Origin of the sequence: Vibrio lentus, assembly GCF_002875945.1 — a bacterium.
Classification (GTDB): domain Bacteria; phylum Pseudomonadota; class Gammaproteobacteria; order Enterobacterales; family Vibrionaceae; genus Vibrio; species Vibrio apostichopi.
The window spans coordinates 115343-173013 of sequence record NZ_MCZK01000097.1 but is presented as its reverse complement, the minus strand read 5'-3'; the positions used below and the strand labels follow the sequence as shown (position 1 = coordinate 173013).

47 protein-coding genes and 1 other RNA gene (2 of these 48 running past the window's edge) are annotated in these 57671 nt (G+C 45.6%); 16 read left to right on the top strand and 32 right to left on the bottom strand.

Going from position 1 to position 57671, the window contains the following annotated elements:
• The 9 genes from gltB to BCT49_RS07095 all read left to right on the top strand — a co-directional run.
• Positions 1–4270, top strand: the 3' portion of a protein-coding gene (gene gltB / locus BCT49_RS07135; protein ID WP_102434679.1) for a glutamate synthase large subunit. 194 nt of this gene lie to the left of the window's left edge; the window shows 4270 of its 4464 coding nt (coding positions 195–4464); its start codon lies beyond the left edge, outside the window; it ends in the stop codon at positions 4268–4270.
• Between the two features lie 16 nt (positions 4271–4286).
• Positions 4287–5699: an FAD-dependent oxidoreductase gene (locus BCT49_RS07130; RefSeq protein WP_102434678.1), complete on the top strand. Its 1413-nt coding sequence runs from the start codon at positions 4287–4289 to the stop codon at positions 5697–5699.
• Between the two features lie 173 nt (positions 5700–5872).
• Complete coding sequence (locus tag BCT49_RS07125; protein WP_102434677.1) at positions 5873–6301, top strand: DUF1499 domain-containing protein; 429 nt, start codon at positions 5873–5875, stop codon at positions 6299–6301.
• A gap of 127 nt (positions 6302–6428) precedes the next feature.
• Positions 6429–7124, top strand: a complete 696-nt coding sequence (mtnN, locus tag BCT49_RS07120) for a 5'-methylthioadenosine/S-adenosylhomocysteine nucleosidase (RefSeq protein ID WP_012603226.1) — start codon at positions 6429–6431, stop codon at positions 7122–7124.
• Positions 7125–7134: 10 nt separating this feature from the next.
• Positions 7135–8088, top strand: coding sequence for a cobalamin biosynthesis family protein (locus tag BCT49_RS07115; RefSeq protein ID WP_102434676.1), 954 nt, complete (start codon positions 7135–7137; stop codon positions 8086–8088).
• 1 nt (position 8089) lies between these two features.
• On the top strand, positions 8090–8962 hold the full coding sequence (gene btuF / locus BCT49_RS07110; protein WP_102434675.1) for a vitamin B12 ABC transporter substrate-binding protein BtuF: 873 nt from the start codon (positions 8090–8092) through the stop codon (positions 8960–8962).
• Between the two features lie 74 nt (positions 8963–9036).
• The gene (locus BCT49_RS07105) at positions 9037–9654 is read left to right on the top strand and encodes a TRIC cation channel family protein (RefSeq protein ID WP_017106808.1); all 618 of its coding nucleotides are present in this window, start codon (positions 9037–9039) and stop codon (positions 9652–9654) included.
• Between the two features lie 264 nt (positions 9655–9918).
• On the top strand, positions 9919–10500 hold the full coding sequence (locus BCT49_RS07100; protein ID WP_102434674.1) for a flavodoxin family protein: 582 nt from the start codon (positions 9919–9921) through the stop codon (positions 10498–10500).
• Positions 10501–10631: 131 nt separating this feature from the next.
• Positions 10632–11477: a LysR family transcriptional regulator gene (locus BCT49_RS07095; RefSeq protein ID WP_102434673.1), complete on the top strand. Its 846-nt coding sequence runs from the start codon at positions 10632–10634 to the stop codon at positions 11475–11477.
• Here BCT49_RS07095 and BCT49_RS07090 read toward each other — a convergent pair.
• From BCT49_RS07090 to rsmI, 22 genes are all read right to left on the bottom strand, one after another.
• The gene (locus tag BCT49_RS07090) at positions 11428–12207 is read right to left on the bottom strand and encodes a TSUP family transporter (protein WP_102434672.1); all 780 of its coding nucleotides are present in this window, start codon (positions 12205–12207) and stop codon (positions 11428–11430) included. The genes BCT49_RS07095 and BCT49_RS07090 overlap by 50 nt on opposite strands.
• 195 nt (positions 12208–12402) lie before the next feature.
• The gene (gene carB, locus BCT49_RS07085) at positions 12403–15633 is read right to left on the bottom strand and encodes a carbamoyl-phosphate synthase large subunit (RefSeq protein WP_017102971.1); all 3231 of its coding nucleotides are present in this window, start codon (positions 15631–15633) and stop codon (positions 12403–12405) included.
• A 16-nt stretch (positions 15634–15649) separates the two neighbouring features.
• On the bottom strand, positions 15650–16789 hold the full coding sequence (carA, locus tag BCT49_RS07080) for a glutamine-hydrolyzing carbamoyl-phosphate synthase small subunit (RefSeq protein WP_102434671.1): 1140 nt from the start codon (positions 16787–16789) through the stop codon (positions 15650–15652).
• Positions 16790–17292: 503 nt separating this feature from the next.
• Positions 17293–18102 carry a 4-hydroxy-tetrahydrodipicolinate reductase gene (dapB, locus tag BCT49_RS07075; protein WP_032497636.1) on the bottom strand — a complete coding sequence of 270 codons (810 nt, stop codon included), beginning with the start codon at positions 18100–18102 and terminating at the stop codon, positions 17293–17295.
• 106 nt (positions 18103–18208) lie between these two features.
• The gene (gene mutT, locus BCT49_RS07070) at positions 18209–18607 is read right to left on the bottom strand and encodes an 8-oxo-dGTP diphosphatase MutT (protein ID WP_102434670.1); all 399 of its coding nucleotides are present in this window, start codon (positions 18605–18607) and stop codon (positions 18209–18211) included.
• A 307-nt stretch (positions 18608–18914) separates the two neighbouring features.
• Entirely contained in the window at positions 18915–21641 is a 2727-nt protein-coding gene (gene secA / locus BCT49_RS07065; RefSeq protein WP_017109275.1) for a preprotein translocase subunit SecA, read from the bottom strand.
• A 388-nt stretch (positions 21642–22029) separates the two neighbouring features.
• On the bottom strand, positions 22030–22947 hold the full coding sequence (gene lpxC / locus BCT49_RS07060; RefSeq protein WP_017090514.1) for a UDP-3-O-acyl-N-acetylglucosamine deacetylase: 918 nt from the start codon (positions 22945–22947) through the stop codon (positions 22030–22032).
• 96 nt (positions 22948–23043) lie between these two features.
• Positions 23044–24273: a cell division protein FtsZ gene (gene ftsZ, locus BCT49_RS07055; protein ID WP_102434669.1), complete on the bottom strand. Its 1230-nt coding sequence runs from the start codon at positions 24271–24273 to the stop codon at positions 23044–23046.
• A 31-nt stretch (positions 24274–24304) separates the two neighbouring features.
• Positions 24305–25573: a cell division protein FtsA gene (gene ftsA, locus BCT49_RS07050; RefSeq protein ID WP_004729844.1), complete on the bottom strand. Its 1269-nt coding sequence runs from the start codon at positions 25571–25573 to the stop codon at positions 24305–24307.
• Positions 25566–26354: a cell division protein FtsQ/DivIB gene (locus BCT49_RS07045; protein ID WP_020477273.1), complete on the bottom strand. Its 789-nt coding sequence runs from the start codon at positions 26352–26354 to the stop codon at positions 25566–25568. The genes ftsA and BCT49_RS07045 overlap by 8 nt, the downstream gene beginning before the upstream one ends.
• 182 nt (positions 26355–26536) lie before the next feature.
• Complete coding sequence (gene murC / locus BCT49_RS07035; RefSeq protein ID WP_017109277.1) at positions 26537–27997, bottom strand: UDP-N-acetylmuramate--L-alanine ligase; 1461 nt, start codon at positions 27995–27997, stop codon at positions 26537–26539.
• 13 nt (positions 27998–28010) lie between these two features.
• The gene (gene murG, locus BCT49_RS07030) at positions 28011–29072 is read right to left on the bottom strand and encodes an undecaprenyldiphospho-muramoylpentapeptide beta-N-acetylglucosaminyltransferase (RefSeq protein ID WP_102434668.1); all 1062 of its coding nucleotides are present in this window, start codon (positions 29070–29072) and stop codon (positions 28011–28013) included.
• Between the two features lie 12 nt (positions 29073–29084).
• On the bottom strand, positions 29085–30281 hold the full coding sequence (ftsW, locus tag BCT49_RS07025; protein ID WP_102434667.1) for a cell division protein FtsW: 1197 nt from the start codon (positions 30279–30281) through the stop codon (positions 29085–29087).
• Positions 30282–30303: 22 nt separating this feature from the next.
• The gene (gene murD / locus BCT49_RS07020; RefSeq protein ID WP_102434666.1) at positions 30304–31620 is read right to left on the bottom strand and encodes a UDP-N-acetylmuramoyl-L-alanine--D-glutamate ligase; all 1317 of its coding nucleotides are present in this window, start codon (positions 31618–31620) and stop codon (positions 30304–30306) included.
• A gap of 58 nt (positions 31621–31678) precedes the next feature.
• Positions 31679–32761, bottom strand: coding sequence for a phospho-N-acetylmuramoyl-pentapeptide-transferase (gene mraY, locus BCT49_RS07015; RefSeq protein ID WP_102434665.1), 1083 nt, complete (start codon positions 32759–32761; stop codon positions 31679–31681).
• Positions 32758–34137: a UDP-N-acetylmuramoyl-tripeptide--D-alanyl-D-alanine ligase gene (locus BCT49_RS07010; protein ID WP_102434664.1), complete on the bottom strand. Its 1380-nt coding sequence runs from the start codon at positions 34135–34137 to the stop codon at positions 32758–32760. The genes mraY and BCT49_RS07010 overlap by 4 nt, the downstream gene beginning before the upstream one ends.
• Complete coding sequence (gene murE, locus BCT49_RS07005) at positions 34137–35621, bottom strand: UDP-N-acetylmuramoyl-L-alanyl-D-glutamate--2,6-diaminopimelate ligase (protein ID WP_102434663.1); 1485 nt, start codon at positions 35619–35621, stop codon at positions 34137–34139. The genes BCT49_RS07010 and murE overlap by 1 nt, the downstream gene beginning before the upstream one ends.
• Positions 35622–35639: 18 nt before the next feature.
• Positions 35640–37397: a penicillin-binding transpeptidase domain-containing protein gene (locus tag BCT49_RS07000; protein WP_102434662.1), complete on the bottom strand. Its 1758-nt coding sequence runs from the start codon at positions 37395–37397 to the stop codon at positions 35640–35642.
• Entirely contained in the window at positions 37394–37711 is a 318-nt protein-coding gene (gene ftsL / locus BCT49_RS06995) for a cell division protein FtsL (protein ID WP_017056040.1), read from the bottom strand. The genes BCT49_RS07000 and ftsL overlap by 4 nt, the downstream gene beginning before the upstream one ends.
• Positions 37712–37714: 3 nt before the next feature.
• Entirely contained in the window at positions 37715–38665 is a 951-nt protein-coding gene (rsmH, locus tag BCT49_RS06990; RefSeq protein ID WP_017084764.1) for a 16S rRNA (cytosine(1402)-N(4))-methyltransferase RsmH, read from the bottom strand.
• Between the two features lie 228 nt (positions 38666–38893).
• An RNA gene (gene rnpB, locus BCT49_RS06985) (RNase P RNA component class A) lies at positions 38894–39333 on the bottom strand.
• 361 nt (positions 39334–39694) lie between these two features.
• A complete protein-coding gene (rsmI, locus tag BCT49_RS06980) occupies positions 39695–40561 on the bottom strand; it encodes a 16S rRNA (cytidine(1402)-2'-O)-methyltransferase (RefSeq protein ID WP_017106823.1) in 867 nt (288 codons plus the stop codon).
• Positions 40562–40622: 61 nt separating this feature from the next.
• Between rsmI and BCT49_RS06975 the strand changes: the two genes are divergently transcribed.
• From BCT49_RS06975 to BCT49_RS06960, 4 genes are read left to right on the top strand one after another with little or no spacing between them, the layout of a single operon-like run.
• On the top strand, positions 40623–42440 hold the full coding sequence (locus BCT49_RS06975) for a penicillin-binding protein activator (RefSeq protein WP_102434661.1): 1818 nt from the start codon (positions 40623–40625) through the stop codon (positions 42438–42440).
• Complete coding sequence (locus BCT49_RS06970; protein ID WP_102434660.1) at positions 42427–42825, top strand: YraN family protein; 399 nt, start codon at positions 42427–42429, stop codon at positions 42823–42825. The genes BCT49_RS06975 and BCT49_RS06970 overlap by 14 nt, the downstream gene beginning before the upstream one ends.
• Before the next feature lie 2 nt (positions 42826–42827).
• On the top strand, positions 42828–43418 hold the full coding sequence (locus BCT49_RS06965) for a phosphoheptose isomerase (RefSeq protein WP_004729817.1): 591 nt from the start codon (positions 42828–42830) through the stop codon (positions 43416–43418).
• Between the two features lie 16 nt (positions 43419–43434).
• Entirely contained in the window at positions 43435–44040 is a 606-nt protein-coding gene (locus BCT49_RS06960; RefSeq protein ID WP_102434659.1) for a BON domain-containing protein, read from the top strand.
• Positions 44041–44207: 167 nt separating this feature from the next.
• Here BCT49_RS06960 and sspB read toward each other — a convergent pair whose 3' ends face one another.
• From sspB to zapE, 8 genes are all read right to left on the bottom strand, one after another.
• Entirely contained in the window at positions 44208–44702 is a 495-nt protein-coding gene (gene sspB / locus BCT49_RS06955; protein WP_277869409.1) for a ClpXP protease specificity-enhancing factor, read from the bottom strand.
• Between the two features lie 6 nt (positions 44703–44708).
• Positions 44709–45344 carry a stringent starvation protein SspA gene (gene sspA, locus BCT49_RS06950; RefSeq protein ID WP_009848943.1) on the bottom strand — a complete coding sequence of 212 codons (636 nt, stop codon included), beginning with the start codon at positions 45342–45344 and terminating at the stop codon, positions 44709–44711.
• A 97-nt stretch (positions 45345–45441) separates the two neighbouring features.
• Complete coding sequence (locus BCT49_RS06945; protein WP_102434657.1) at positions 45442–46179, bottom strand: cytochrome c1; 738 nt, start codon at positions 46177–46179, stop codon at positions 45442–45444.
• Positions 46176–47441, bottom strand: coding sequence for a cytochrome b (locus BCT49_RS06940; RefSeq protein WP_009848941.1), 1266 nt, complete (start codon positions 47439–47441; stop codon positions 46176–46178). The genes BCT49_RS06945 and BCT49_RS06940 overlap by 4 nt, the downstream gene beginning before the upstream one ends.
• The gene (gene petA / locus BCT49_RS06935) at positions 47441–48031 is read right to left on the bottom strand and encodes a ubiquinol-cytochrome c reductase iron-sulfur subunit (RefSeq protein WP_010434692.1); all 591 of its coding nucleotides are present in this window, start codon (positions 48029–48031) and stop codon (positions 47441–47443) included. Before petA ends, BCT49_RS06940 begins: the two co-directional genes overlap by 1 nt.
• A 331-nt stretch (positions 48032–48362) precedes the next feature.
• Entirely contained in the window at positions 48363–48755 is a 393-nt protein-coding gene (rpsI, locus tag BCT49_RS06930; RefSeq protein WP_004740758.1) for a 30S ribosomal protein S9, read from the bottom strand.
• A gap of 15 nt (positions 48756–48770) precedes the next feature.
• Positions 48771–49199: a 50S ribosomal protein L13 gene (gene rplM, locus BCT49_RS06925; RefSeq protein WP_010434689.1), complete on the bottom strand. Its 429-nt coding sequence runs from the start codon at positions 49197–49199 to the stop codon at positions 48771–48773.
• A 247-nt stretch (positions 49200–49446) separates the two neighbouring features.
• Entirely contained in the window at positions 49447–50550 is a 1104-nt protein-coding gene (gene zapE / locus BCT49_RS06920; RefSeq protein WP_102434656.1) for a cell division protein ZapE, read from the bottom strand.
• 219 nt (positions 50551–50769) lie between these two features.
• Here zapE and zapG point away from each other — a divergent pair, with 219 nt between their 5' ends.
• The 3 genes from zapG to degS all read left to right on the top strand — a co-directional run bounded on the left by zapG (position 50770) and on the right by degS (position 53929).
• Positions 50770–51225, top strand: coding sequence for a Z-ring associated protein ZapG (gene zapG, locus BCT49_RS06915; RefSeq protein ID WP_017106830.1), 456 nt, complete (start codon positions 50770–50772; stop codon positions 51223–51225).
• Positions 51226–51350: 125 nt separating this feature from the next.
• Positions 51351–52706, top strand: coding sequence for a Do family serine endopeptidase (locus BCT49_RS06910; protein ID WP_102434655.1), 1356 nt, complete (start codon positions 51351–51353; stop codon positions 52704–52706).
• 158 nt (positions 52707–52864) lie between these two features.
• Positions 52865–53929, top strand: coding sequence for an outer membrane-stress sensor serine endopeptidase DegS (gene degS, locus BCT49_RS06905; RefSeq protein WP_065113165.1), 1065 nt, complete (start codon positions 52865–52867; stop codon positions 53927–53929).
• A 128-nt stretch (positions 53930–54057) separates the two neighbouring features.
• Here the strand turns inward: degS and parC are convergent, their stop codons facing one another.
• Together parC and parE are read right to left on the bottom strand one after the other, a co-directional pair.
• On the bottom strand, positions 54058–56316 hold the full coding sequence (gene parC / locus BCT49_RS06900) for a DNA topoisomerase IV subunit A (RefSeq protein ID WP_102434654.1): 2259 nt from the start codon (positions 56314–56316) through the stop codon (positions 54058–54060).
• 3 nt (positions 56317–56319) lie between these two features.
• Positions 56320–57671: the 3' portion of a DNA topoisomerase IV subunit B gene (parE, locus tag BCT49_RS06895; protein WP_017106834.1), read on the bottom strand. Its footprint extends 529 nt past the window's final position; 1352 of the gene's 1881 nt are visible here — the last part of the coding sequence; the start codon falls outside the window, past its right edge — the gene reads right to left on this strand; it ends in the stop codon at positions 56320–56322.

Below are 57671 nucleotides of genomic sequence, written 5' to 3'. Positions count from 1 at the left end.
TTACCTCAGAATTATTGCTGAAGAGAATAACTTCAAGCTCGGCAAACAGTACGCTGTCGGCATGATTTTCTTCAGCCAAGATCCAATCAAAGCGCAATCGGCGCAAGACATCGTCAATAAAGAGCTCGCTCAAGAGACTTTAACCGTAGCTGGCTGGCGTGTCGTGCCAACCAACACCGACGTATTAGGCCCAATCGCCAAAGATTCTGTTCCCAATATTCAGCAAGTGTTTATCTCCGCTCCCGCTGGTTGGCGTGAACGCGATATCGAACGACGCCTATACATTGCTCGTCGCCGAATTGAAAAACAGATCACCGAAGACAAAGATTTCTATATTTGTAGCCTGTCGACTCAAGTCATGGTCTACAAAGGCTTGTGTATGCCCGCCGATCTTCCGCGATTTTACCTCGATCTTGCAGACTTACGTATGGAATCAGCTATATGTCTGTTCCACCAGCGCTTCTCAACTAACACACAACCGCGTTGGCCATTGGCTCAACCATTCCGCTATTTGGCACACAATGGTGAGATCAATACCATTGAAGGCAACCGTCAATGGGCTAAGGCTCGCGCCTATAAATTCTCTTCACCGCTGCTGCCCGACTTACAAACGGCCGCACCTTTTGTGAATGAGACAGGATCAGATTCATCAAGCCTAGATAACATGCTCGATCTATTCCTTGCCGGTGGTATGGATGTGTTCCGAGCGATGCGTATGCTTGTGCCGCCAGCTTGGCAAAACCACCCAGACATGGACCCAGAGCTTCGTGCCTTTTACGATTTCAACTCAAAACACATGGAACCGTGGGATGGCCCTGCGGGTATCGTACTGTCTGACGGGCGTTATGCTGCATGTAACCTCGACAGAAACGGCTTACGCCCTGCTCGCTATGTAATCACAAAAGACAACCTAATCACCTTGGCATCCGAAGTCGGTATCTGGAATTATGCGCCAGACGAAGTGGCAGAGAAAGGACGTGTTGGCCCTGGTGAATTACTCGTTATTGATACGCGTCGCGGTAGGCTATGGCAATCGAACGAGATCGACAATGATCTTAAAGGCCGTCACCCATATAAAGAGTGGATGGATAAGAACGTTCACAAATTAACACCGTTTTCCGCACTAGCAGATGACCAAGTCGGTAAGCGTAATTTTGATGATGACACCCTAAAGACCTATCAAAAACAGTTTGCAATGAGCAACGAAGAGTCAGACCAAGTACTGCGTGTACTCGGTGACATGGGACAAGAAGCGGTCGGTTCTATGGGCGACGATACGCCAATGGCTGTGCTGTCTTCTAAAGAGCGCCTAATCACCGACTATTTCCGTCAGAAGTTTGCTCAAGTCACCAACCCACCGATTGATCCTTTGCGTGAAAAACACGTTATGTCTCTGGCAACCAGTATCGGCCAAGAGATGAATGTGTTCTGTGAAACCGATGGGCATGCTTACCGTGTGACGTTTGATTCACCCGTTCTACTTTATTCTGATATGCAGCAACTTCTGCAATTAAATCAAAAGCATTATGGCCATACGATTCTTAGCATGCACTATGACCCAGCAGAAAAAGATCTCGAACAAGCCATCAACGACTTGTGTGATCGTGCGGTTCAAGATGTACGTAACGGCGCCGTTTTGGTTGTGCTTTCAGACAAAGGTTTAGAGAAAGGTAAGCTACCCGTTCCAGCAGCCATGGCAGTCGGTGCGGTGCAAACTCGACTCGCAGACACCAACCTACGTTGTGATGCTAACATCGTGGTTGAAACAGCAACTGCACGCGACCCACATCAATTTGCCGTACTGCTTGGCTTCGGTGCCACCGCGGTTTACCCGTATCTCGCTTATGAAGCTCTGGGCAAAATGTTGGACGATGGTTCATTAGATAAAGACTATCGCACTGCATTGCAAAATTACCAAAACGGCATCAACAAAGGTCTTTATAAGATCATGTCGAAGATGGGTATCTCGACAATTGCTTCGTATCGCTGCTCGCAGTTATTTGAGGCAGTCGGTTTACATACCGATGTTGTTGATCTGTGTTTCCGTGGCGTAACTACTCGTATCCAAGGCGCTAGCTTTAGCGACTTCCAGCAAGATATCTATAACCTATCTCGTAAAGCCTGGACAAAACGTAAACCACTGGAACATGGTGGCTTACTCAAATACGTACATGGCGGCGAATACCACGCCTACAACCCAGACGTAGTCAGTACCTTGCAAACCGCCGTAAAGACAGGTGAAACATCCGACTACCAATCTTTTGCGAAGCAAGTTAATGCTCGCCCTGCTGCTATGCTGCGCGACTTAATGAGCCTCAAAAAAGCCGATCAACCTCTGCCTCTAGAGCAAGTAGAGCCAAGTAGCGATCTCTTTAAACGCTTCGACTCGGCAGCCATGTCGATTGGAGCCTTGAGCCCAGAAGCTCATGAAGCGCTGGCCATGGCGATGAACCGATTAGGAGGCTACTCCAACTCTGGTGAAGGTGGTGAAGATCCACGACGCTTCGGTACTGATCGCAACTCGCGCATCAAACAGATAGCTTCTGGTCGTTTTGGTGTGACGCCACATTACTTAACCAATGCGGATGTTCTACAAATCAAAGTCGCACAAGGTGCGAAGCCAGGAGAAGGAGGTCAGCTGCCGGGTCATAAAGTCACGGCAGAAATCGCTAAGCTGAGATACTCAGTTCAAGGCGTGACTCTGATCTCTCCTCCTCCGCATCACGATATTTATTCTATCGAGGATCTGGCGCAGCTGATTTTCGATCTTAAACAAGTTAACCCTAAAGCCTTGGTTTCAGTGAAGTTAGTATCGGAACCGGGTGTGGGCACCATTGCTACTGGTGTGGCGAAAGCCTATGCCGACTTGATTACGATCTCCGGTTACGACGGTGGTACCGCGGCAAGCCCGCTGACCTCGGTAAAATACGCAGGTTGCCCTTGGGAGCTTGGCTTAGCGGAAACTCAACAAGCATTGGTAGCCAATGGCCTACGCCATAAGATCCGCCTACAAGTCGATGGTGGTTTAAAAACTGGCCTCGATGTTATCAAGGGCGCGATTTTAGGTGCAGAGAGCTTTGGTTTTGGTACCGCACCTATGGTGGCGATGGGTTGTAAGTTCTTAAGAATTTGTCACCTAAATAACTGTGCGACAGGTGTTGCGACTCAAGATGAAACCCTACGTCGTGAATACTTCAAAGGCCTACCAGATATGGTGGTGAACTACTTTACCGGCCTAGCCGATGAAGTACGTCAATACCTTGCAGAACTTGGCGTAGAAAAACTTACTGACCTGATTGGTCGTACTGACTTGCTTGAATCAGTTCAAGGTCTCACTGCGAAACAGAGCAAGCTCGATCTCTCTTCAATATTGGAAGCTCCGGTATCTGCGGAAGGTCACCCACTGTTTTGGACAGAGCCAAACGCACCGTTTGATAAAGCTCAACTCAACCAACAGATCCTTGATGATGCCATTGATGCGATTGAAAAACGTCAATCCACCAGCCTTTACTACAACGTGATCAACACCGATCGCTCGATTGGTGCTCGTATCTCTGGTGAAATTGCCAAACGTTACGGTAACCAAGGCATGGCGGGCTCACCAATTAAGTTATATCTCGATGGTACAGCAGGCCAATCCTTTGCGGTTTGGAACGCTGGCGGCGTAGAGCTGTATCTGACGGGTGATGCCAATGACTATGTCGGCAAAGGCATGGCGGGCGGCAAAGTGGTGATCAAACCTCACCAAGGCACAGCGTTTACTTGTAATGAAGCGACTATCATCGGTAATACCTGCTTGTATGGCGCAACCGGAGGCAAGCTGTTCGCTGCGGGTACTGCTGGCGAGCGATTTGGCGTGCGTAACTCAGGTACCGTTGCCGTGATTGAAGGCGCGGGTGACAACGCTTGTGAATACATGACGGGCGGTATTGTTGCCATTCTTGGCGCAACCGGAGTGAACTTCGGTGCCGGTATGACGGGTGGTTTTGCTTATGTGATGGATAAGAATGAAGACTTCCAAGGCCGTGTGAACAACGAATCGGTCGAAGCGCTTTCTCTGTCTGACCTCTTTATCCACCAAGAACATCTGCGCGGCTTGATTGCGGAGCACTTAGAAGAGACTGGCTCAGTACACGCTGAAGCTATTCTGGCGAACTTTGATGAATGGATTCCGAAGTTCTACCTAGTGAAGCCAAAGACGGCAGATCTCAACACCTTGCTCGGTCACCAAAGCCGCAGCTCTGCTGAACTTCGTGTTCAAGCGCAATAATTGGAAGGAGCCAATAATGAGCCAGAATGTATACCAATTTATTGATGTGAATCGCGTAGACCCAGCGAAGAAGCCAATCAAGATACGTAAGATTGAGTTCGTAGAGATCTACGAACCTTTCACTAAGCAACAAGCCAAGGCGCAAGCTGACCGCTGTTTAGACTGTGGTAACCCTTACTGTGAATGGAAATGTCCAGTTCACAACTATATCCCTCAATGGCTCAAGCTTGCCAATGAAGGGCGCATTATCGAAGCAGCTGAACTGTCTCACCAGACCAACAGCTTGCCTGAGGTGTGTGGACGAGTTTGTCCTCAAGACCGTCTGTGCGAAGGGTCTTGTACCCTCAATGATGATTTCGGCGCAGTAACGATAGGCAACATTGAAAAATACATTAACGACAAAGCGTTTGAGATGGGCTGGAAGCCAGACATGTCTCACGTTGAATGGACCGACAAAAAGGTCGCTATCATCGGCGCAGGCCCAGCAGGCCTTGCAGCAGCGGATATCTTAGTTCGAAACGGTGTAAAAGCCGTGGTATTTGACCGCTACCCAGAGATCGGAGGCCTACTGACGTTTGGTATTCCATCGTTCAAACTAGAGAAAGGCATCATGGAAAACCGTCGCCGTATCTTTAGTGGAATGGGCGTTGAATTCAAAATGAATACCGAAGTCGGTAAAGACGTTCAGCTACAACAATTGGTCGATGACTATGATGCCGTTTTCTTAGGCGTCGGTACCTATAAAAACATGCGTGCTGGGTTAGATAATGAAGAAGCACCGGGCGTTTATGATGCCCTACCATTCCTTGTTTCCAATACCTATAAGGTCATGGAGCTGGATAACCCAACGCCATTCATCGATATGAAAGGCAAAAAAGTGGTCGTGCTTGGTGGTGGTGATACCGCAATGGACTGTGTCCGTACTTCAATTCGTCAACACGCTGCTAATGTTGTTTGTGCTTACCGCCGAGATGAAGCCAACATGCCAGGCTCTCGTCGTGAGGTGAAGAATGCAAAAGAGGAAGGCGTGAAGTTTATGTTCAACCTTCAGCCATTAGCTCTGGAAACCGATTCATCCGGTCATGTGACTGGCGTAAAAGTAGTGAAAACAGCCTTGGGTGAACCGGATGACGCAGGACGTCGTCGCCCTGAACCCGTAGAAGGCAGTGAGCATGTTCTTGAAGCAGACGCTGTGATCATGGCGTTTGGTTTCCAACCTCATGCAATGGAGTGGCTAGAACCATTTGGTGTAGATCTCGACCAATGGGGCCGCATCAAGGCTCCCGGCAAACAAGAGTTTCAATACCAAACCACCAACAGCAAGATCTTTGCCGGTGGCGATGCCGTTCGAGGATCTGACTTAGTGGTAACCGCTATCGATGAAGGCCGTAAAGCCGCAGAAGGGATCTTGGACTACCTAGAAGTGTAATTGGTGTAGAATTTCCTTTATTAGTCAGTTCGTTACTATAAAAAGGATCCAATTATGGATCCTTTTTTCAATTTGATACGTTTGATCACAAGCATAACGAAAATACGTAAAACAATCGCAAACAAGACAATACCGAGAACTATAATTAGAACTAAAATGCCATAGGAATCACGATGAAAAAAGCCGCTCTCCTCTCGCTATCTCTTTTAACTCTAACCGCTTGCAGCCAAGGAATCACGGACATGAAAGACAGAACTTCATCGCCTTGTGGTGATAAACCCAACTGTGTATCAACTCAAGATAGCCGTGAACAACATGCTCTAGCAGAGTTTGACCTCTCAGAGTCTGTAACTCTCGATCAAATTGAACAAATTGCCCTCACCTTACCGGGCGCAAAAACCGCCAACAAAACCGAAGATTACCTGCGTGTTGAATGCACCTCGCGCATCATGCGCTTTGTCGATGACTTAGAGCTTAAAATCACTGATGGAAAACTGATTGTTCGCTCTGAATCTCGTACTGGCCATTCTGATTTTGGTGTTAACCGAAAACGTGCTGAACAACTTCGAGCAAGCCTAAAAAGCGAAAGTCTAATCAAATAGATAAAAGAATACGCAGATAAATCGCAGCTATTCGGATGAGAAGTGCTTCTGGGCAGTCGCTCGACACTTCTCTTCCATGCTACAATTTCGCTCTACTGTTTAAATATTTTTTATTAAGAGACTACACATGAAAATCGGCATCATTGGCGCAATGGAGCAAGAAGTTGCGATCCTAAAAGCAGCAATTTCAGACATTACTGAAGTTAATAAAGGCGGTTGTACCTTTTTCTCTGGTCAGCTAAATGGTGTTGACGTTGTTTTGCTTCAATCAGGCATTGGTAAAGTAGCTGCGGCTGTTGGTACTTCAATCCTACTAAGCGAATACCAACCAGATGTGGTGTTAAACACGGGCTCTGCTGGCGGTTTTGACTCAACACTTAACCTTGGCGATGTAGTTATCTCGACTGAAGTTCGTCACCACGATGCAGACGTTACGGCTTTCGGTTACGAAATCGGCCAAATGGCAGGTCAACCTGCAGCGTTCAAAGCTGACGACAAGCTGATGGCTGTTGCAGAACAAGCACTAGCACAAATGGAAGATAAGCATGCCGTTCGTGGCCTTATCTGTACTGGCGACGCGTTTGTTTGCACAGCAGAACGCCAAGAGTTCATCCGTAAGCACTTCCCATCAGTGGTTGCTGTAGAGATGGAAGCATCTGCTATCGCTCAAGCTTGTCACCAATTCCAAGTACCATTCGTGGTTGTTCGTGCGATCTCTGACGTTGCAGACAAAGAATCACCAATGAGCTTCGAAGAGTTCTTGCCACTAGCGGCACAAAGCTCTTCTGAGATGGTTATCAAGATGGTTGCCCTACTAAAGTAAGCGACTAGACATGCAAACACTGTTTGATCAGGTATTTGCAAATGGCGTGCTCCTTGTTATGTGGGGAGCACTGCTTTTTCATTTAATTTTACCTATCCCCCATGCCGCACACCCCACGACCTTATGGCATAAGTTTGCTGAACTTTTAGCAACCAAGGTTAATAACAATCAAAATTATTCCCAAAGCTTAATCTCAGGCACTTTAGCTTGGGGGTTAATGGTCTTGCCGGCTCTGGTTATTCTATTGGCACTGCAGCCACTGGTTTGGCAATCACAACTGTTTGAATTAGCGCTGTTGTTACTCGCTATTGATTGGCGTAACAATGAAAAGCTGGCTAATCAGTTGATCAAAGCTCTTGGCCGAGAAGATAAAGCTGCCGCTCGTCAGTTATTAGATCCGATTGTTAATCGTCAAACTGAATCACTGTCATCACTTGGGCTTGGCAAAGCCGCTGCTGAAACCATCATCATGGGTTACGCTCGTAATGTGGTTTGTGTGTTGTTCTGGTACGCCATTGGTGGTGGAATCGCCGCTTTAATGTATCGCCTGATTGTTGAGTTAGCGCGTGCGTGGTCACCAAGTCGTAAGCGATTTTCTCCATTCGGCTCAACGGCTATCAAGATTGTCGCTATCCTAGAATTTATACCAATGCGCTTATTTGCCTTGATGATCGTATGTGGTGATAAAGCGTCTCATACATTCAAGATGATGCTCGTTCAGAGTCGCTCTTGGCCTCTACCCGGCCCTGCATGGTTAATTACCGCTGTCGGTAACAAGCTTGAGCTATCATTGGGCGGCCCTGCGATTTACGACAATACCAAAGCCATTCGTGCAAAATTAGGCGGCAGAATCGCTCCATCAGCCCTACATTTATCTCAGGTTCAAAAGCTGGTTTTTGGCCGCATCGCTATCTGGATATTCTTACAAAGCCTAGTCTTACTCATTATTCACCAAGGGATTTAAAGTGAAACCCTCTCAACTCGTTACACGATGTACCGCCCTCGCGTTCAGTCTCAGCTTTTGTTTATGGACTCCCGTTTCCTTCGCAACAGTCATCGCAACAGAAATAGCGACTGCCGAGCGTGTCATCAGCCTTGCTCCTCACGCCACTGAGCTCGCCTACAGCGCTGGTTTAGGTGAAAATCTTATCGCGGTGAGTGAGAGAAGTGATTACCCACCACAAGCTGACAAGCTAGAGAAAGTGGCTAATTACCAAGGCATCAAGGTTGAGAAAATCATCGCCCTGCAACCTGATCTTATCCTCGCGTGGCCTGCTGGGAATCCGCCAAGAGAACTCGCGAAACTGGAGCAATTTGGATTTAATATTTACTACTCTAAAACCAAAAGCCTAGACAGCATTGCGACCAATATCGAGCAACTCAGCCAATACTCCAGTGACCCAAGTATTGGAGAGAATAATGCCAAACAATACAAAGAGCAGCTCAACGCGTTGAGACTAAAATATAAAGATGCTGAGCCAGTAAATTATTTTTATCAGCTCAGTGAAAAGCCGATCATCACCGTCGCTCAAGGGCACTGGCCAAGTGAGGTGTTTGAGTTTTGTGGTGGCCACAATATTTTTGAAGACAGCGCCTCCCCTTACCCGCAAGTTGGCATTGAGCAAGTTGTGTTAAGGAAGCCACAAGTGATCTTCACTTCTCAGCATGCAATTGAGAATGGAACCATGTGGCAAACTTGGGAAGATGAGATCCCGGCAGTCGCTCAAAATCAGATTTGGTCACTCAACTCTGATTGGATTAATCGCCCGACGACGAGAACTTTGAAAGCGATCCAACAAGTATGCGATTTCTTCGATAGAGCTAGGCAAAATCACTAACTATTTGCTGCGTTTTTTCGTACAATTCGCCACCGACCTGTCCCTACAATTTCAACCATAAGAGCACCAGTATCATGGACTCCATGCTGCTTTATATTATCGATTTATTTGGCACTGCCATTTTTGCTGTCTCAGGCGTATTTGTCGCTGGCCGTCTTAAGATGGACCCCTTTGGTGTCGCCGTTTTAGGTAGCGTAACCGCGATTGGCGGCGGTACGATTCGTGACATGGCATTGGGTGCAACTCCCGTGTTTTGGATCACCGATACCACCTATCTTTGGGTCATCATCACCACCTGCTTGCTGACCATGATTATAGTAAGACGCCCCAAGCGTCTGGCCTGGTGGATCCTGCCAGTATGCGATGCGATCGGCTTAGCGGTATTTGTTGGCATTGGTGTTGAGAAAGCACTGATTTATCAAGACTCTGCATTGGTTGCTATTATCATGGGTGTGATCACAGGCTGCGGTGGCGGCATTATCCGTGACGTACTTGCTCGTGAAGTCCCAATGATCCTAAGAAGTGAAGTCTACGCGACCGCTTGTATCATTGGCGGCGCTTTCCATACCATGGCAATTAGCATGGGGCACGACTCAGAAACGGCCTTTTTAGCCGGTGTGTTTACAACACTATTGATTAGGCTTGGCGCTATTCGCTGGCACTTGTCATTGCCTACCTTCGCAATCAAATAGGCTAGCGTTACAAAATAGAAATAGGCTCCGCAAAGGAGCCTTTTTAATTCCGTTTTAAATCACTGTACCCTCAATTTCACCCTTCAAAGATCCCCTTTCTTTCCTTACTCTCAATTTAGTTAGCTTGTTAGTTCATAGCTCTTAGCTCTTAGCTTAAAGGTTAGTAAGGTTTTTTATTTACTTACCTGGCTAACAAGCTATATTAGTAAATAAATCACTTTATAAATAATTTTATTTACTAACACTGACAATAGGGAACTCAAGATGAGTATCAATAAAGTAGGTATTGTTTTCTTCTCTAAGAATGGAGCGACCAAGCAAGTCGCAGAGACAATCGCTGAAGGTGTAAACACTCAACAATCTAACTCAGCACTGCTCATTGAAGTCCTCTCTTCTGAAGTAATAGAAGGAAGATATGACAATGACGATAAGCTCAAAGCATTAGATAGCTGTGATGCGATTATCTTTGGTGCTCCGACTTACATGGGCTCACCAGCTGCTCAGTTTAAAAGCTTTATGGATGCGAGCAGTGATACCTATTGTAAGAAAGCATGGCGAAATAAACTCGCAGCTGGGTTTACCACAGGAGGTAGCCTTAACGGTGAGCAACAACAAACCTTGTTAAGCTTTTTCACTCTGGCTTGTCAGCATGGCATGATTTGGGCAGGGCTTGATATCTCAAAGCATATTGATGATTTAGGTTTGAATCGCACGGGTTCAAGTATTGGTTTGGTCGCCAGTGATGATCAGACGGCTGAGAGCACAAATAGTCACATTAACAGCAATGACCTTAAAACCGCTTTCTATTTTGGCCAACGCATCGCGAGTCTAGTTAAGAAAACCTAACTAGCTAGCTAATTAACGAGCTAGCTCCAAAACTCCTAGCTTGTCTGATATCTATGAGCTCAAGACTAGAGAATGAAGGGGGTTTAAGGTAACTTGGTTCAATCATTCCCAACTTTCATGAATATCACTCAATGTTACTCGAAGGAATCGAAACTCTATTGGTGCTGAGCAAAGCAAAGACCATGAGCCGCACAGGCAGCTTGCTTTACATCAGCCAATCAGCGGTCAGCAAACGGATTGCGAATTTAGAAAAGAAGTTAGGCAAGAAACTCATCGAGCCTAGTGGCCGACAGATAAAACTGACACCGGACGCGATTGCATTAATCGAGAGTATCGGCCCAGCATTCAATGAACTTAGAGGGCTTATCTATGAGCAACAAGAGTTGGAAGACACCACCCTTATTACCTTAGATAGCTCTAAATCTTTGATCGCAGGTTATTTAGGGCAAATGATGGGACAATTTATCCAACAAGATAAATACATCACCATCACCACTAACCATACTCCAAGAATTATCGAGCGAGTACAATCTGGTAAGGCGACCTTGGGACTGTGCGCTGGCTTACTGCCTCCACACCATGGGCTGATGACCTTTCACCTGTTTAACGAACCATTTTATATTGTCAGCCAAACACCACTGACTGAACTTCCTCCGTTAGTCATTACCAACGACATGACCAATCCGGCAAACTCGTATCAGTTATCTGTGCTTGAAAAGTTCGGCATCAAACCCTTAATGGAGATGGATGCTTACACTGCAGCAGCCCAGCTAGCGTTGGGGGGGACAGGGCCCGCTTTGATCCCGCTCTCGATCGTAAAGACACTCAATATTGAGCCTCAATACCTATTTAGCTTCGCTGAATTAGAAGGGTTAATTCGACCTATTCATATCTGTGTAAGGCCGAACAGCTATCAGTCTCCACGCGTTAAAATACTGATAGAATCCATTGTTGATGCTGTTCCCAAAGCAGTTTAGATGCCATTAACATCGACATCACGATCACAAGGGGGCGAATCCACTTCTGCCCTTTTGTCACCACGACTTTAGCGCCAAGCTGAGCGCCCATAAAGCCACCAACCGCCATCACTAAGCCCAACTCCCAAATGGGTAAACCAGCAATAATAAAGAAGATCAATGCGGCTATATTCGAGGTGAAGTTAAGAACCTTAGTACGTGCCGTGGCATCCACTAAAGAGAAATGGCCGATAGCAACAAAACAGACGGTGAAAATAGAGCCCGTTCCTGGTCCAAAAAATCCGTCGTAGAAGCCAACACCGCCACCAATGCACAAAGCAAACATCGCCTCAGAGATCTTTTGTTTGCCCTCAGACGCTCTGGTTTGTGGTGCTAATAGGAAGTAGAGAGAGATGGCAATAAGCAGTAATGGGATCATGCTGGTCAGCAAGCTCGCATCAATATGCTGCACTAACTCGGCGCCAATCGCAGAACCAATAAAGGTACAGAAAATGGCAAGACGCATCTCTTTTATGTTCACGATACCGTTGCGTACGAAATACCAACTGGCGGAGAAACTACCAAAAGAACTTTGAAGTTTGTTAGTGGCCAATGCCTGCGTTGGTGGTACTCCTGCCGCTAGCAGTGCAGGTAAAGTAAGTAACCCACCGCCACCAGCCATTGCATCAATAAAGCCTGCCGCCGTTGCAACAACAAACAAGATAGCCAATATTTCTAGAGTGATTTCCATATACCCAACGCCTTAAATTCTCGTGTAGCGACAACTTACCACCGTGAGCAAACAATCAACAACGAAACACAAGATTGTAACCTATTCCAAATTTTCATCATTGAGTTATCACTAAACAGCAGGCATAAAAAAGCCCACTCCGAAGAGTGGGCTTTGAGCATTTATATCCGCTTAACAGCGATACACGTGAGTCAATTAAGCTTGAGAAGCTTTAACTTGTGCGTGTAGCTCTTGAACTGAAGTTACTGACGTTTTTGCGTCTGCAGTGTGCGCCATACAAGTCGCGAATGCAGCGTTTAGCGTAGTCGTGTAGTTAACTTTCTCAGCCAATGCGCCACGACGAAGAACTTTAGAATCTTCAATCGCTTGACGGCCAGCCGCGGTGTTCACGATGTACGTGTACTCATTGTTCTTGATGCGGTCAAGAATGTGAGGACGACCTTCGTGTACCTTATTTACTAGACGAGGGTTAATACCCGCTTCGCCAAGGATAACTGCAGTACCGTGTGTTGCGTCTAGCTGGTAGCCAAGCTTAGATAGCTTAGATGCTAGGTCAACAACGCGCTCTTTGTCGCCTTCGCGAACAGAAAGAAGTGCACGGCCGCCTTCTGGGTAGATGTTGCCACAACCCAATTCAGCTTTAGAGTATGCTTCAGCAAACGTTGCACCAACACCCATAACTTCACCAGTAGAGCGCATTTCTGGGCCTAATAGTGGGTCAACACCAGGGAATTTGTTGAACGGAAGAACAACTTCTTTCACTGAGTAGTATGGTGGGATGATTTCTTTCGTAAAGCCTTGAGACTCTAGCGATTGACCCGCCATAACACGAGCTGCAATCTTAGCGACTGCTGCGCCTGTTGCTTTCGATACGAACGGTACTGTACGTGCTGCACGAGGGTTAACTTCGATTAGGTACACTTCGTTGTTCTTAACAGCAAACTGCGTATTCATTAGACCACGAACACCCAACTCGAACGCTAGCTTTTCAACTTGCTCACGCATTACGTCTTGGATTTCTTGGCTTAGCGTGTAAGCAGGAAGAGAACATGCTGAGTCACCTGAGTGAACACCTGCTTGCTCGATATGCTCCATGATACCCGCTATAACAACGCGCTCACCGTCACAAATCGCATCAACGTCTACTTCAATTGCATCATCAAGGAAGCTATCAAGTAGTACTGGAGATTCGTTTGAAACACTGACTGCTTCGTTGAAGTAGCGACGTAAGTCTTGCTCGTCGTATACGATTTCCATCGCACGACCACCAAGAACATAAGAAGGACGAACAACCAATGGGAAGCCGATTTCGCGAGATTTCTCTACCGCTTGCTCCATTGTTGTTACTGTCGCGTTCTCTGGCTGAAGTAGACCAAGACGGTCAACAGCAACTTGGAAACGCTCACGGTCTTCTGCACGGTCGATTGCGTCTGGGCTAGTACCAATGATTGGTACGCCAGCAGCTTCAAGCTCACGAGCCAGTTTCAGTGGCGTTTGACCACCGTACTGAACGATAACGCCTTTTGGCTTCTCAACACGAACGATTGCTAGTACGTCTTCCAGAGTTACTGGTTCAAAGTAAAGACGGTCAGACGTATCGTAGTCTGTCGAAACTGTCTCAGGGTTACAGTTAACCATGATTGTTTCGTAGCCATCTTCACGTAGTGCTAGAGATGCATGTACACAACAGTAATCGAATTCAATACCTTGGCCGATACGGTTTGGACCGCCGCCTAGGATCATGATTTTCTCTTTGTCTGTTGGGTTCGATTCACATTCGTCATCGTAAGATGAGTACATGTAAGCCGTATCCGAAGAGAACTCAGCCGCACACGTATCTACACGCTTGTAGACTGGGTGAATATCGTATTGGTCACGTAGACGACGAATTTCACTTTCTGCTACACCTAGAATCTTAGACAGGCGAGCATCAGCAAAACCTTTACGCTTAAGCTTCATTAGCTCGTCTTTATTCAGACCAGCAAAGCCTTTCGCTTTAAGTTCTTGCTCTAGTTTTACGATGTCTTCGATTTGAACTAGGAACCAACGGTCGATTTGCGTTAGGTTGAATACACCATCAACTGACATACCAGCACGGAAAGCGTCTGCGATGTACCAAATACGGTCAGAACCAGCTTCTTTAAGCTCATGGCGAATCGTCGTTAGAGCGTCAGGTGCATCTAGGTCGACCATTTCGTCAAAACCAGTTGCGCCAACTTCTAGACCGCGAAGTGCTTTCTGTAGAGATTCTTGTTGGTTACGGCCGATAGCCATAACTTCACCAACCGACTTCATTTGAGTCGTTAGACGGTCGTTAGCACCTGCAAATTTCTCGAAGTTAAAACGAGGAATCTTAGTTACTACGTAGTCGATTGTTGGTTCGAATGATGCTGGCGTTGCGCCGCCAGTGATGTCATTCATTAGCTCGTCTAGCGTAAAGCCAACAGCCAGTTTCGCTGCAATCTTAGCGATAGGGAAACCTGTCGCTTTAGAAGCAAGTGCAGAAGAACGAGATACACGTGGGTTCATCTCGATGATAACCATACGGCCATCTTTCGGGTTGATACCAAACTGTACGTTTGAACCACCCGTTTCAACACCAATCTCACGCAGTACCGCTAGAGAAGCGTTACGCATTAGTTGGTATTCTTTGTCTGTTAGCGTTTGAGCCGGAGCCACTGTGATCGAGTCACCAGTGTGAATACCCATTGGGTCAAAGTTTTCAATCGCACATACGATGATGCAGTTGTCGTTCTTGTCGCGAACCACTTCCATCTCGTACTCTTTCCAACCGATAAGAGACTCATCGATTAGAAGTTCGTTGGTTGGAGACAAGTCCAAACCACGACGACAGATTTCTTCAAATTCTTCTTTGTTATAAGCGATACCACCGCCTGTACCACCCATCGTAAACGATGGACGAATGATACAAGGGAAACCAACCATTTCTTGAACTTTGTAAGCTTCTTCCATCGTTTTCGCTGTATCAGCCGTTGGACACTCAAGACCAATAGCTTTCATTGCTTTATCAAAACGAGAGCGGTCTTCAGCTTTATCGATAGCGTCAGCAGTTGCGCCAATCATCTCTACGCCGAACTCTTCAAGTACGCCGTATTTTTCTAAATCTAACGCACAGTTAAGTGCAGTTTGGCCACCCATTGTCGGTAGAACTGCATCTGGCTTCTCTTTAGCGATGATGTTACGAACCACTTCCCATTGGATAGGTTCGATGTAAGTCGCATCAGCCATATCTGGGTCAGTCATGATTGTCGCTGGGTTCGAGTTTACAAGAATAACTCGGTAACCTTCTTCGCGAAGTGCTTTACAAGCTTGAGCACCAGAGTAATCAAACTCACATGCTTGACCGATAACAATCGGACCAGCACCTAGAATTAGAACACTTTTAATGTCAGTACGTTTTGGCATTATCTACTACTCCGAATTACGCTGTGTGCTGTTTGATTAGTTCAATAAAGTGGTCGAATAGCGGCGCTGCGTCTTCTGGACCTGGGCTTGCTTCTGGGTGACCTTGGAAGCTGAATGCTGGTTTATCTGTACGGTGAATACCTTGTAGAGAACCATCAAATAGAGACTTATGAGTCGCTCGTAATGTCTCTGGAAGCGTATCTTCGTCAGCAGCGAAGCCGTGGTTTTGTGAAGTAATCATCACAACATCACGATCTAAATCTTTAACCGGGTGGTTTGCACCGTGGTGACCAAACTTCATCTTCACTGTCTTAGCGCCTGACGCAAGAGCAAGAATCTGGTGACCTAGACAGATACCAAAGATTGGTAAACCTTTTTCTAGGAACACTTTTGTTGCTTCAATTGCGTACGTACATGGTTCTGGGTCACCAGGGCCATTTGAAAGGAAAACACCATCTGGGTTCAAAGCGAATACTTCTTCTGCTGAAGTTTCAGCAGGAACAACCGTTAGGCGGCAGCCGCGGTCAACAAGCATTCGTAAGATGTTTCGTTTTGCGCCGAAGTCATAAGCAACAACGTGGTATGGCAATTCAGAGTCTGCTTTCGCTTCAGGAAGTCCACCCGTAAGCGTCCACGAACCTTGTTTCCATTGATACGCTTCTTTTGTTGTAACTTCTTTCGCAAGGTCCATACCTTTCAGGCCAGGGAATTCTTTTGCTTTAGCTAGAGCCAAAGCTTCATCTAAATTGTTACCCGCTACGATACAACCGTTTTGAGCACCTTTTTCACGAAGAATACGCGTCAGCTTACGAGTATCGATATCAGCGATACCAATAACGTTTTGCGACTTAAGGTAATCAGAAAGGGATTGTTCATTACGGAAGTTAGAAGCGATTAGAGGGAGATCGCGAATCACAAGGCCTTGAGCGTGGATTGAAGAAGATTCTTCATCTTCGGAATTGGTTCCGGTATTGCCAATGTGAGGGTAAGTAAGGGTAACGATTTGTTGAGAATAGGAAGGATCAGTGAGGATTTCTTGGTACCCCGTCATCGAGGTATTAAAAACGACTTCACCAACTGCAGAACCTACAGCGCCAATGGCTTCACCGTGAAATACTGTCCCATCTTCTAGGACGAGTAGTGCTGACTTCTTCAAGACAACCTCCAGAAATAAAAATGCATTAAAATTGATTTAATTTGCAAATCTACCTTCCTGCAACACCAAAAACTGCGTGTTTATGGAAATTAGACAAATTGGCGGTATTTTAGTGATCTGCGTGATATGTGTCAACATTTAACGCAAAAGAAATTAAACATTTGTAAGAACTAATTCAATTTCCTCCATCAAAGCTTCAAAAGTTCAACTTTCATACTCTATTAATAGGAATATTACGATTTTCTAATTTTCGCCCTTCATTTTCACCCATCATTAGGTGGCAAAAATATCACCAACAAAACGCAATCGATAAATACAATGAGTAAGCATGTAGATTTAAAGCTTTAAACCAAAAACAATGACGAAGCAGCTATAAACAATAGATAAATGCAGTTCTAATCAAGAAAATTAGAGAATAAGAAGAAAGTAACCAAGAGGACTTTAAGTAGGGAAAAGCGATAAATAAAGAAAGCGCCGGCAATTGCCAGCGCATAAATATCTATTTATAGGTCATTCAAACCAAGGACATCCGTCATGGTATAAAAGCCTGCTGGCTTGTCATTTAGCCAAACAGCCGCCTTGATCGCACCATTGGCAAAGGTCATTCTATCCGTTGCTTTGTGGGTAATTTCAACGCGCTCGCCAATATCAGCAAACATAGCGGTATGCTCACCAATGATGTCACCAGCACGAATTGTCGCAAAACCGATCTCATCTTTCGTACGTTCACCCGTAATGCCTTCGCGTGACCATACAGCGACATCGTTTAACTCGTTGCCCATCGCTCCAGCAATCGCTTCGCCCATGCCAATCGCAGTACCAGAAGGTGCATCGACTTTATGACGGTGGTGAGCCTCTACGATTTCAACATCACAGTAATCGCCCATCACTTTAGCGGCCTTTTCTAGCAGCTTAAATACCAGGTTCACACCAACGCTGTAGTTTGGTGCCATTACAATAGACATCTCTTTTGATGCTGCATCGATAACCTGCTTTTCTTCTTCAGAGAAACCAGTAGTGCCGATGATCAGTTTTTTACCGTGACGCTTACAAAGTTCAATATTCGCTAATGTGCTCACAGGTGCGGTAAAGTCGACGATCACGTCAAACTCTTCAATCGCTTTCGAAAGGTCATCAACTAGAGCTACATCAAAACGACCTTCACCGCATAACTCGCCAACGTCAACACCGACCAAAGATGACTCTGGACGCTCTGAACCAGCACCAACGCTTGCTTCTGAATTATGGTGAGCGGCTTTCACCAAGTTACGACCCATACGGCCAGCTGCTCCTGCAATTGCAATTCTTACCACTGCGAAATCTCCATTGTTTTGGTTACCGTCACTGCTCATCTGTCGCAGCAACGTTCATTCGATTAATCTCTTTAAACTAACAACAATCTCAAACTCAGGCTAGCAATTACGAAAACTCTTTTATTACTCGCTCTAAAATTGGCACGTTTGCTTCGGGGAAGGCGTATTGGCTCAATGATTCAAGATCGACCCATTCACCTTGTTGCCCTTCTTTACCATAAGGCTGTTGCTCGAAATCGGTCACAAGGATGAAATCGAACTTAAGCGATTTATCACTGTAATCAAACTCAAGGTGTTCAAACAGAGACTGTTCAGTCACATTGATACCGATCTCTTCATCAAGTTCACGAGCCATCGCCTGCTCAATGGTTTCGCCCACTTCTACTTTACCACCAGGAAATTCCCAGAAACCGCCTTTATGCTTGTCGTCTGGGCGCTTAGTAATAAATACTTGTGACTTATCTTGGTTGAAGATAATGCCCGCTACAATATGGATTCTTTTCATATGATGGTGTTCCTTCTATGTCCCTACCGTCATTCCCTACAATGAGGAACGAATTAGATAGGGAATCTGCTATTTTGTTAGTTCGAAAGATCCCCGACTCGCTCGTACCTCACTCTCGAGGATGACGCTATCAAAACCTTATTATTTACATACAAAAAGAGCCGCTTAAGCGACTCTTTTTAATATCAGTAAGTTTTATGAAGCTAAGCTGTGACGTGGTGAGTGCAAGGAGGTGGCGCGGAGCTTACGTTAGTAAGTGAGTACCTCCGACACTGCAATCATCCGTTACAGCAACGATTCACCAAACTTAGTCAATTTTACCGTGACACTGCTTATACTTTTTACCGCTTCCACATGGACATGGTTCATTACGACCCACTTTACGCTCATCACGTACTACCGTTTGTGGAGATGCCGCATCCGCTTCATCGTCAGCTAGCTGGTTTTCAGCCGTTGCATGTTGTGCTTGTGCACGACGCGCCGCTTGTTCAGCTTGAGCTTGACGTTGAGCTTCCATCTTTTCAACTTCTTCTTGTTGCTGAACGCGAACTTTAGAAAGGATGGTAACAACATCTGTTTTCAGCACATCGAGTAGGCCTTCAAACAGTTCAAATGACTCACGCTTGTACTCTTGTTTCGGGTTCTTCTGAGCATAACCACGTAAGTGAATACCTTGACGAAGGTGATCCATCGCAGCCAAGTGCTCTTTCCAAAGGCCGTCTAGCGTTTGTAGCATCACAGACTTCTCGAAGTTACGCAGTACTTGAGCACCAACCACTTCTTCTTTCTGTTTGTACGAATCTACTGCCATACCAAGAATGCGCTCACGCAATGCTTCTTCATAAAGCTTGTCGTCTTCGTCTAACCAACCTTGAATATCAAAGTCTAGATCGAAATCATTCTTGAGACGATCTTGCAGACCTGCGATATCCCACATGTCTTCAAGAGACTGAGGAGCGATGTATTCATCAATGACTGACGCCAGTACATCTTCACGGTTGTGTTCGATCATCTCACTGATGTCATCTGAGCTCATCAGCTCATCACGTAGCTCATAAACAACCTTACGTTGGTCATTGGCTACATCATCGTACTCAAGAAGTTGCTTACGGATGTCGAAGTTACGACCTTCCACTTTACGTTGTGCTTTTTCAATTGAGCGAGACAGCATCTTAGATTCAATCGCTTCGCCTTCGTCCATACCACTTTGGATAAGACCAGCCATACGATCAGACGTAAAGATACGTAGCAGAGAATCTTCCATTGATAGGTAGAAACGAGAAGAACCCGCATCACCTTGACGACCAGAACGACCACGTAGCTGGTTATCGATACGGCGAGATTCATGACGCTCAGTACCAATGATGTGCAGACCACCTGACTCAAGTACTTTATCGTGGATGATTCTCCAATCAGCTTTGATCTTCTCGATCTGCTCTTTGGTTGGGTTCTCTATCTTCTCAAGTTGTGCCTGCCAGCTACCACCTAGCACGATATCGGTACCACGACCGGCCATGTTAGTTGCGATAGTTACCGCACCAGGCATACCAGCTTGTGCAACGATCTCAGCTTCCATTTCATGAAACTTAGCATTTAGAACGTTGTGCTTAATTTTTGATTTTTTCAATGCGTTAGACAGCAGTTCAGATTTCTCGATAGAAACTGTACCAACCAGTGATGGCTGACCAGCCGCTACACGGTCTTTGATGTCTTCAATGATCGCATTGAACTTGTCTTCTTCAGTACGATAAACCACATCTGGCATATCGTTACGAACCATAGGCTTGTTGGTTGGGATAACTACCGTTTCTAGGCCGTAGATAGACTGGAATTCGAACGCTTCTGTATCAGCAGTACCTGTCATACCTGACAGTTTTTCATACAGACGGAAGAAATTCTGGAATGTGATCGATGCTAATGTTTGGTTTTCATTCTGAATCTTCACACCTTCTTTAGCTTCAACAGCTTGGTGTAAACCTTCAGACCAACGACGACCTGGCATAGTACGACCAGTATGTTCATCAACGATAACCACTTCGCCTTCTTCAGTAACGATGTAGTCGACGTTTTTCTCAAACAATACGTGTGCACGAAGCGCAGCATTCACATGGTGCAATAGGCTGATATTGGTTGGAGAGTAAAGTGTGTCACCCTCTTCCATCAAGCCGTTTTTGACCATTAGTTCTTCTACAAATTCTTGACCGTTTTCAGTCAGGTGAACCTGTTTTGATTTTTCGTCCATGGTGTAGTGACCTTCACCACGGTACTCTTCCGAATCTTCTTTATCTTGACGCTCTAGAGAAGGAATTAGAGTGTTAATGCGCGTATAAAGGTCAGAACTATCTTCAGCGGGGCCAGAGATAATTAACGGAGTACGAGCTTCATCAATTAAGATTGAGTCAACCTCATCGACTACAGCAAAGAAGCGCTCACGTTGAACTCGGTCTTCAGCACGGAAAGCCATGTTGTCACGAAGGTAATCAAAACCAAACTCGTTGTTTGTTCCGTATAGGATGTCAGCTTGGTATGCTTCTTTTTTCTCTGGCGGAGCCATGTTTGCCACATTCACGCCAACAGTCATGCCAAGGAATTCAAATAATGGGCGGTTTGTTTCCGCATCACGCTTCGCTAGGTAATCGTTCACCGTTATTACGTGAACACCTTTGCTTGGTAGCGCGTTTAGATAAGCTGGTAGGGTTGCGGTAAGTGTCTTACCTTCACCAGTACGCATCTCTGCAATTTGACCAGCATTTAGAACCATGCCACCAATCATTTGCACGTCAAAGTGACGCATGCCGTAAACACGCTTCGACGCTTCACGTACCGTAGCGAATGCTTCAGGTAGAAGTTGATCTAACGATTCACCTTTATCTAAGCGCTCACGAAACTCAACCGTTTTTGCTTTTAGCTCTTCATCAGAAAGTGCTTCAAACGTTGGTTCGTAGTTATTAATTTCTTTTACAATTTTTCTAAGGCGGCGCAGTGTTCTGTCATTGCGACTGCCAATTACCTTTGTCAGCAGCTTAGTAATCATGTGCTTGGAATCTCTTCGTTCTCAGATCGTCCGCGATCTATTTTAAATGCCGTCAGTCTCTACTAGCTATGAACTAGTCTTCAGTTACTAACCAAGGATACTGAGATAAATCTAGTATCTTTGATATTGTACTTGAGAGTAGAGTTTTCAAGGCTTGAGTTAAAATTAATGCCCTTTAGTGTAAGTAATTTTCACACTAACGACCATTTAGAACACCATTTGTTTGATGTGCTTGGAACTTTTCTTTCTAATTGCTGATGGATTAAGCAGACTGCGGCCCATTGGCCAGCAATTTCCGGAGGTTAACGACACTGTATCTGGAAAATAGATACAAAAAAACCAGGCCGATGACCTGGTTTTTGAAATCTTATATTGTTGTAAACAACAATTACGCTAGAACCATACCCGGTTCTGCGAAAGCAACTGGAGAGCCAGCTTCTTCTTCGAATGTTGCCCATTCCCAAGCTTCTGCGTCAGCAAGTACTGCGCGTAAAAGTTGGTTGTTTAGGCCGTGACCTGATTTGTATGCACGGAACTCACCAATAATAGCGTGTCCACACATGTAAAGGTCACCAATCGCATCCAGTACTTTATGAGTTACGAACTCATTCTCGAAGCGAAGGCCTTCTTCATTAAGAATTCGGTATTCGTCCAGTACGATTGCACAATCAAAGCTACCACCCAAACACAAATTTTGAGACTGAAGGTACTCAATATCGCGCATGAAACCGAAAGTACGAGCGCGAGAAATCTGCTTCACAAAACCTTGTGATGAGAAATCAAACAACAAACGTTGCTCATCAGACTCAATCGCAGGGTGATTGAATTCAATTTCGAAATCCATTCGGAAACCGTTAAATGGAACGAATTCTGCCCACTTATCGCCATCTTCAAAACGAACAGGTTTCTTGATTCGAATAAAACGCTTCGCTGCATTCAATGTTTCTACACCCGCTTGCTGTAGCAAGTATACGAATGGGCTTGCGCTACCATCCATAATTGGAATTTCTGGAGCATCTACTTCAACAATAATGTTGTCGATACCCATTCCGGCTAGAGCTGCGTTAAGGTGCTCCACTGTAGAGATACGTACGCCTTCGTCATTAACAAGAGCGGTACATAGCATAGTGTCACGAACTGATGCTGGATCAGCTGGGAAATCTACAGGTGGATTTACATCTGTACGACGATAAACAATACCTGTATTTGCAGCTGCCGGGCGAAGAGTAAGTGTGACTTTACGACCAGAGTGGAGACCCACACCAGTTGTTTTCACAATTTCTTTCAGAGTACGTTGTCTGATCATCTGCTTGCCTCGTTATCAGTGCTACAAATCACGGTCAGTATTTACCGACCGCGAATTTTACCATTAATTCGACGATAGTCAAATTTTGGGTATTTGTTAATCAGCCTGACGTCGTAAAAATGCTGGGATATCTAAATATCCGCTCTCTTTCTCAGCTTTAGGTGCAGCACTCTGGCTAGCGCCTGTACCTGAAGAAACAGGTGACGTTGTTGGCTGTGGTTTAACTTGAGGTTTTACCTCAGTTTTTTCCTGCAATGGTTGTGCCACTTTCTCTTCCACTTTTGCTGCTGTTTGAACAGCAGCTTGAGGTTGAGGCGTTGGCGCTACTTTTGCTTTACCACCAGCAACTAAAGTAATGTCTGGTTTTTTCTCTGTGCCGATACCTGTTGCAACAACAGTTACTCGGATTTCATCCGTCATATCAGGGTCTAGAGAAGTACCAATAACAACCGTTGCGTTATCAGAAGCGAATGCCTTAACTGTATTACCCACAGTTTCGAATTCATCTAAGCGCATATCTAGGCCAGCAGTGATGTTAACAAGAACGCCACGAGCACCAGCTAGGTCGATGTCTTCTAATAATGGGCTAGAAATTGCCGTTTCAGCAGCTTCTTCAGCACGGTCTTCACCTTTTGCGATACCGCTACCCATCATTGCATGACCCATTTCCGACATCACAGTGCGAACATCCGCGAAATCGACGTTGATCATACCAGGGCGAGTAATTAGCTCAGCGATACCTTGTACAGCGTTTTTAAGTACATCATTTGCACTTGCGAAAGCTTCTAGCAGTGTTACGCCACGGCCAAGTACTTTAAGTAGCTTTTCATTTGGAATCGTAATTAAAGAATCCACATGTTTAGAAAGCTCTTCGATACCTTGCTCAGCAAACGCTAAACGCTTTTTGCCTTCAAAGCTAAATGGCTTAGTTACAACAGCAACCGTTAGCACACCCAACTCTTTCGCAACTTCAGCAATAACTGGAGCAGCACCTGTACCTGTACCACCGCCCATACCAGCTGCGATAAATACCATATCGGCGCCAGTTAGAACTTCTTTAATTCTTTCTCGATCTTCGAGAGCTGCATCACGGCCTACTTGTGGGTTTGCACCAGCGCCCAAGCCTTTAGTGATATCACCACCAATCTGGATCACGCTGCTCACGCTTGTTTTACGAAGAGCTTGAGCATCAGTGTTAACACTGATGAACTCTACGCCTTCAATTGACTCACGTACCATGTGCTCAACAGCGTTACCGCCACCACCACCAACTCCAACGACTTTAATTACTGCATCGTCAGACATTTCCATCATCGGTTCAAACATGTGTTATCTCCGTTTTTTCCTGCAACTCAGGTTAAAACTCTTTTTGTATCCAATTACGCAATTTACCAAATAAACCTGACATAGAAGGTGCTGAACGCTTAGGTTCGCTGTAATCACCTTCATCACTTATCTGACAATCTCTTGCGTAATGAAGTAAACCAACCGCCGTAGAATGATACGGCTCTTTAACATAGTCAGTTAAGCCACTAACTTCTAATGGCTTACCAACTCGAACTTGATTGCGGAAAACACGTTCCGCACACTCTACCAATCCGTCAATTTGTGCCGCTCCACCAGTGAGAACGACGCCAGCTGCAAGGTGGTGCTTAATACCCTCATCTCGTAGCTGTAATTGAACCGTATCAATAGTTTGGTTAACGAGACCCATAAGTTCAGTGTAACGTGGTTCAATCACTTCCGACAAAGTTTGTCTTTGCAAACTTCTCGATGGACGGCCACCTACACTAGGGACGTTAACAGAATCATCCTTGCTTACGAGTTCACTCAGAGCGCAACCATGGTTTACTTTTATCTCTTCAGCATCGCTCACTGGCGTGCCGAAAGCGAAGGCAATATCACTGGTTACTGCATTTCCTGCGTAGGAAAAGACTTCTGTGTGTCGCAGTGCGCCGCCAGTCCAAATGGAAATATCCATCGTACCAGCACCAATATCAACAACACATACTCCAAGCTCTCTCTCGTCGTCAGTAATTACCGCATTACTTGAGGCAAGTCCTGAAAACACGATTTGTTCTACAGTGAGACCACATCGTTCAACAGCTTTAATAATGTTTCTCGCCATGTCGCTATGGCAAGAAATTAGATGAACACTGACTTCCATTCGAACACCAGATAAACCAAGTGGATTCTTAATGCCTTCTTGGTAATCGATGGTAAATTCTTGTGGAATCACGTGCAGAATTCTCTGCTCATCACCTATTTTAATCGATTTCGCGGTATGGATCGCTCGATCCATATCGTCTTGAGACACTTCTTCATCTGAAATAGTGCCCATGCCTTTTTCAATTCGGCTTGCGATATGCTTACCGGACAGCGAGATAAATACATTGCTGATTTGGCATTCAGCCATCAACTCTGCTTGATCAATTGCTCGCTGAACCGACTTCACTACCGACTCTAGGTCGTTTACACCACCTTTATCCATACCTCTGGATGGGCTTTGCCCTGAACCAATGATATTGATTTGACCATCAGGCAGTATTTCACCAACTAGAGCTGATATGGTCGCAGTGCCTATATCAAGACCAACGATTATGTTGTCATCTGCGGTCTTAGTCATTTCTGCTCTCTTCTAACTCTTGCTCTGGAAACCAGCCTACAGCGGCTCCCGTATCATACCTGAGGTCGATGTAGCTCACTTGATTCGCTTTACTTCCTAATTCGTTGTAAAGCGAAATAAAGCGTTCAACACGCTCATCTAAAGAATCTTTACCTAGTTCTAAACGGATACCGTTATCTAGGATTATTTGCCAAGCACGGCGCTCATTGAGAACGAGCGAGGTAACGGTTAACCCTAGACTGTTAATCAAAGGAGTTATCTGTCGCCATTTTGCTATCACTTCTTGGCTGGTCCCTTCCGGACCATAAAGCTTGACTCTATCACCCTTCAACAGGCCGATATCGCCATTAAACACTTGACCGTTTTCGTTGAGCAGCATGTTGCCATTCCAGATTGCTGCCGCTTGGTATTCAGTCAAAAATACTTTTATTGTGTCTGGCCACTGTTTACGAATCGAGACAACAGATACCCAAGGTAACGCCTCTAAACTGTCTTGCAACACCCCAATATCTTGCGACATGAAGGTACCAATATGTTCTAACTCGCCAAAAGCATGCTGAACATCACCAGCCGTTACATAAGTTAAGTCGCCTTGAAGTACTATTTTGGAAAGAGGCAATCGCTGATCGTCCCACATCCAAGTCAGTGTGGTATAGAAGAGAAACCCAATGAATAGCAATACCACGACTAAAAAAGACCCGCCTAAGGCGTGTTTCTTGAGCGATGGTAAACTGAATAGGTGGCGGTTTTCGCTAAAAGTACTTTCTACCAAAGCCCGCATTCCCTGTCGTTGGTTCGCAATTCTATTCCCTATCTTCGTAATAGAGGTAAAAGCACTTACTTTAACCTATGAATTATACTGAGCAAAATCAAACTATCAAACGTTGATAATAAGATTTTTGGTCAATTTTAGGTCAATCGCAAGAAGTGAGCGATTGACCACAGTCTGTAGACAGTATTCTGTTACGCGTTCTGCATATTATTAATGTCTAACTGTAGCGATTCGAGTTGCTTAGCAACACGACCAACATCACCGGCACCCTGCGTTAAAACAAGGTCACCGCCTTGAATGACGTTGGCTAGAACCGATGGCAGCGTGTTGATATCAGCAACGAAGATCGGATCAATCTTACCACGCCCACGAATAGTTCGACTTAACGAGCGTCCGTCTGCCCCTGCAATCGGTTTCTCACCCGCAGAGTACACATCTAATAAGATTAGAACATCTACCTGTTCAAGAACGTTAGCAAAGTCATCATACAGGTCACGCGTTCGGCTGTAGCGGTGTGGTTGGAAAATCATCACAAGACGTTTGTCTGTCCAGCCACTACGAGCCGCTTGAATCGTTACATCGACTTCGGTTGGGTGGTGACCGTAATCATCAACCAACATTGCAATACCCTTACCCGTTTCGTATTCACCAAGGTGATCGAAACGACGGCCAGTGCCTTCCGTTCCCGCCATCGCTTTTAAAATAGCTTCATCGCTGATGTCATCTTCCGTCGCAACCGCAATCGCCGCTGATGCGTTCAGTGCGTTATGGCGACCGGGAATGTTCAACGTAATATCTAGGTTAGCTTTACCTTCACGTACCACAGTGAACTTGCCTTGTTGGCCTTCCTGTACGTAGTTTTCAATGCGGATATCCGCATCTTCTGAGAAGCCGTAGGTAATCACTTGGCGACTAACCTGAGGAATAAGCTCACGTACTACCGGATCATCAACACACATCACAGCCTGACCGTAGAATGGTAGATTGTGTAAGAAATCAATGAACGTCTGCTTTAGCGTTTCAAAATCGCCGCCGTAGGTATCCATATGATCCGCTTCAATGTTAGTAACGATACTAACCATTGGTTGCAGATGTAAGAATGACGCATCACTTTCATCGGCTTCAGCGATAAGAATTCGACTAGAGCCTAGACGAGCATTCGTGCCCACACTCTTCACCAAACCACCGTTTACGAAGGTGGGATCTAAACCCGCTTCCGAGTAAATCTGTGTCACTAGCGCAGTGGTCGTTGTTTTACCATGCGTACCTGCCACAGCAATGCCATGACGAAAACGCATCAGCTCAGCCAGCATTTCAGCACGACGAACGATAGGTGTGCGCGCTTCACGAGCGGCAATAATCTCTGGGTTTTCTTCGTTGATAGCGGTTGAAACCACTACCACACTTGCGTCGGCAACGTTACTTGCTTGGTGACCAATATAAACGGTCGCGCCCTTGCTAACTAAACGATCGGTCACTGGGTTTTGAGCAATGTCAGAACCCGTGATCTGGTAGCCTTCATTAAGCAAGACTTCAGCAATCCCGCTCATTCCTGCGCCACCAATACCAATGAAGTGGATAGATTTAACACGGCGCATCTCTGGCACCATTGCACGGATTTGCGCTAAGTCTTGGGTATGTTCAATCGTCATCAATTCAATCTCATTATTTTGCTAAAGCTTTAATCGCTTCAGCGACGGTCACATCCGCATCAAGCTTGGCTGCCTGACGAGCTTTTGTTGCCATCATTTTTAATTCATTTCTATCAAGCTGAGCGATAGTATTCGCTAGCTTATCAGCCGTCAGTTGAGGCTGTTCAATCATTAACGCCGCGCCACATTCAACGAGGTGATCGGCATTCAGCGCTTGCTGTCTGTCTTTGTGCATAAACGGAACGAATATAGAACCTACACCAGCAGCAGAAACTTCAGATACGGTTAATGCACCTGAGCGACACACTAATAGATCTGCCCACTCATAAGCTTGCGCCACATCATCAATAAATTCAGTGACTTGAACATTATCTACAGAATGTGATTTGTATTGTTCTATCACTTGCTGTTGATTGTTCTTACCGGCTTGATGCATCACAGTAAAACCTTCACCAAGCTGGGCCATGGTCACTGGTAAGGTATCGTTCAGGATCTTAGCGCCCTGACTGCCACCCATCACGAGGATACGAATATCGCCGTCACGCTCTGCCATGCGTTGCTCGGGTTCAGCTAAGGCAACAACATCTTCACGTACAGGGTTACCCACAACGTCAGCCGTTGGAAAAGCACCAGGGAAAGCTTGGAATACTTTTTTAGCAATTTTAGAGAGCCATTGGTTGGTTAAACCTGCCACTGCATTTTGTTCATGCAAAACTACAGGAATACCGGATAACCATGCCGCGATGCCACCGGGGCCACTCACGTAACCACCCATGCCAAGCACCACATCTGGTTGCCATGCTTTGATGTGCTGTCTTGCTTGAAGTATGGCATTAATAATCTGGAATGGCGCTTTAATTAGCTTGCTAATGCCTTGACCACGCAGGCCTTTCACCTTAATAAAGTCGATCTCAATACCATGCTTTGGTACCAAATCCGCTTCCATTCTGTCCGCAGTTCCTAACCAGCGAATTTCCCAACCTTGTTGCTGAAGCTTTTTAGCCACCGCTAAGCCAGGGAAAACGTGACCGCCAGTACCACCAGCCATCACTAAAAGTTTTTTGTTTTTTTTCATCACGTTAGATTCTTATTCTACTAATTCGTTTTGATTGTCGGCTTGTTCTTTTTGTTGTATTCGGCACTCGTGATCGATACGTAGCAGCATAGAAACCGCCACCGACATCACGATCAAACTTGACCCACCGTAACTGATTAATGGCAATGTCAGGCCTTTAGTTGGAACGATACCCGATGCCGCGCCCACGTTAACAAGCGTTTGAAAAGCAAACCAAATACCAATACCAAAGGCAAGGTAGCCACTGAATAACTGGTCGTTTTCGAAGGCTTTCTTACCAATTAGAATCGCTTTGAGCACCAAACTAAAAATAAGGATCAGCACTAAGGTCACACCAACAAAGCCCAACTCTTCAGCCAATACAGCAAACACAAAATCGGTATGTGCTTCTGGTAAATATTCTAACTTCTGAACCGAGTTACCAAGGCCTTGCCCCATCCAATCACCACGGCCAAATGCCATCAGTGATTGAGTTAACTGGTAGCCACTACCAAACGGGTCATTCCAAGGTTCCCAGAATGAGGTCACACGTCGAACACGATAGGGTTCAATAACAATCAAGCCGACGACCGCGGCAATACCCGCCACCATCAAGGCTATAAACTGTGAAAGCTTGGCACCCGCGATAAATAGCATGCCAAACAAGGTAACCAGCATTACAACAACGGTACCTAAATCGGGTTGGCCAAGGAGTAATACTGCAAAGGCACCAAACACCATAATTGGCTTACCGAAACCACCGAAGAAGGTTCTCCTCACTTCGTCTTGTTTTCGAACCAAGTAGCCCGCCATAAAGATAAACAGCGATAGTTTAGCGACTTCGGCAGGTTGTAAGTTAAACAACCCAAGCGGAATCCAGCGCGATGCACCATTAACCGACTTACCGACAGCCAATACCACGACCAGTAAAAAGAACGATAAACCCAGTAGATACATGCTGTATTGAAACCAACGCTTCATTGGAATTTGAAGTATTACGCTGGATACGATTAACGCTAACACCAAGAAAATGGCGTGACGGAACATAAAGTGAAACGGCTGATCGGTTAAACGAGCACTGATTGGGAACGAAGCCGACGTTACCATTACCAAGCCCGTTAGCATCAATCCAAGAGCAATCCATACCAACTGACGATCGTAGAGCGCCTCTGGTGTGGCACGGTTAAGCCATTGCCAAATAGATTGATTAATCTCTTTCACTCTTTGCACTGAATGTTAGTCCTTCAACACGTTAGGCATACTCATGGGCAAGTTCAGTGAACGCATCACCTCTCGCCATGAAGTTATTAAATTGATCGAAGCTTGCACACGCAGGAGACAGCATCACCATGTCACCCGACGCCAGTTGTGCAGAGATACTCTCGATGATGTTACGCATGGTATCAAACGTCTTCGCCGATGGATGTAATGGCATGAATTGCGCAGCATCTTCACCGAAGCAACACAACTGAACACGGTCTAGTTGCGCCAATACGGGTTTAAGCTCGCTAAAGTCGGCGCCTTTGCCCACACCTCCGACTAAGAGATACAAAGTACCTTGGTACTCTAACCCCGACAGAGCCGCTAATGTACTGGCTACGTTGGTCGCTTTCGAGTCGTTAACCCATTTGATTTCGCGTTTGTCAGCCACTACTTGGCAACGATGCGTTAAACCGTTGTAGGCTTTCAGAGCTTCAAGGCTTTTGCTGTAATCAATACCAACTTGCTTCAACAGTGCTAAAGAGACTAACGCATTCGCCACGTTATGACGTCCAACCAATGTTAAATCTTGGGTAGCAAGTACTGGCTTACCGTTATCCACTAGCCATTCGATGCCATCGACTATTGATACGCCAAACTCTTGGTCATCAAGTCCAAATGTCACCAATGACATCGTGTGGTCAGGATAAGTCTCTTTGTCTTCGCGGTTTACAATCGCGTACTGAGCATTATTAAAAATTCTTAATTTAGCGTCACGGTAATCGGCCATGCCTTGATAGCGATCCATATGATCTTCTGACAAGTTCAAAAAGGCCGCCGCTGCAAGATCTAGACTGGATGTTGTTTCTAATTGAAAGCTTGAAAGCTCAAGGACATATAAATCGGCATCAAGCTCAAGCAGGTCTAAGGCAGGAATACCGATATTACCACCAACGCCAACGTTAAGACCGGCAGCTTTAGCAAGCACACCAGTAAGATCCGTCACGGTACTCTTACCGTTTGAACCAGTAATTGCCACGACAGGCTTATCTACCGCCCATCCAAACAGCTCGATGTCACCAACAACAGGAGTCCCCGCTTGAAGCACATCTTGAATTTCTGGCGTCGCTAAGGCGATACCCGGATTAGCAACCACTAAATCAGCTTCCGCTAACCATCGGCTATTCCAACTTCCAGAATGCAGCTCTACCGATTCAGGCAAAGATTCTCGGCCTGGTGGTAGTTCTCGAGTATCAATCACCTTCACATGAGTGTGAGGTTGATATTTTACGAGATGTTTAACGACAGAGAGCCCGGTAATACCGAGCCCCACAACCACTACATTTTGAATATTTTGCCAACGTTCCATTTAAACAAGATGCTCTTAATAGTTTTAAAGAGCCTCTCATCAAGAGGCTCATACAAGATTAACGAACTTTCAGTGTCGCTAGACCAACCAGTACTAATACCATTGAGATGATCCAAAAGCGCACGATTACACGCGGCTCTGGCCAACCTTTCAGTTCGTAGTGGTGATGAATCGGTGCCATACGGAAAATACGCTGACCACGCAATTTGTAAGAGCCCACCTGCAGAATAACTGACAAGGTCTCCATTACAAACACACCACCCATGATAACCAGTACCAATTCTTGGCGAACCAAAACAGCAATCACACCTAATGCACCACCAAGCGCTAGTGAGCCAACATCGCCCATGAATACTTGTGCTGGGTAGGTGTTAAACCATAGGAAACCAAGACCCGCACCCACGATAGCGGTACAAACCACAACCAGCTCAGAGGTGTATGGAATGTATGGAATGTGTAGATATGCCGCGAAGTTAACGTTACCTGTCGCCCAAGCAATCACAGCAAAACCAGCCGCCACCATAACCGTTGGCATAATAGCCAAGCCGTCTAGGCCGTCCGTTAGGTTTACCGCATTACTGGTACCCACAATAACAAAATAAGTCAGTACGATGTACAATAAACCTAGCTGTGGCATCACATCTTTAAAGAAAGGAACCACCAATTGAGTTGCCGCAGTATCGTGCCCGTGAGCATATAGAGCAAACGCCACAACCAATGCGATCGCGGATTGCCAGAAGTACTTCCAGCGAGCAACCAGACCATCAGTGTTCTTACGAACCACTTTACGGTAGTCATCAACAAAGCCAACGGCGCCGTAGCCAGCAAGCACGGCCAATACAGCCCAAACATAAGGGTTGGAAAGATCAGCCCACATCAATACCGTAATAATGATCGCAGCAAGGATCATCACACCGCCCATGGTTGGCGTACCACGTTTGCTGAAGTGAGATTCAGGGCCGTCATTACGAACAACTTGGCCAATTTGTAGCATTTGCAGACGCTCAATTAAACGAGGTCCCATCCACAGTGACAGACATAAAGCCGTCAAAATACTCGCGATTGCTCGAAACGATAGGTATTCGAACAAACGGAAAAAAGAAAAGTATGGCTGTAGTAGCTCTGCAAGCCAAATTATCATGAAAAGTTCTCCTTTAAAGCAGCGGCTATTTTACTCATTCCTGCACTGTTTGCGCCTTTCACCAACAAGGTGTGTGACACGTTATTCGGCAAGCATAAGTGCTGCTCTATGTGTGCGATCATCGCTTGATGCGTTGCAAAGTGGGTTCCATTACAGACCTCACTAATCACCTTGGTATCATCACCGTAAGTGAGTACATGCTCAAAAGCGAATGGGGCAGCATATTCACCGACTTGACGGTGAAGTGCAAGACTTTCGTCGCCTAATTCAGCCATATTGCCTAAAATCAACCAACGTTGACCTTTAAAGCTCGACAGCAGTTTAGCTGCCGCCTTCATTGCAGGCACGCTAGCGTTATAACTGTCATCTATCAGCTTGATATCCTGACTTAATTGTTGAACCTCAACTCGTCCTTTGACCGAGATAAGATTCGCTAAACCACTTTTTATTTCATCAAGCGTTGCACCAAATTGAATGCTCAACGCTGCCGCTGCCAACGCGTTCGCCACGTTATGCTGACCAATAATACCAAGTTCAACAGCTGTAGCACCTAGTGGCGTTTGCATATCAAAGCAAGCTTCGCCTTGGTCGTTGATTTCGATATTTTCAGCAAAATAGTCGGCTTCACAGTTACTTTCAGAAAATGTCAGTACCGTTTTATCCGCGAGTACTTCATTCCAAAAATCACCACCGTTGCTCTCTAAATTAACAATAGCAGTATCACCGGCAGCAAGCCCCTGAAAGATTTCACCTTTCGCTTGTTTTACGCCATCAATAGAACCAAAGCCTTCTAAATGAGCCGCAGCCACATTATTCACCAAGGCAACCTGTGGTTTCACGAGCTGCGTGGTGTAGGCGATTTCACCAATATGGTTAGCACCTAATTCGATCACCGCATAGTCATCGCTTGGTTCACTGCGTAGCAAAGTCAAAGGCACACCAATATCATTATTGAAATTACCCGCCGTAAACAGCACCTTGCCACGCTGTTGTAGAATACTTGCCACCATCTCTTTGACGGTCGTTTTGCCACAACTGCCTGTAATCGCCATGGTTGGAACATTACATTGCTTATGGATCCAAGCACTTAGCTGACCTAAAGCAAGTTTAGTGTCATCAACAACAACTTGAGTAATATTTAGGTCAAGTTTTCGTTCGACTAACAATGCGCTCGCATTCGCAGCAACTGCTTGATGGCAAAAATCATGCGCATCAAAGCGCTCACCAACGATAGCAACAAACAGCGCACCATCTTCGACTGTACGCGTGTCGGTAGAAACGGCGTTGATCACTGTATTGTGATTACTGGTTTCTGAATGCTCAATCAGCTCGCCATTAACAGCAAAACAAATCTGCTCGAGTGATACATCAATCATTATGAAATACCTAAAAGTTGTAGCGCAGACTCTCGGTCTGAATAATGTACCGTTTTGTCTTTCAATACTTGATAATCCTCATGGCCTTTACCTGCCAAAAGAATAATGTCATTGCTGCCAGCCTGCTCTAGAGCAAACTTAACCGCTTGGTAGCGATCGTGCTCGACAAATGCAGATTCAGGTTTACTTAGGCCAGCCAGCATATCTTTAACAATCAACGCAGGATCTTCGCTGCGAGGGTTGTCATCTGAAATAATGCTTTTATCGGCGAATTGCTCTGCGGTTGCCGCCATCATAGGGCGCTTACCGGTGTCGCGGTCACCACCACAGCCGAAGATAGCCCAAAGCTTTCCAGAGCAATGCACGCGTAGTGCTGCCAATGCTTTTTCTAGAGCATCTGGTGTGTGCGCGTAATCGACAACCACTTTTGCTTTGTTCGGAACTTGGAAAAGCTCCATTCGGCCAATGACAGGTTGAAGCTGAGGCGCAGTGTCGACCAAGGTTTGCTTGTCGATACCCAACGAAAGCAAAGTCGCAAAAGCAACCAGTACATTTGATGCGTTGAACTGACCAATCAGTGGAACAGAAAGCTTCCCTTGTCCCCAACGACCATCGAAAGACAGCTGAATACCAGTTTCTGCATAAGCGACATCAGACGCCCATACCGATTGCTGATAGCCCGTTAGCGGTGACAGTGAAACTGAAATGGCATTGGATAAATCTGACATCCAAGCTTTACCCACTTCGTCATCCACGTTAATGACTGCGTGCTTGCATTTGTGTTGAGTAAACAGGCTCTTCTTAGCCAATGCGTACTCTTCCATCGTGCCATGATAATCAAGATGATCACGACTCAAGTTAGTAAAGACACCAACCTCAAAGTCCAAAGCCTTTACTCGACCTTGCACCAAACCATGAGAGGAGATTTCCATTGCGGTATACACCGCTTTTTCTGCAGCTAACTCACTCAGTGTGCGCTGTATTTCAATAGCACTCCCCGTTGTGTTAGCAGCAATTTTTAAATTATCTAAGAAACCATTACCTGTCGTGCCCATTACCGCAGAGCGTTGGCCGACAAGATCAAGCCATTGAGCAATCAACTGGGTGATGGTGGTTTTGCCATTGGTGCCCGTGACACCAATCAATTTAGTCGCTTGAGAAGAATAAACACGGCCAGCTAATTCAGAGAGTGTTGAGTTTAAGTCTGAAACATAAACCACCGGAACAGAGTTTTGCCACTCAACAAAACCATGAGCTTTGTCATCACCAGCTTGTGCAATGACGGCTTTCGCACCTTGAGAAACGGCTTTATCGATAAACCGACGACCGTCGACTGCATGTCCAATTACGGCAACAAAAATATCACCTTCCTTGATGGCTCGGCTATCCAACTCCAATTGCTCAACAGCAATCGACTCCAACTCAGGAGAACCAAAGTATCCCCAAGGAGAAAGTAAAGATGACAGCGTGAGGCTATTACTCATATTGAATCCTGATTAGCTCTATTCTTGAAACTTGTTTTCATCAGCAGGGACATTGAGAATTTGCAGTGCACCCTTCATGATTTCAGAAAAAACGGGGGCTGCGACTGAACCGCCATAGTAAAGGTCACCTTGAGGCTCATTGACCACAACAACCAGCGCCACTCTTGGGTCACTGACTGGAGCAAAGCCAGCGGTCACCGCGATGTATTCATCACTGTAGCCGCCTGCTTCAGCCTTACGAGAGGTACCCGTTTTTGCTGCAACTCGATAACCAGGCACTGCGGCTCTTGTTGCCGTACCGCCTTTTTGAGTAACCCCTTCTAGCATATTCAGAACCAGTTCAGCGTTCTCGCGCTTGATGATTTGCTTAGAAAAGTCTTGGTCGTTACTCTTAATAATATGAATCGGTTCATACATGCCTTTGTTGGCTAGCGTTGCATAAGCATGTGCCAACTGCATCGGCGTAACCGACAAGCCATAACCGAATGCTAAAGTCGCAATTTCAAACTTTGACCAACGACGGCGATTCGGGAAAATACCGCTCGTTTCACCAACCAAATTAAGCCCAGACATCTCGCCTAGACCAACTGAACTGTACATACCAAGCAAAGCTTCAAGTGGCATATTAAGTGCCAATTTCGCTACGCCGATGTTACTCGACTTCTTGAGGATCAGCGCTAAGTCAGCCTTACCGACTTTAGAAGAATCTCGTACGCGACTACCACCGATCTGCATAATGCCATTGCCCGTATCAATAACGATATCGGGGTCTGCAGTGCCGTTCTCTAGTGCTGCTAAAACCACAAAAGGTTTCACGGTAGAACCTGGTTCCATTGCATCGGTCAGAACGCGGTTACGCATCTTAAAGCTTTGTAAATCAGCGCGATTGTTCGGATTATAAGAAGGGGCATTAACCATAGCTAACACGGCACCCGTTTTTACATCGAGTAGTACAGCAGAGCCTGAAGTCGCCTTGTGATCCGCCACGGCTTGCTTGATCGCGCGATAAGCAATCGCCTGAAGTCGTTGATCGATCGTTAGCTCTAGTGGTTTGCCTTCTTCACGCTCTTCTAAGGCAATGTTTTCAACAACACGTCCATAGCGATCTTTACGAATAGTCCGCTTACCCGCCTCGCCCGTGAGCCATTTGTCGTAGCTGCGTTCAACGCCTTCCAAACCGTGCCCGTCAATACCGGTCACACCAATAAGGTGCGCACTGACTTCGCCTGCTGGGTAGTAACGTCGAGATTCCGCTTTAAGGCCAACACCCACCAGCTTCAGTTCACGAATATACTTAGCCATTGCAGGGCTAACTTGTCTTTGCAGGTAAATAAATCGACGGGATTTGTTGCTGGAGATCTTATCGATCATTGATTGACGTTCTAAGCCAAGTACATCGGCTAACGCATACCAACGATCAATTTGAGCCATACCGTTTTTATCGAAAATGGTTTTCGGGTCGGCCCATACCGCTTCAACTGGAACACTCACAGCAAGCGGTTCGCCATTGCGGTCTGAGATAATGCCGCGGGCGGAAGGAATGGCCTTAACACGTACCGAGCGAAGGTCACCCTGACGAATTAAGTTATCTGGTTCAATGATTTGGATGTAAGCAACACGGCCTACGAGTGCAGCAAAGGCAAGAAACACGAAAGCAATCACGACGTTGAAACGCCATTTAATAAGAACTGGATCCGAATCCTTTTCGCTCTTCACTCGCTCTTTCGTTGATTTATTAACGGTTTTCGCGGGTGCTTTTTCCTTTTTACCGGTCATTTCAGTGTGATCACTACTTCTTTATCAGAGTCTGGACGTTTCATGTCTAGCTCTCGTTTTGCCGATGCTTGAACGCGGCTATGTTCAGCCAGAGCCGTCTCTTCAAGCATTAAATTTCGCCACTCATCATCAAGCTGTTCTCGCTCCACTAATGCCGTGTCTTTTTGCGTAATAGCCTGACGTGACATATGTGTCGTAAGAACGACCCCCATCGCACTCGCGAAGATACAGATAAGAAGCACCAACGGGACTTTGCCCACGGAGATCAAATCAAAAAATATTATCTTGGCTAAGTTCGGTTTGGAGGTCTTCATTGACTATAGCTTTTCTGCGATTCGTAGTACTGAGCTGCGCGAACGAGTATTCTCATCCACTTCATCTTTAGAAGGCTTGATCGCTTTACCAATTGGTTTTAGATCGGCACTGCCTAAAGCTTTAATCTGATCTTCTGTTAGCGGTAAACCGTGAGGAACTTGTGGCCCTTGGCTCTCTTTACGGATAAAGCGCTTCACCATACGGTCTTCAAGAGAGTGGAAGCTGATAACAGAGATACGACCTTGAGGAGCAAGAATGCTTGCTGCGCCTTTCAGTGCGGTATCGATCTCTTCAAGTTCACTGTTGATGTAGATACGAAACGCTTGGAATGCACGTGTCGCTGGGTGCTTTTTCTCTTTAAAGCTCTTTGGAGCAACATCTGAGATAAGCTTAGCCAGTTGACCAGTACGCGTTAACGGTTCGTTCTCTTCGTTCTCTTGATAAGCAATGATGCCTTTCGCGATACGACGAGCGTGTTTGTCTTCACCGAACTCACGAATAACCCAAGTGATGTCATCAAGATCCGCTTCAACTAACCACTGAGAAACAGGAATACCCGTTGTTGGATCCATACGCATGTCCAACGGGCCATCTTTCATGAAGCTAAAGCCACGTTCAGCATCATCTAACTGTGGTGAAGAAACACCCAAATCCAGTAATACGCCATCCACTTGACCGACTAAGTCATAACGCTCTGCATATTCAGCCATACCCGAGAATGGACCATGGATAATTGTAAAACGGGGATCATCAATCTTCTGAGCTTCAGCAATCGCTTGTGGATCGCGGTCGATACTAAAGAGTCGTCCATTCTCGCCCAGTTTAGACAGGATTGTACGGCTGTGACCACCACGGCCAAAAGTACCATCGATGTAGGTACCGTCAGGTTTGATCGCAAGTCCGTCAATAGATTCGTTAAGCAATACTGAAATATGTTTGAATGCTTCTGTCATAGTCTTCTCAGTGAGTGGATTGAGCCGTTAGTTAGGCAATAATTTGATCTATTAACGTTTTAGTGTACTGATTTCACGCCGTATCTCCACCATATTGTGTATAGGCTTTGGTAATTTTTGACCCAAGCTTATATCAGGGTGAAGGATTCTAAGGAAATCTAAATAATTTACGTCAATATAAAGCAAAAAACCCATCACTACTGTTAAGTAATGATGGGTTCTTTATATAGGTGGAGTTGACACATACGCCGGGTTCTGTTCCGCTTGCGCGGCGGTAACCATTCGTCTAGGCCTGCAATCGCTCACAGGCTCAAGCAATCTACCCGCCCCCATACGCGAGCAGCGCAATGCGAGGGCCTATTTGATCTTGCTCCGGGTGGAGTTTACCTTGCTACGAACTGTTGCCAGCCGCACGGTGCGCTCTTACCGCACCCTTTCAGCCTTACCTGTGCCTCTTCCGAAGAAATGAGGCCATCGGCGGTCTTCTCTCTGCTGCACTTGTCGTGGGCTCGCGCCCCCCAGACGTTATCTGGCACCCTGCTCTATGGAGCCCGGACGTTCCTCCCCTCTACCAGTCTCCCGAAGGACTTCAACGTCAGTTTCCCGAAGGACCTCAACGTCAGTCTCCCGAAGGACATCAGCAAAGCAGCGATTACCCGTTCAACTCCGAGGGCGGATTGTATAGAGATTAATGTGCAGTGTCTAGCGAGATCACAAATATGCTGCAAACCGATTGTTAACTGATGGGAAATTGAGCAAAAGCAGTTTAAGAGCAGATGCGAGTAACGAGACGAGAGATTCGAAAAGAATTAAATGCGGATGCGAGTAATGAGATGAGAGATTCAAACAGAATTAAAAGTGGATATGAGTAATGAGATGAGGGATTCGAAAACAATTAAAAGCGGGTACGAGTGGCGAGATGAGAGTTGCGAAAACATTTAAGAGCGAGTGGCAGGTTAGCAATACAGATAAAGGAGAACAGCTTAGTTACTCATTTATCTGTATCTGAACTAAATCACTAAAGAAGCATTAGTTGTCTAGGTGTTCTAGACCCCACTTATAAAGTGCATTCTTCTTAAGGTTGTAGATCTCGGCCGTCATTGCCGCTGCTTTTTTAAGGGGCAGCTCTTTGGTTAGAATACCCAGCGTACGGGTCGCTTCGTCTGGCAGCTCTGTGCTCGCTTCTTCACGATGACCATGAATCAACAGCACCATCTCGCCGCGCTTACGGTTCGAATCTTCTTCAATCCATTCAATAAGCTCACCGAGTGGCAACCCTTGAATGGTTTCGAATGTTTTAGTCAGCTCACGCGCCAGCACAACTTCACGGTCTGGGCCCAAGATCTCAAGCATGTCTTGCAGAGAATCAGTAATGCGGTGCGGAGATTCGTAGAAGATACAAGTGCGTTCTGCTTTTGCGATCTCTAAGAACTTGTCTTTACGACCTTTGCTCTTTGGCGGTAAGAAGCCTTCAAAGCTGAAACGATCAGACGGCAAACCAGACGCACTGAGTGCGGTAATCACAGCACAAGCACCAGGAAGTGGCACAACTCTCACACCCGCTTGACGACATTGTGATACAAGATGGTAACCTGGGTCACTGATTAAAGGAGTACCCGCATCAGAGACTAATGCGATAGACTGACCTTCTAATAACCTTTCGACTAGAACTTGCGCTTTAGTTTGTTCATTATGATCATGTAAAGCGAACGTTCTGGTGGATATATTGAAGTGAGCAAGCAGCTTACCCGTGTGGCGTGTGTCTTCGGCTGCAATAACATCGACACTTGATAAAATTTCAATTGCTCTTTGAGTGATATCTCCCAAATTTCCGATTGGGGTTGGCACAATATAGAGAGTTGGGCTCTCTGTGAGCAAGGTTTTGTTATCTGTCATTTGTTTACCATCACTTCAACGATTAATATAGATACAAATTGATACGGAATTTAAAGAACTCATGGCAACGATGAACCATAAGAGACTCAGTGTACCACGCTTACTCACTCCAATTGCATTAGCAATTACGTTGGCGGCTTGTTCTTCAGGCCCTCAAGCACCAACGCGTGTTGATATTACACTAGATCCAGCGCAATCAACTGAAAGTTACATGATGCAAGCGGATAGCAGCAAAGGAAGCCTGCAAAACGATTGGCTCATCATGGCACTTAAAGCCTCTGTGCAAGCTGGGAAAACCGATCAAGCTACTTTGCTTATCAAACGCATAGCAAAGCAAGAGCTTAGTGAAGTGCAACAAGCAGAGTGGCAACTGGCTCGTGCGCAGTTATTAGTGAATAACTCACAACCAGACCAAGCCTATAGCCAACTTAATTTCCAGCCGTGGTGGAAACTGCCTAACGAGCAATGGAAAGATTATCACGAGCTACGCGCGAATATTTCAGAGATGAAGAAAGAATATTTCGAAGCGAGCCGTGAGTTAGTGCTTTATTCAGAGTTCGTAGATGCTGATGAAGAAATCCAGCAGCAAACGGCCGACCGTATTTGGCAGAATCTGAATAGCTATTCTCAATATGAGATTCTAGAGCTTAAAACATCTCCTACCGAAGACGTTTTAGCGGGCTGGTTACAGCTGTCTATTTACATGAAGACGCTCAACTCTAATCTTCCAGATCTACAGAAAACACTGTCGGACTGGTTAGCAGAGAACCCTCGCCACCCAGCAGCGCTTTATACGCCTCAAGCGATCACCGATATATTAGCGTTAGAAATCAGCAAGCCGACCAGCACCGCACTATTACTGCCTTTAACAGGTAAGTACGGCAAGCAAGCGCAACTCGTTCGTGACGGTTTTATCTTTGCAATGATGAATGACAAAGAGCGCGAAGAAGATGCAACGCTGACGGTTATGGATACCAACGTACAAAGTGCCGCTGAAATTAAAGCAACACTGGAAGAAAACAACGTTGATTTCATTGTTGGTCCGTTGATTAAGAGCAACATCACCAAGCTTCAACAAGCGCAGAAAAATCACGAGAACTCGATTCCTGCGTTAGCTCTGAACATTCCAACGCAGCTAGAGTCTGATACTAATATCTGCTATCTCGCTCTATCGCCAGAACAAGAAGTCGCTCAAGCAGCGAAACATCTTTTTGCTCAAGGCTACAAGTACCCGCTTATCCTAGCGCCAAAAGGACGCTTAGGTGACCGAGTTGAGCAAGCCTTTAAGGAAGAGTGGAAAAAGTACAGCAACAACGAAGTCGCGATTACCATGTTCTCTGACAAGCGCCAACTTCAACGCAACGTGAATCAGGTATTCGGACTACAAGAAAGCCAGCAGCGTATCGCTCAAATGGATGGCCTCCTTAATCTGGACCTAGAAACTGAGCCACGCAGTCGTCGTGATATCGACTCGGTCTACATTGTGGCGAAGAACTCAGAGCTCACGTTGATCAAGCCTTTCATTGAAGTGGCGATTAACCCAGATGCTGACCAACCAGCCTTGTTCTCAAACTCACGCAGCAACAGCGGTGATAAGCAGTACGAAGACCTAACAGGTGTGTTCTACAGCGACATCCCACTATTGGTTGAGAACAAGAACGAGCTCAACAAAGAGCTAAACGACCTATGGCCTTCAAACTCAAACGGCCAAAAACGTCTGCAAGCGTTGGGAATGGATGCTTATTACCTAATGGATGCGCTTCCACAGATGAAAGCCGTTCAAGGCTACAGCATTCCAGGTGAAACAGGTGTATTGACTATCGACAACAATTGCATCGTACAGCGTGAAATCAGTTGGGCAGAGCATGGGGCTTTTTAGCCGTAAGTTTCTCTCCAAACCAACAATCACCCACAAACAAGTGGGTGATAAATACGAAGCCGTGGCAAAGTCCTACCTAATTCGCCACGGTTTATCGCTAATTGAAGAAAACTTCATAGCAAAGTGTGGCGAAATTGATCTTATAATGCGCCATAACAATACGGTTGTGTTTACTGAGGTAAAATACCGCAAGCAAACACGCTACGGACATGCCGCTGAAATGGTGACAGCAAAGAAGTCGCACAAGCTGTTTAAAACAGCCAATGTCTGGCTTATGCAGCAAGGCCTGTCAGTACACTCTACAGACTTCCGATTTGATATCGTTGCCATCGAAGGCCCAAATGACGATATCAACTGGATTCAAAACGCGATTACCCAAGGATAAACATGCTAGACAGCATTAAAGAAAGTTTTACAGAAAGTATTCAGATCCAGATTGCTGCTGCCGAAGCACTGCCTGACGCAATTACGCATGCTGCACAAGCAATGGTTGCAACCCTACTCAACGGAAACAAAATTCTTTGTTGTGGTAATGGTGGTTCTGCGTCTAATGCTCAACAGTTTGTATCATGCTTATTAAACCGCTTTGAAACAGAACGCCCTAGCCTGCCAGCAATGGCGCTAACGGCAGACAATACGACGTTGACAGCCGTTGCTAACGATTACCACTATGAAGAGATCTTCTCTAAGCAGGTGCGTGCATTTGGTCAAACCGGTGATATTTTACTGGCTATCTCGACCAGCGGTAACAGCAAGAACATAATCAAAGCGATGGAAGCGGCAGTAACTCGTGATATGACTATCATCGCCTTTACCGGTAAAGACGGCGGTGAAATGGCAGGTTTGCTTGGCGAACACGATGTAGAAATTCGTATCCCTTCACACCGTACAGCACGCATTCACGAAGTTCACATGGTGACACTGCACTGCCTATGTGACCTAATCGATCAAGTACTCTTCCCTGCTCACGAAGAGTGATATACGGAGCATCACAATGAAATCATTAACCTCTATGAGGCTGTTGAAGCTGATTAGTGTTTCGCTACTTACACTTTCCCTGTCTGGTTGTGCTGGCATTTTCATTGCTGGTGCTGCAACCACAGCGAACTTAGTCACTGATACACGAACCACCAAAGAGATTTGGAACGACAACAATATCGAATTTGAAGTCGCGGCCATCACCAACAAACAACCATATCGTGGCAACGTTCGCATCACAGCGAGCTCTTACCGAGGTTCGGTTGTATTGATGGGGCAAGCGACCACTGACTCAGAACGTCGCGCGTTTGAAAGCCAAGCCAAAGAAGTGGCAGGCGTAGAAAGCATCCATAATCAGGTGCGAGTAAAAGAGCCATTGACCATCAGTGCCATTAGTAATGACAGCTGGATCACCACTAAGGTGAAATCAGCCCTTCTTGCAAACGCAGATCTCAACGGCATTAAGGTTAAAGTCATCACTGAAGATTCAGAGGTGTTTTTACTTGGGTTAGTATCTCGAGAGCATGCTGATATCGCGACAGAAGTTGCCCGTAATGTTTCAGGCGTAAAGCAGGTGATTCGAGCGTTCGAATATGGTGAAGAAGACACTTCAGTAAACTAACGTTCCCTGAGTTCACTTAACGGGCTTGGCTAAGTAGCTACTGATTAGCGACCTAGCTGGTAATGCCTAACGAAATGAATCAGGCGAATAAAAACCAGAAAGCACAAAAAGAAAAAGCAGCGATAAATCGCTGCTTTTTTTGTATTTAGAGTTATTCAAAAATAACGCTATTTGATAACACGAAGGCTTGGTCGACCTTTTGCTGGACGAGGTGGCTCAGGATCTGAGTCAGGCTCTTCCGCATCAACGTCTGCCGTTGCTACACTCAAAGATGGGCCTTTTTCTGGTTCTTCAAAAGGGCTTTCTTCAATCCCTTCTTCAAACGCTTCCATGTATGCCTCTTCAGGTTCAAACATGGTACCAGCACCATTCTCACGAGCATAAATCGCTTGTACTGCATATAGAGGAACGATCACTGAGTGTGGACGTCCGCTAAAGCGAGCACTGAACGTAACAGCTTCGTTACTCAGTTCAAGTTGCCCAACCGCACGAGGCGCGATGTTCAGAATGATCTGACCATCTTGAACAAACTCTTCTGGAACTCTCACACCTGGTAATGTTGCTTCAACAACAAGGTGGGGAGTTAATTCGTTATCAACCAACCAATCATAGAATGCACGAAGCATGTATGGTCGGCGTGGTGTCATATTAGAAATATCCATAAACGCTTAGCGAACGAGTCGCATCTCACGCTCAGCTTCTGTTAGAGAAGCTAGGAATGAATCACGTTCAAATACGCGGTTCATGTAAATCTTAAGCTCTTTAGAACCAGGACCAATCAGTTCGATACCAAGCTCAGGTAAACGCCATAATAGCGGAGCAAGGTAGCAATCAATTAGGCTAAACTCTTCGCTCATGAAGTATTCATACTCAGCGAAGATAGGAGCAAGAGTCAGTAGGTCGTTGCGCAGTTTAACGCGAGCAGCTTCTGATTCTTCAGCGTTGCCTTTAACGATCTTCTCTGCAACTGAATACCAGTTGCGCTCAATGCGGTACATCATTAGACGGCTATTACCACGTGCAACCGGGTAGACAGGCATCAATGGTGGATGAGGGAAACGCTCATCAAGATATTCCATGATGATCTTTGAGTCATATAGAGCAAGCTCACGATCAACAAGGGTAGGTACTGATTTGTACGGGTTCAGTTCAACAAGCTCTGCTGGTAGATTTTTTTCATCTACTAACTCAACTTCAACACTTACGCCTTTTTCAGCAAGAACAATGCGCACCTGATGGCTATACATATCAGAAGCACTTGAGAAAAGAGTCATTACAGAACGTTTATTGGCAGCTACAGCCATGGAGCCCTCCAGTACACTTTAAATAAAAACAATGGAGGCCTAAAGCCTCCATTGAACATTAACATAATTTGGGAATTAGCACGGTATTATAGCACAATTAGTGCACATCACGCCAATACTCTTTCTTCAGTAAAATCACAACGATAGTGAAGATTACCAAGAAGGCCATTACCCACCAACCCATAGCATGACGCTCAAGTTGTACTGGGTCACCTGAGTAAACTAGGAAGTTAACCAGATCGCGAACCGCGTTGTCATACTCACCAGTGCTTAATTCGCCAGAACCGTCCGTTTCAGTACCAACAACAACCTTTACTTCCTCACCATCAACCATGTGAGTATCGTAGATTGGCGTTGGGATACCTTGTAGCTCTTCAAGAACATGCGGCATACCAACACTTGGGAAAACAATGTTGTTTACACCAAATGGACGAGACGGATCTTCATAGAAAGTGCGAAGGTACGTGTATAGCCAATCTGCGCCACGAACACGAGCAACCAATGTTAGATCTGGTGGTGGAGCACCAAACCAGCTAGCTGCTTGGTCAGAAGGCATAGCGTTAACCATCAAGCTACCAATTTTCACTTCAGGATCGAAGATCAGGTTTTCCTTCATTAGGTCTAAAGGAATCTCTAAATCATTCGCAACACGTTCATAGCGTTGGTACTGCGTTGAGTGACAAGCAAAACAGTAGTTCATGAACATCTTAGCGCCATTTTGCAATGAGGCTTTGTCTGTTAAATCATTGTTTGCTTTGTCTAATGGTACGCTTGCACCCGCTGCCATCGCTAGAGACGGCAACATAGCAAATAAAATTACAATCCACTTTTTCATTTGAATGTCACCCTTTCTGGTAATGGTTTCGTCGCTTCATTTTTACTGTAGAACCACAGCAGAACGAAGAACATGAAATAACCTAAGCTAAAGATTTGAGCCAGTAATGTGTATGTTGGCGTTGCTGGAAGCGCACCAAGGACACCAAGCGCAATAAAGCTTATTGTGAATTGGATGATGTTAATCAAATGCAGTTTGCTACGGTAACGGTAAGAACGCACTTTACAACGGTCGAACCATGGCAGTAGGAATAGCACAACAATAGAGGCACCCATTGCAACTACACCTAACAGCTTATCTGGAACAGCACGTAGTACCGCGTAGAACGGTGTGAAGTACCAAACAGGGGCAATGTGCTCAGGTGTTTTCAGTGGGTTTGCAGCTTCAAAGTTAGGCGGCTCAAGGAAGTACCCACCCATCTCTGGGTTAAAGAACAGCACGTAACAGAACAAGAATAGGAAACCAGCAACACCTACCATATCTTTCACCGTCCCGTACGGGTGGAAAGGAATAGAGTCGATGATGTCGTATTTCTTAGTGTAATCCTTGTGGAATGGGAACTGAGTCTTGTAGTCGTCGCCCATCGTACCTTTAGGAAGCTTAGTTTCGATACCGTCAGGATTATTCGAACCCACTTCGTGTAGCGCTAGTACGTGAAGTACGATAAGCAGCAATAGTACGATTGGTAGAGCAATAACGTGCAGTGCGAAGAAACGGTTCAGCGTTGCACCTGAGATGATGTAATCACCACGGATCCAAAGCGTTAGGTCATCACCAATGACAGGAATTGCACCAAACAGAGATATGATTACCTGAGCACCCCAGTAAGACATTTGACCCCATGGTAGTAAGTAACCCATGAAAGCTTCAGCCATAAGCACTAAGAAGATCAACATACCGAAGATCCAAAGTAGCTCACGAGGTTTTTGGTAAGAACCGTAGATTAGACCACGGAACATATGCAGGTAGATAACCACGAAGAACGCAGAAGCGCCAGTTGAGTGCATGTAACGCAGTAACCAACCGTATTCCACATCACGCATGATGTATTCAACAGAAGCAAACGCACCCTCACCAGACGGCACGTAGTTCATTGTTAACCAGATACCCGTAAGGATTTGGTTAACCAGGACCAACATTGCCAAAGAACCGAAAAGGTACCAAAAGTTAAAGTTCTTAGGCATTGGGTATTCAGATAAGTGCTTTTTGTAAGCATTCATCGCGGGTAGACGTTTTTCTACCCAATCAAGCAATCCTTGCATTATGCGTCTCCCTCGTCGACACCGATCATGATCTTCGTGTCACTCAAATACATATGCTTTGGTACAACAAGGTTCAATGGAGCCGGTACGCCTTGGAATACTCGACCTGCCATATCAAACTTTGAACCATGACAAGGACAGAAGAAACCAGACTTAACGCCCTGAACCTGTTCTGCGAAAGAATCTGGCAGGTAAGTTGGAGAACAACCTAAGTGTGTGCAGAAACCAACAGCAACGAAGAATTCCGGCTTAATCGAACGAAACTCGTTCTGTGCGTACTCAGGTTGTTGTTCAGCTTCAGATTGAGGGTCACGAAGTTGACCACCGATCGCTTTTAGGTTTTCTAGTACCGATTCAGCTCGGCGTACAACCCATACAGGCTTACCTTGCCACTCGACACGAACCATTTGTCCCGGTTCTAACTTACTGACTTCCACTTCCACCGGCGCGCCTGCAGCTTTCGCCTTAGCACTCGGATTCCATGATTTAATAAAAGGCACGGCTACAGCAGCTGCTCCTAAACCACCAACAACGGCTGTTGTTGCGGTTAAGAAACGCCTGCGACCGTTATTTAAAGGCGCGTTGCTCATCCAAACATTCTCCCATTTGCTCCTTATGGATTGAAATAATTCCGAATAAAGAGCATGGCTAACAAAATATGTATTTAGTTCTATTTATTGACGGCAAATGATAAATAAAACCCTACTTTTTGACAAGATAAAGCTACCTTTTTGTAACAATCATGAGGCAAAGCGCACATTGGGTTACAAAAGCTTTCAAAATATAAGAATTTGGGAATAAAACGAGGGGGGAAAAGCGTTTAGCGGGGGCCAGAAAGACAAAAAGCCCGGCATATAGCCGAGCTTTGAACCACAATTCCAGTAATAAAACTGGTCGCGTGTATTTTTCGGTAAGGAAAAATTAACGCTTAGAGAATTGAGGTTTACGACGTGCTTTACGTAGACCAACTTTCTTACGCTCAACGCAACGAGCGTCACGCGTAACATAGCCAGCTGCACGTAGAGCAGGACGTAGAGTTTCATCGTATTCCATAAGAGCACGAGTGATACCGTGGCGGATTGCGCCAGCTTGACCTGAAATACCACCACCAGAAACAGTGATGTAAAGGTCAAGTTTCTCAGTTAGTTCAACTAGCTCAAGAGGTTGCTTAACAACCATACGAGAAGTTGGACGACCGAAGTAAACATCAAGGCTACGCTTGTTGATTACGATCTCACCAGAGCCTGGTTTGATGAAAACACGAGCTGCTGAGCTTTTGCGACGACCAGTGCCGTAGTATTGATTCTCTGCCATTGTCTTAATCCCCAATTAGATGTCTAGTACTTGTGGTTGTTGAGCAACATGGTTGTGCTCAGTACCAGCGTATACTTTAAGCTTACGGTACATCGCGCGGCCTAGAGGACCACGTGGAAGCATACCTTTAACTGCTAGTTCAAGAACCATTTCTGGTTTCTTAGCAATTAGCTTTTCAAAAGTGATAGTCTTAAGACCACCTGGGAACTCAGAGTGACGGTAGTAAACCTTACCCTTAGCTTTGTTACCAGTCACAGCAACTTTCTCAGCGTTAACAACGATGATGTAATCACCAGTGTCTACGTGAGGAGTGTATTCTGCTTTGTGCTTGCCGCGTAGGCGAGAAGCGATTTCACTTGCTAGACGGCCAAGAGTTTTGCCTTCAGCGTCTACAACATACCAGTCGCGTTTTACAGTTTCTGGTTTAGCAACGAAAGTTTTCATGCTAATAATTACCTATTTAAAAAATTTACACTTAAGGAATACTCGCGTATTCCCACTGTCTAAGAGTTACCATTCATCACCCCTTCGAGTGTTGGAAAACTCTTGGCATAACGTGATTTTACTCATCGCTAGAGGCCCGCAGTAACGGTAGGTCGCAGGATTATAGAGAAGAGCGAAGAAAAAATCACCTCTTTTTGAACAAAATCACGATTTTTTTAATTCTCTTTCGTATTAGAGATAATAAGAGCTAAATTAAGTGTTCTTTTGCCAAATATTCATGGCTCTGCATTTCGATTAAACGCGACTGACAACGTTTAAACTCAAACTCTAGCTGGCCATTGGTGTACAATTTTTCTAACTCAACTTCCGCTGAAATTATTAATTTCACATGACGCTCATAAAACTCATCGACTAACGCAATAAATCGCCTCGCCGCATCGTCTGACGTCGCCCCCATCTGTAAAACATCCGCTAATAAAACCGTGTGATAAACCTTAGACAGTTCAATGTAATCATTCTGACTACGAGCCGACTGACAAAGTTGTGCAAAAGTACCATGTAATACACCATCACTCGCTTCAATGACATCCAATTGGCGATGGTTGACTTCGATCTGCTTGAGCTTCTCTTTATCTTCACCGACTAACTGCGCGTAATATTTCTCTAGATTGATATTGGCTTGGTTATCTAATGGATAATGATAGATCTCAGCTTGCTCTAAGGTTCTCAATCGGTAATCAATACCGCTGTCTACATTAAGGATGCGACAGTTTTCTTGAATCAGCTTAATCGCAGGTAAGAAGCGTGCACGCTGTAAGCCATTACGATACAGATCTGCAGGTGGGATATTAGAAGTCGCCACCAAGATAACGTTACGCGCAAATAGCTCTTGGAACAAAGTCCCTAAGATCATGGCGTCGGTGATATCTGAAACAAAGAACTCATCGAAACAGATAATGTCGGCTTCTTGCTTTAGCTTGTCAGCCACTAGCGGTAACGGGTCACTTACATTACCGAGCGCTTTCAGCTCATCATGAACTCGATACATAAAGCGGTGGAAGTGAACTCGCATTTTTTTAGTGGTCGGTAAGGCTTCGTAAAACGTATCCATTAGATAAGTTTTGCCACGCCCTACACCGCCCCAAAAATAGAGGCCTTTGGGTGGCTCTGGCAACTCGGGCTTTTTACCTAGCAATTTCTGGAATCGCGTAAGTTGAGGAACTGGAGTATTCATGTAATCTTGGAATTGATGAAAGAGTTCATCTAAAGATTTAACTGCTTGCTCTTGTGCTGGATCTCTTTGAAATCCATGTTCTTTTATATCTTGTTCGTATTTTTTAACGGGATTCATGACGACATTTCCACAATGAAAGCGATATCAGACAGCGAAGAAAAAGGTACCCAAACAGCACGAGAGATGATTTGATGCGATGAATAAAGCAACACTAAACTGCTATCTAGCGCACACGCATTTCTCTTTATACTGCGGCTTTCTCATAGTACCATGGAGCCGTATCACGTGTAACTAAGCAGTAACAAACATGTTAAAAAACAATAATAAGGAGCTGTTATGCCTTGGATGTATGCCGTTGCCGGTTTACTAGTCGGAGTTATCTTAGGGGTCGCTATTTCTCGTCTCATGACGCCTGAATACAAAAAACAAAAGAACGTACAAAAAGAATTAGACAGTGCAAAGTTTGCCCTTGAACAGCAACGACAAGAACTTGCTGACCACTTTGCTAAATCAGCAGAAATGTTAGATACCTTAGGTAAGGACTACACAAAGCTGTACCAACACATGGAAAAAACAAGTTCAGAGCTGATTCCTAATCTGCCAGAGCAAGACAACCCGTTTGTCAAAACAGCCGCTGCCCATTCGGATAAGACGCAAGACAAGCCTTCAACTAAAGAGGCGACTCTTGAGGAACAACCAAAAGATTACGCTAATGGTGCAACCGGTTTATTTAAAGAACAGAAGAAAGAAATCATTGATGCTCCTGATGTAGTCACAGCAAAAGCATCGTAAACATTTAACACTTCTTGAACTTTACAAAGGTTTTTGAGTCATAACTTTCACTCAGGTCATTTGAAACTTCTCATATCTATAGCAAATATGAGAGGGATAAGGCCTTAACTAGAGAGGAGTTTATGATGAAAAAACCTTTGCTTGCTTTATCAGTACTAACTTTAAGCTTAAGTTCAATCATCACCCCCATTCAAGCAACCGCCGCACTGCCATTAAGTGTGGGTAATGAACAATTACCGAGCCTGGCACCTATGCTTGAACAAGTGACCCCCGCTGTGGTTAGTATTGCCGTTGAAGGCAAACAGGTACAACGTCAGCAAATCCCTGAACAATTCCAATTCTTTTTCGGCCCAGAGCAAACACGAGAGCGCCCATTCCGCGGGTTAGGTTCTGGTGTCATCATTGATGCTAAAAAAGGCCATATCGTCACCAACTATCACGTTATAAATGGCGCCGACGATATCAAAGTAAAACTTCATGATGGTCGAGAGTACGATGCCGAGCTGATCGGTGGCGACCAGATGTCTGATATCGCATTGCTCAAATTAGAGAAAGCCAAAAACCTTACCCAGATAAAAGTCGCAGATTCAGACAAGCTAAGAGTCGGCGATTTCAGTGTCGCTATCGGCAACCCATTTGGACTTGGCCAAACCGTGACATCCGGTATCGTTTCAGCGTTAGGCCGTAGCGGTCTAAATCTAGAGAACTTCGAGAACTTCATTCAAACCGATGCCGCGATTAACAGTGGTAACTCTGGAGGTGCATTAGTGAATCTTAACGGTGAACTGATTGGTATCAACACGGCTATCCTAGGCCCTAACGGAGGCAATGTCGGCATCGGCTTTGCAATTCCATCCAACATGATGACAAACCTGACAGAACAGATCCTCGATTTCGGTGAAGTAAAACGCGGTATGCTGGGTGTTCAAGGTGGAGAAGTCACCTCTGAACTCGCTGAAGCACTCGGTTATGAATCAAGTAAAGGGGCTTTTGTTAGTCAAATTGTCCCTGATAGCGCAGCAGACAAAGCGGGACTTAAAGCCGGAGACATTATCATCTCTATTAATGGCAAACGCATTGATACCTTTAGTGAGCTCAGAGCGAAAGTGGCAACATTAGGCGCAGGCAAGCAGATCGAACTCGGTGTTATCCGCGATGGAAAAAGCAAAAGCTTTGATGTAACCCTTGGCGAATCAACCAATAGCAAGACGCAAGCTGAAAAGCTTCATGAAGGACTTGCAGGCGCGGAACTGACCAACACCAACGAGAGCGACTCAGCGACAGGTGTAAAAGTATCGAGCGTTGCTCAAGGCTCTCCGGCTGAAGCCTATCAGCTTCTCAAAGATGACATCATCATAGGTGTGAACCGTCAGCCAGTCAAAAACCTTGCACAATTTAGAGATATTCTAGAGAAGCAACCGGGGGTATTGGCACTCAACATCCAACGAGGCGACCGAACCATCTACCTTGTGATTCGATAACTATTCGTCACAATGTTCAAAGGGAAGCGAAGTAAGTTTGATTGAAACTTACTCAGCTTCCCTTTTCTTTAAATGAATCAAAATGCTATGCTTCACTCGTAATCAAGTCGTCCATCCATCGGTGGAGGCTTCACACCTTACTTGTTGAAGAGGGAAACATGCTGTCCTTTCTATTTCGTTCTATTTCCCTTGGACTCGTTTCAGCGGCGCTTATTCTTCTCGCATTTCCGAGCTTACGACCGGCGATTGTTGCTGACGTCACGAGCCCTAAAGTCGATAATATCGGCTCTCTTCAGATTTCATTTAACCAAGCTGTACGCCGCGCGGCACCCGCTGTGGTCAATATCTATAGCCGTAAATACGCAGAAAGCGATCGCAACAAACTGCTGACTCAAGGTTTGGGTTCAGGGGTGATTGTCAGCGAAAAAGGCTACATCATTACCAATTTCCACGTAGTGGCTCAGGCTGACCAAATTGTGGTTGCCTTACAAGATGGTCGCGTTGCTGCCGCACAGTTAGTTGGTTCAGACAAACGCACTGATATTGCGATACTAAGAGTCAGCGGTGACAACTTACCGGTGATTCCACTGAACCAAGATTACACAGCCAACGTGGGCGATGTGGTACTGGCTATCGGCAACCCATACAACCTAGGTCAAACGACGACCTTTGGTATTATCTCAGCAACTGGTCGTTCTTCAATCAGTGCCGATGGACATCAAGCCTTTATTCAAACCGATGCGGCAATCAATGAAGGTAACTCTGGCGGTGCTCTTGTTAACTCACAAGGTGAGCTAGTCGGAATCAATACCGCCTCTTTCCAACAAGCAACCGATATGGAAACCTACGGTATTTCGTTTGCTATCCCCTACCCACTTGCCAATAAGATCATGCAAAAAATCATCGCTGATGGGCGTGTAATTCGTGGTTACATCGGCATTGATGGGCAAGATATTAACTCAGTGACATCACGCCTATTAGGTAATAAGAACATTGGTGGCATCGTAGTACTGGGTATTGACCCGAACGGTCCAGCAGCCGATGCAGGATTTGAAGCACAAGATATTATTGTCAGCATCAACAACACCCAAGTTAATGGCCGACAGAGCGTCATGGACATTGTTACCGATCTGCGACCTGGCACGGTCATCGATGTGGGTATCTTACGCCAAGGTAAAAACGAAACTCTGAAAGTGACGATTGCTGAAGATACACGCTTGTAGGCTTAACATTACGGGCGTGATTCAAACCGCTAAAGTACACATATAAAAATACAGGTACAAAAAACCCAGCTCTCAGGCTGGGTTTTCTTTTATCTAATCATCTTATCTAATCAAGATAGCAAACGTCTCTATGATTCGCTTGGGTCTTCGATATCGATGCGAGTCACACGCTGCAAACCTCTTGGGAGCAGACCACCACGACGACCACGTTCACCACGGAAGTTCTCAAGGTCTGATGGTTTCAAACCAAGTTTACGTTTACCCGCATAGATAGTCAGCGTCGTATTCTCAGGGATTGCCATCAAGTGTGACACAAACTCTTCACGCTCTTTCGCTTTCGCAGAAGGGATGTTGATGATCTTGTTGCCCTTACCTTTGCTAAGCTGTGGCAAGTCTTTAATTGGGAACAACAACATACGACCTTGGTTAGTAATCGCCAAAATCTGGTTGCTTTCAAGGTCAGCAATTGGGCTTGGCAGCATGACTTCTGAAGATTGTGGTAAGTTCACTAACGCTTTACCGCTCTTGTTCTTCGACAGTAGATCACTGCCCTTACAAACAAAACCGTATCCAGCATCAGAACCAACTAACCATAGCTGTTCATTCTCTCCCATCACCACTTGGCGAATCGAAGTACCCGGACTGACGTTCAGGCGGCCTGTAATTGGCTCACCTTGGCTTCGAGCCGACGGTAATGAATGAGACTCAAGGGAGTAGCTTCGGCCATCACTGCCGAGGAACACCGCTTGTTGGTTACTCTTACCCTTAGCGCTCGCTAAGAATTTATCACCTGATTTGTAGTTCAAGCCTTCAGCGTCAACTTCATGCCCTTTAGCATGACGAATCCAACCTTTCTCAGACAACACAACCGTAATTGGTTCGCTTGGTACTAAGTCACGCTCTGTTAGCGCTTTCGCTTCAGCACGCTCAATCAATGGTGAACGACGGTCATCGCCGTATTTATCAGCATCTGCTTGGATTTCTTTCTTGATCAGCGTATTCAAGCGACGCTCTGAACCTAGTAGCTTTTCAAGCTTCTCACGTTCAGCTTCAAGCTCTTCTTGCTCAGCTCGGATTTTAAATTCTTCTAACTTAGCTAAGTTACGAAGTTTAATATCAAGAATCGCATTGGCTTGAATTTCAGAAATGTTGAAACGGTTCATCAGGACAGGACATGGTTCGTCTTCTGTTCGAATGATCTCAATCACTTCATCGATGTTTAGGTAAGCAGCAAGTAAGCCTTCTAAGATGTGCAAACGAGCCAATACTTTATCTAAACGGTACTGTAAACGACGACGAACGGTCGTACGACGGAACTCAATCCACTCTTTCAGAATCTGAACTAAGCCTTTCACTTGAGGACGATTGTCTAAACCAATCATGTTCAAGTTAACGCGGAAGTTTTTCTCGAGATCTGTCGAAGCGAATAGGTGACTCATCAGTTGATCACAATCGATACGGTTCGAGCGAGGAACCACGACGATACGTGTTGGGTTCTCGTGATCAGATTCATCACGCAGATCGTCAACCATTGGCAGCTTTTTAGCACGCATTTGGTTCGCGATTTGCTCAAGTAACTTCGCACCAGACACTTGATGAGGAAGAGCGGTGATAACAATATCAGAGCCTTCTTTGTGCCATACCGCGCGCATCTTGATGCTGCCACGGCCTGTACGATAGATCTTTTCGATGTCCGACTTCGGCGAAATAATCTCAGCCTCTGTCGGGTAATCTGGGCCTTGAATGAAACCCATCACATCTGGAAGTTCAGCTTTCGGCGTATCAATCAAATGAATCGCTGCGTTCGCCACTTCACGGACATTGTGAGGCGGGATGTCGGTCGCCATACCAACCGCAATACCTGTGATGCCGTTAAGCAAGATGTGAGGAAGGCGTGCTGGTAGCATTTGAGGCTCTTTCATCGTGCCATCAAAGTTGGGTTGCCAATCAACGGTGCCCTGACCTAATTCGCCAAGTAACACTTCTGCGAATTTAGATAATTTAGCTTCAGTATAACGCATCGCCGCGAATGATTTCGGATCATCCGGTGCACCCCAGTTACCTTGACCATCCACCAATGGGTAGCGGTAAGAGAAAGGTTGCGCCATCAGTACCATGGCTTCGTAACAAGCAGAGTCACCGTGTGGGTGATACTTACCTAGAACGTCACCAACCGTACGCGCTGATTTTTTATATTTCGATGCAGCCGATAAGCCTAATTCAGACATCGCATAGATAATACGACGCTGTACTGGCTTCAAGCCATCACCGATATAAGGCAATGCACGATCCATGATCACGTACATTGAGTAATTTAAATAGGCATCTTCGGTGAACTTGCGCATCGGCAATTGTTCAACGCCATCATATGTAATTTCGTTAGACATCCATTATACCTCGGCCATATCACCGTTAGTCTGTAGCCATGAACGGCGATCATCTGCACGTTTCTTACCAAGCAGCATGTCCATCATCTCGTTGGTCGCGTCGTTGTCATCAATAGTCAACTGAACAAGGCGACGAGTGTTTGGATCCATCGTGGTTTCACGTAACTGAAGTGGGTTCATTTCACCCAGACCTTTGAATCGTTGTACGTTGATCTTGGCTTTTTTCTGCGATAGTCGCTCAAGTACACCATCTTTCTCTGCGTCATCGAGTGCGTAGAACACTTCTTTACCGCAATCGATACGATACAGAGGAGGCATTGCCACATAGATATGACCCGCTTCAACCAATGCATGGAAGTGGCGAGTAAACAGTGCACACAATAGCGTCGCGATATGAAGACCATCCGAGTCCGCATCGGCAAGGATACAGATCTTACCGTAACGTAAACCCGACAAATCATCGTTATCAGGGTCGATACCGAGAGCAACCGAAATATCATGGACTTCTTGTGAAGCCAGAACTTGGTCTGCCGACACTTCCCATGTGTTGAGAATTTTACCGCGCAGTGGCATTACCGCTTGAAATTCACGATCACGCGCTTGTTTAGCAGAACCGCCCGCCGAGTCCCCTTCCACGAAGAAGATTTCGGTGCGGCTTAAGTCTTGAACTGAACAGTCAGTTAGCTTGCCCGGCAGTGCTGGACCTGAAGCGATTTTCTTACGTACAACCTTTTTGCTTGCTCGCATACGACGATGGGCGTTAGCAATACACGCTTCTGCAAGTAATTCTGCTAGCTGAGGCTTTTCATTCAACCACAAGCTAAACGCATCTTTAACCACACCAGAAACAAACGCAGCGGTTTGACGAGAAGATAGACGTTCTTTCGTTTGACCAGCAAATTGTGGATCTTGCATCTTCACCGATAGAACGTAAGAACAACGGTCAAAGATGTCATCACCCGTTAGCTTAACGCCACGAGGCAGCAAGTTACGGAATTCACAGAACTCACGCATCGCATCAAGCAGACCTTGGCGAAGACCGTTTACATGCGTACCACCCTGTTTAGTTGGTACTAAGTTCACGTAACTCTCGGTGATCATATCACCGCCTTCTGGCTGCCAGATAATCGCCCAATTCGCCATTTCCGTTTCAGCAACGAACTCCCCAACATAAGGTTCTTCAGGCAATAACGTGTAACCTTTCACGCCTTCAGCAAGGTAGTCTTTTAGGCCGTCTTCGTAGTACCACTTATGTTCTTCACCGCCCACTTTATCGATGAAAGTGATCTCTAAACCTGGGCAAAGTACGGCTTTCGCTCGCAGGTTATTGATAAGACGTAAAACCGAAAACTTAG

Bases quoted from the DNA above. Each gene is read 5' to 3' on its own strand.
- parC (WP_102434654.1), bottom strand. From the start codon at position 56,316: ATGTCTAACGAAATTACATATGATGGCGTTGAACAATTGCCGATGCGC.
- degS (WP_065113165.1), top strand. From the start codon at position 52,865: ATGCTGTCCTTTCTATTTCGTTCTATTTCCCTTGGACTCGTTTCAGCG.
- BCT49_RS06940 (WP_009848941.1), bottom strand. From the start codon at position 47,441: ATGCAAGGATTGCTTGATTGGGTAGAAAAACGTCTACCCGCGATGAAT.
- mraY (WP_102434665.1), bottom strand. From the start codon at position 32,761: ATGATAATTTGGCTTGCAGAGCTACTACAGCCATACTTTTCTTTTTTC.
- BCT49_RS07100 (WP_102434674.1), top strand. From the start codon at position 9,919: ATGAGTATCAATAAAGTAGGTATTGTTTTCTTCTCTAAGAATGGAGCG.
- BCT49_RS07125 (WP_102434677.1), top strand. From the start codon at position 5,873: ATGAAAAAAGCCGCTCTCCTCTCGCTATCTCTTTTAACTCTAACCGCT.
- BCT49_RS06965 (WP_004729817.1), top strand. From the start codon at position 42,828: ATGCTAGACAGCATTAAAGAAAGTTTTACAGAAAGTATTCAGATCCAG.
- BCT49_RS07090 (WP_102434672.1), bottom strand. From the start codon at position 12,207: ATGGAAATCACTCTAGAAATATTGGCTATCTTGTTTGTTGTTGCAACG.
- rsmH (WP_017084764.1), bottom strand. From the start codon at position 38,665: ATGACAGAAGCATTCAAACATATTTCAGTATTGCTTAACGAATCTATT.
- petA (WP_010434692.1), bottom strand. From the start codon at position 48,031: ATGAGCAACGCGCCTTTAAATAACGGTCGCAGGCGTTTCTTAACCGCA.
- BCT49_RS07000 (WP_102434662.1), bottom strand. From the start codon at position 37,397: ATGACCGGTAAAAAGGAAAAAGCACCCGCGAAAACCGTTAATAAATCA.
- BCT49_RS06970 (WP_102434660.1), top strand. From the start codon at position 42,427: ATGGGGCTTTTTAGCCGTAAGTTTCTCTCCAAACCAACAATCACCCAC.
- zapG (WP_017106830.1), top strand. From the start codon at position 50,770: ATGCCTTGGATGTATGCCGTTGCCGGTTTACTAGTCGGAGTTATCTTA.
- lpxC (WP_017090514.1), bottom strand. From the start codon at position 22,947: ATGATCAGACAACGTACTCTGAAAGAAATTGTGAAAACAACTGGTGTG.
- ftsZ (WP_102434669.1), bottom strand. From the start codon at position 24,273: ATGTTTGAACCGATGATGGAAATGTCTGACGATGCAGTAATTAAAGTC.
- BCT49_RS06975 (WP_102434661.1), top strand. From the start codon at position 40,623: ATGGCAACGATGAACCATAAGAGACTCAGTGTACCACGCTTACTCACT.
- BCT49_RS07045 (WP_020477273.1), bottom strand. From the start codon at position 26,354: ATGCGGGCTTTGGTAGAAAGTACTTTTAGCGAAAACCGCCACCTATTC.
- murC (WP_017109277.1), bottom strand. From the start codon at position 27,997: ATGACGATTGAACATACCCAAGACTTAGCGCAAATCCGTGCAATGGTG.
- BCT49_RS07130 (WP_102434678.1), top strand. From the start codon at position 4,287: ATGAGCCAGAATGTATACCAATTTATTGATGTGAATCGCGTAGACCCA.
- BCT49_RS07115 (WP_102434676.1), top strand. From the start codon at position 7,135: ATGCAAACACTGTTTGATCAGGTATTTGCAAATGGCGTGCTCCTTGTT.
- mtnN (WP_012603226.1), top strand. From the start codon at position 6,429: ATGAAAATCGGCATCATTGGCGCAATGGAGCAAGAAGTTGCGATCCTA.
- sspB (WP_277869409.1), bottom strand. From the start codon at position 44,702: ATGGATATTTCTAATATGACACCACGCCGACCATACATGCTTCGTGCA.
- rplM (WP_010434689.1), bottom strand. From the start codon at position 49,199: ATGAAAACTTTCGTTGCTAAACCAGAAACTGTAAAACGCGACTGGTAT.
- rsmI (WP_017106823.1), bottom strand. From the start codon at position 40,561: ATGACAGATAACAAAACCTTGCTCACAGAGAGCCCAACTCTCTATATT.
- rpsI (WP_004740758.1), bottom strand. From the start codon at position 48,755: ATGGCAGAGAATCAATACTACGGCACTGGTCGTCGCAAAAGCTCAGCA.
- murG (WP_102434668.1), bottom strand. From the start codon at position 29,072: ATGAAAAAAAACAAAAAACTTTTAGTGATGGCTGGTGGTACTGGCGGT.
- BCT49_RS07105 (WP_017106808.1), top strand. From the start codon at position 9,037: ATGGACTCCATGCTGCTTTATATTATCGATTTATTTGGCACTGCCATT.
- ftsL (WP_017056040.1), bottom strand. From the start codon at position 37,711: ATGAAGACCTCCAAACCGAACTTAGCCAAGATAATATTTTTTGATTTG.
- sspA (WP_009848943.1), bottom strand. From the start codon at position 45,344: ATGGCTGTAGCTGCCAATAAACGTTCTGTAATGACTCTTTTCTCAAGT.
- BCT49_RS06945 (WP_102434657.1), bottom strand. From the start codon at position 46,179: ATGAAAAAGTGGATTGTAATTTTATTTGCTATGTTGCCGTCTCTAGCG.
- carB (WP_017102971.1), bottom strand. From the start codon at position 15,633: ATGCCAAAACGTACTGACATTAAAAGTGTTCTAATTCTAGGTGCTGGT.
- BCT49_RS07010 (WP_102434664.1), bottom strand. From the start codon at position 34,137: ATGATTGATGTATCACTCGAGCAGATTTGTTTTGCTGTTAATGGCGAG.
- BCT49_RS07095 (WP_102434673.1), top strand. From the start codon at position 10,632: ATGTTACTCGAAGGAATCGAAACTCTATTGGTGCTGAGCAAAGCAAAG.
- mutT (WP_102434670.1), bottom strand. From the start codon at position 18,607: ATGAAAAGAATCCATATTGTAGCGGGCATTATCTTCAACCAAGATAAG.
- murD (WP_102434666.1), bottom strand. From the start codon at position 31,620: ATGGAACGTTGGCAAAATATTCAAAATGTAGTGGTTGTGGGGCTCGGT.
- zapE (WP_102434656.1), bottom strand. From the start codon at position 50,550: ATGAATCCCGTTAAAAAATACGAACAAGATATAAAAGAACATGGATTT.
- ftsA (WP_004729844.1), bottom strand. From the start codon at position 25,573: ATGACTAAGACCGCAGATGACAACATAATCGTTGGTCTTGATATAGGC.
- secA (WP_017109275.1), bottom strand. From the start codon at position 21,641: ATGATTACTAAGCTGCTGACAAAGGTAATTGGCAGTCGCAATGACAGA.
- BCT49_RS06960 (WP_102434659.1), top strand. From the start codon at position 43,435: ATGAAATCATTAACCTCTATGAGGCTGTTGAAGCTGATTAGTGTTTCG.
- BCT49_RS06910 (WP_102434655.1), top strand. From the start codon at position 51,351: ATGAAAAAACCTTTGCTTGCTTTATCAGTACTAACTTTAAGCTTAAGT.
- murE (WP_102434663.1), bottom strand. From the start codon at position 35,621: ATGAGTAATAGCCTCACGCTGTCATCTTTACTTTCTCCTTGGGGATAC.